Genomic DNA, 57671 nt, shown 5'->3' on the forward strand with positions numbered 1-57671 from the left:
AGCCCGTGACCGAAAAGAGCTTGGGCGTGGGAGCAACAGGGACAACTGGTTTCAGAACCATCGGGTTCTCCGCTCGACTCTCAAAGAGTCCTTCATAACAGCATGGTCTTAAATTTAGAACTGCTGAAGGCAAGGACGCCTTGCGCGGAGAATTGAAGAGCATGCTGATCAAGATATTGACCCGAGCCAGGGAGCCCGTGGGAGTCGAGGATATTCTGTTCACCGACCTGGTCATGCAGTAGGAGCGACGCGGCATGGCGCAGCAGACCGACATTCTCAGCCAGGATGAAATCGATGCGCTACTGCATGGCGTCGACGATGGCGATATCGATACCGATACCAATCCCTTTCCGGCGGACGGCAACGCGCGCGTCTACGATTTCGCCACTCAGGAGCGCATCGTCCGCGGGCGCATGCCCACGCTTGATATGATCAACGAGCGTTTTGCGCGATATCTGCGCATCCATCTCTTCAATCTTCTGCGCCGCTCCTCCGAAATCTCCGTGATCGGCGCCCGGGTCACGAAATTCTCGGAATATCTCCACGGGCTCTATGTCCCGACGAGCCTAAACCTGGTGCGGGTGATTCCGCTGCATGGAACCGGGCTGTTCGTGTTCGATCCCAAGTTGGTTTTCAGTCTGGTCGACAACTTTTTCGGCGGCGACGGACGTTATTACTCGCGTATCGAGGGTCGCGACTTCACGCCCATGGAACTGCGGGTGATTAAAAATCTGCTCGATGCCGCCTTCGAGGACATGCAGAAGGCGTGGGAGCCGGTCATGCATCTGCAATTCGAGTTCATCAACTCGGAGGTCAATCCGCAGTTCGCCAATATCGTGAGTCCGACCGAGATCGTGGTCGTCAACGATTTCCATATCGAACTGGATGGCGGGGGCGGTAATCTGCATGTGACCTTGCCCTACGCGATGATTGAACCGATTCGCGAGGTCTTGGACACGGGTTTGCAATCCGATCGCTCCGGCGTCGACGAACGCTGGCTGCGCGCGCTTCAGGATGAAATTCCCTCGGCCCAGGTCGAGATCAGCTCGGTTCTCGCCGAGGCCACTCTGACGGTCCAACAATTGCTCGATATGCGTCCAGGCGACATCATTCCGATCAACCTGCCCGAATCGGTGATTCTCAACGTCGAGGATATTCCACTGTTTCGCGGCAAGTTCGGCGTCGCTAATGGCTCCAATGCAATCAAGATCGCTGAATATATCAAGCACTAGCGGATGGCGACATGAGTACCGATACCGACCTCGATCCGAATGACGCCATTGCCGACGATTGGGCCGCGGCGCTGGAAGAGCAGAAAGACGCTACGGAGTCCGCGGCGGCGCAGCCCCCGGCGCGGGATGCCTCATCCAAGCAGGGAGCGGGGGAAAGGGCGGGTTCCACCTCTGGAAACCGCGGCTTTGGCGGGGCATCCATGGATGCGCTGCAGGCAAAGCCGATGAATCCAGAAGATTTTTCCGGCTGGCAGTCACCCGCTCACGAAGACGTCAACCTCAACATGCTGCTGGATGTGCCGGTGACCATTGCGATGGAAATCGGCCGATCCAGGATCACGATCCGGAATCTATTGCAGTTGAATCAGGGGTCCGTGGTGGAGCTGGATCGCCTCGCCGGAGAACCGCTGGATGTCCTGGTCAATGGAACTCTGATCGCGCACGGCGAGGTGGTGGTGGTCAACGAAAAGTTTGGCATTCGCCTGACCGACGTCATCAGTCCCAGCGAACGGGTCCGTAAGCTTCGGTAATCCCACATGGATCTCCGTCGGTCTCGTTCCCGTCATCCGGTAGTGCTCGCTCTGGGCGTACTGATCGCACTAGCCGCGCCGCCGTTACTGGCGGATCCCGCAGCGGCGTCCGCGCAGGCGGCGTCAGGGTATCTGGCCCAGTTGGTGGGCGGTCTGGTTCTCGTCATCCTGACGATTCTGGTGCTGGCCTGGATCCTGCGCCGCCTGCCAGGCATGACGGGCCAAGGACAGCAGATCATCGAGATTCTGGCGGTGCGCGCGGTTGGGACGCGCGAACGATTGATGCTCGTTCAGGTTGGGGAAGAACAGATCCTGGTCGGGTTGACGCCGACCGGCATGCGCCATCTCCATACCCTGCGCACGCCGGTCGTCGTCGCGCCGGTGGAGCCGAAGGCGGGCGAGTTCGCGAACCTGTTGCAGCGCGCCAGATCCCAGTGGGCGGGAAAATGAAGGGCGCCATGCGTCTGGGGCTTGTGCTGGCGTTCGCGCTGGCGCCGGGATTTGCCCTGGCTCAGATCGGGGGACTGAATGCGGTGACCGTCACCAGCGCGCCTGATGGCGGGCAGGTCTATTCGGTGACCCTGCAGATCCTGCTGTTCATGACGCTGCTGACCCTGTTGCCGTCGGCGCTCATCATGTTGACCTCGTTCACGCGCATCATCATCGTGCTGGCCATTCTGCGCCAGGGATTGGGCACCTCCCAAACGCCCTCGAACCAGATCCTGCTTGGATTGGCGTTGTTTTTGACTCTGTTTGTCATGGCGCCCGTGTTTCAGGAAATTTATGACACGGCCGCCATTCCGTACATGGAAGAGAAACTTGGCACCGAGGAGGCGCTCGGCAAGGCGATCAAGCCGCTGCGCACCTTCATGCTGGCGCAAACGCGTGAAACCGATTTATCGCTCTTCGCCGAGATCCGGGGGCTCGACGGTTTCGAGTCGCCCGACGCCATTCCGCTCAATCTGCTGGTGCCGGCCTTTGTGATCAGCGAATTGAAAACCGCCTTCCAGATCGGCTTTCTGATCCTGATTCCCTTTTTGATCATCGATCTGGTGGTGGCGAGCGTGCTGATGTCCATGGGCATGATGATGCTGTCGCCGATGATCATCTCGCTGCCTTTCAAGATCATGCTGTTCGTGCTGGTCGATGGCTGGTCACTGGTGATGGGGACACTGGCTCAGAGTTTCTTTACCTGAGGTGATGCAAAATGACGCCCGAAATGGTGATGGATATTGGCAAAGAGGCCGGTCAGGTGATCGTTCTTCTGGCGGCGCCGCCCCTGCTGGCCGGCTTGGTCATCGGTCTGGTCATCAGCATGATCCAGGCCGCGACCCAGATTCAGGAGATGACACTCAGCTTTATCCCCAAACTGCTGGGTGTCGGGGCATCCCTGATCTTCGCGGGCCACTGGATGCTGTCGCTGATTACCGATTACATCATCCGTCTCTATCACAGTATTCCGAACCTGATCGGATAACAGGGGCGGTCGTCATCCGTCATGAACTTTGCAGCCGAGGAGATCGTGCTCTGGGTCGGCGCGCTGATGTGGCCATTCGTGCGCATCAGCGCCGCGCTGCTGGTCGCGCCGCTCTTCGGTGCCCGCAATGTCAATGTGCGTGCCCGGCTGGCGTTGGGGCTGCTGTTGGCGCTGGTCGTGGCGCCGCAGTTGCCCGCTCAGCCGACGGTCGATCCGCTCAGTCTGGGCGGATTGCTGGTGGCCATCCGGCAGATCCTGATCGGGGTCACCATGGGCTTTATCCTGCAAATGGTCTTTTCGGCCCTGACCCAGGCGGGCGAATACATCGCGCTGTCGATGGGGCTGGGTTTCGCGTCGGCCGTCGATCCGGTCGGCGGGGTCCAGGTGCCGATGATCTCGCAGTTTCTCACCATCCTGGCGACCCTGATTTTTTTGGCCTTGAACGGCCATCTGGTGCTGATCGAGTTGTTGATCCGCAGCTTCGAGACCTTTCCAGTGACGGACGCTGGATTGACAACCGACGAACTGTGGGCGGTCATCAGCTTCGGAAGTCAGATGTTCTCCGGCGCCGTCCTGATTGCCTTGCCGGCGATGGCCTCGCTGCTTCTGGTCAATCTCGCGATGGGCGTGGTCACGCGAGCAGCGCCCCAGCTCAATATCTTTGCCGTGGGTTTTCCCGTGACCATTCTGGCCGGTTTCCTCATTTTGATCCTGACGTTGCCCGCCTTGTCCGCGCGGATCGGCGAGTTGCTCCTGGCCGCGTTCGCGCTGATCCAGCAGATCACGAGGACATGAGATGGCCGAAAACGAAAATGGTCAGGAACAAACCGAACAACCGACCGCGAAACGTCTGCGCGATGCCCGCGAAAAGGGCCAGGTCGCCCGCTCGCGCGAGTTCAATACCCTGGTGATCCTGATTGCGGGCGGCGTCTTTTTGCTGTTTCTTGGGGGCGATCTGGCCGGGAGCCTGATGGCGCTGTTGACGGATGGGCTGACGCTCGAACGGAGCCTGATTTTCGATCCGGGCTTGCTGCTGCCGTATCTGCGCGGTCTGATGACCCGCGCCCTGCTGATTGTCGCGCCACTCTTTGTGGTCATGATGGCCATTGCGATTCTGGGTCCCATCCTGATCGGCGGGGCGAACTTCTCCGCGAAGGCCTTTGCGCCGAAGTTTTCGAAACTCAATCCGATCACGGGAATGAAGCGTCTTTTTTCGGTTCAGGGATTGATGGAACTGGTCAAGTCGCTCGGGAAGTTCGTTCTGGTGGGCGTGGTCGCCGGCCTGGCGATCAGCGGCATTTGGGAGTCCTTGATGCATCTGGGCGAACTGCCGGTGGAGGTCGCGATCGCGCGGACAGGAGAGATGGCGGTCAAGCTGTTTCTGATTGCGTCGGCCGCCTTGATCTTGGTGGCTGTCATCGATGTGCCGTTCCAACTCTACAATCACAACAAGCAGTTGAAGATGACGCTTCAGGAAATCAAGGACGAGTTCAAGGAGAGCGAAGGCAAGCCCGAGGTCAAGGGTCGGATCCGGCAGATGCAGATGGAAATGTCGCGGCGCCGGATGATGTCCGAGGTGCCCAATGCGGATGTCATCATCACCAATCCCACTCACTATGCCGTGGCGATCGCCTATGAGGCCGCGACCATGCGCGCCCCGCACATGCTGGCGAAAGGCGCCGATGACGTTGCGGCGGCCATCCGCGAACTGGCCGAGGAGCATGGCATCCCGCGGATCGAGGCGCCTCGGGTGGCGCGCGCGATCTATTTCACCACCGAGATCGGCGAGGAAATCCCCAACGGACTCTTCGTGGCCGTGGCCCGGCTGCTGGCCTATGTCTACCAGCTCAAGCGGGAGGACTCCGACATCGAAATGCCCGACGATCTGCCGGTTCCCGAGGAATATCTCGATCCACGGGCGGCGCGCCAGGTGCGGAGAGAATCCCGATGACGACCATGAGCGCGCGTCTCGGCGGGCTTGGCCGGCTGGGTCTGGGGACGCCGCTGTTGCTGGTCGCCCTGCTCGCCATGCTGGTGCTGCCGCTCCCGCCGCTCGCGCTGGATCTGCTTTTCACCTTCAATATCGCCTTATCGCTGATCGTGGTCATGGTGGCGGTTTACACGCCAAAGCCAATGGATTTTGCCGCCTTTCCCACGGTCCTGCTGCTGGCGACCCTGCTGCGTCTGGCGCTGAACGTGGCCTCGACTCGGGTGATTCTGCTCTATGGCGGCGAGGGGACGGGTGCCGCGGGCCAGGTCATCGAGGCCTTTGGCGAGTTCGTTCTGGGGGGGAATTTCGCCATCGGTCTCGTAGTGTTCGCGATCCTGGTGATCATCAATTTCGTGGTGGTGACCAAGGGCGCGGGGCGGGTGTCGGAGGTCAGCGCCCGCTTTACCCTGGACGCCATGCCGGGCAAGCAGATGGCGATCGACGCCGATCTGAATGCCGGTCTGATTTCGCAGGAGGAGGCGCGCAAGCGCCGCGTGGACGTGGCTCAGGAGGCGGATTTCTACGGCTCCATGGATGGCGCCAGCAAATTCGTGCGTGGCGATGCGGTGGCGGGGATCCTGATTCTCTTCATCAACGTCCTGGGCGGCATTATCATCGGCACCACCCAGCACGGCCTGTCGTTCGCCGATGCCGCGAACAACTATATCCTGCTGAGTATCGGCGACGGTCTAGTCGCGCAGATTCCGGCGTTGCTGCTGTCGTCCGCCACCGCCATCGTCGTCACTCGCGCCAACACCGCCCAGGACATGGGCCAGCAACTGACCAAGCAGTTGCTCTCCAATCCCCGCGTGCTCTACGTGACTTCGGGTGTCATCGGTATCCTCGGGGTGATCCCGGGAATGCCGAATCTGGTTTTCCTCGGATTGGCCTCGATGCTGGCCGGTGGCGCCTACCTACAGGGGCGCAAGCCCCCCGAGCTCAGTCCCGATGAAGTGGAACAACTGCCCCCTGGCATGGAACTTCCCGCGCCGGAAGATCGGGATCTATCCTGGGACGATGTCCCGCCGGTCGATCTGGTCTCGCTGGAGGTCGGTTATCGCCTGATCCCGCTGGTCGATCGCAGCCAGGACGGGCAGCTCATGGGCCGCATCAAGGGCATTCGACGCAAGCTCTCGCAGGAGTTCGGGTTTCTCATTCAGCCGGTGCATATCCGCGACAATCTGGAGCTGGGCCCGAATCAGTATCGCATCGCGCTGCTGGGCGTGAATGCCGCCGAGGCCGAGGTCTTCCCCGATCGGGAGCTGGCGATCAACCCCGGACAGGTCTTCGGGACCGTGGCGGGGACGCCGACCAAGGATCCGACCTTCAATCTGGACGCGCTTTGGATCGACCCAGCCGATCGGGAATCCGCGCAGGGTGCCGGTTACACCGTAGTGGATGCCGCGACGGTCATCGCGACCCATCTGTCGCAAGTGTTTCGGGATAATGCGCATCGTCTGATCGGCTACGAGGAGGTCCAGCACCTGCTCGACCAACTGGCGCGCCGCTCGCCAAAATTGGTCGAGAATCTGGTTTCCTCCAAGGCGCTACCGCTGGGGATCGTCCTGAAGGTGCTGCAGAATCTGCTGGCGGAACAGGTGTCCATCCGGGATTTGCGGACCATCGCCGAGATTTTGGCGGAACGCGCAGTCAAGAGTCAGGATCCCGCCACCTTGACGGCGGCGGTGCGAGTCGCGCTCTCCCGCTCCATCGTCCAGGATCTCATCGGTCCGGAGGATGAATTGCCCCTGATCGCCTTGGATCCGGCATTGGAGCAGATTTTGCATAAGTCGCTGCAAGGCAGTCAGGGCGAAACCATCGGGATCGAGCCTGGGCTGGCGGAGCGGGTACAGCGGTCGGTGACCGATGCCGCGCGACGCCAGGAAACGGAAGGAGCGCCCGCGGTGCTGGTGGTGGCTCCGGAGATTCGTTCCTGGATTGCGAGCTGGCTTCGCGGCGCGGTGCGCAATCTGACTGTCATGGCCTTCACCGAGATCCCGGATAACCGGCGTATCCGGGTCGTCGCCACCGTGGGCAAGGGCGATACCGCGCAGGCGCGGGCATGAGCAAGCGAACAGGAGCAGGCAGATGAATGTACGGCGATATCGGGCACGGGACATGCGTGATGCGATGCGGCAGGTGCGCGAGCAGCAGGGCGCGGACGCGGTTATTCTCTCCAGCCGTCGGGTCGATGGAATGCTGGAAGTGGTGGCCGCGCTGGAACCCGCCCCGGCCGCCAATGTGACCGAGTCCGGTTCAGCGAACCGTTCCGCCCACACCATCCCTGTCGACCCCGAACTGGCCGCCATGCGTCGGGAATTATCCGATTTGCGCACGCTCCTGATGCAACAGAACGCCTGGAGCGAGCGCGATCAATGGGCGGTTCGCCATCCCTTGGCCGCCGAGTTCGTCGAGCGTCTCCAGAAATGCGGCTTCAGCGAAAAGCTGGCGCGCAGTCTCGTGGGCAGCATTCATGAAGACTCGACGGCCGAGACCGCCTGGTCGCGTCTGCGCACCCGTCTGTCGGCCTCCATCGCCACGGCCGCGCCCACCGTCCTCGAACAGGGTGGTATGCTTGCGCTGGTGGGATCGACCGGCGTTGGCAAGACCACCACCCTGAACCGTCTCGCGCTGCGTCAGATCCGGCGGATGGGTCGCGATTCGGTGATCCTCGTCACGCTCGATCGGCAGCGCATCGGCGCGTACAAACAATTACAAGCGTTTGGTCAGATGGCCGGGATTCCCGTCACGCTGTTGGAAAGCGAACGGGATCTGGTCGCCTTGTCGAACCGGGCGGGAGACGGAAAGTTGGTGCTGATCGATACCGAAGGACAGGCCGCACGCGAGGCGGCCGAGCGGAATCTGTTCGCCAAGGTGCGTCACCAGATTCCGCTTGAGACCTGGCTGGTGATCCCGGCCACCCATCAGGCGATGGTGTTGCGGCAAGTGTTACAGTCGTTTCAGGGCAGCGAGCCATCGGCACTGGTCCTGACGAAGGTTGACGAAGCGGAACAATTGGGCGAAACCTTGTCCGTTCTCCTCGAACAGCGTCTGGGTCTGGTGTTTTACAGCGACGGACAGCGGATCGATGAGGATTTCCACAAGGCGGATACGACGTATCTCACGCGTCTCGCGCTCCAGGAGCCGGCCCGGCCCGCAGAGATCGTCTTCGAGGACCACGCCGCTCCCGCCGCGTCCGCGCCGCTGAACCGAGCGCCCTTTGCCTCGCCGCCTCGGGCTCCCCGCGAGACCATGGTCTTGGAGTCGGTGTTGCCTTTCAGGAAAACCGTTCATGCAGCCCCCCATTAGGCACCGGCCGCTTCTGAGTATGGCGATTGCCAGCGGAAAAGGCGGTGTCGGCAAGACGAACGTCGCGGTTAATCTGGCGGTGTCGCTAGCCCGGCTGGGGCGTCGCGTGATGCTCTTCGACGCCGATCTCGGTCTGGCGAACGCGGATCTTCTGCTCGGACTACGCCCAACCAAAAGCTTGCACGATCTGGTCGCGGGGACGGCGGACACCCTCGAAGAGATCCTGGTCGAAGGGCCGGACGGCCTGCTGCTGGTGCCGTCCGCCTCCGGCATCGGAACCATGGCGAATCTCACGCCGGTCGAGCATGCCGGGCTGATCCGCGCCTTCAGCACCTACGATAAGCCACTCGATGTCCTGATCGTCGATACGGCCGCGGGCGTGCAGGATTCGGTCACCAGCTTTTGCAAGGCGGTTCAGCATGTGTTCGTGGTGGTCTGCGACGAGCCGGCCTCCTTGACGGATGCCTATGCCTTGATCAAGGTACTGCGCCAGGAGCATGGCCTGCTGCGCTTTCGGGTGATCTGCAATATGTTGCGCACCCCCGAATCCGGACGGCGCCTGATGCGCAAATTATCCTCCGTGTGCGCGCAATATCTCCCTGACGTGATCCTGGATGCATCGGGTATGATTCCCATGGACGAACACCTGCGGCGCGCCGTGCAGAAACGCGAGCCAGTCGTGAAGCTCTATCCCGGGAGTTTGTCGGGACAGGCGCTGATCGATCTGGCCAAACAAGCCAATCGCTTGACGGTGTCCGAGACCGGCATGGGCGGGATCGGCTTTTTTGTCGAGCGGATGCTGCAACGTGCCTGATGACCGCACATCGCTCCTTGCCAGGCTATTCGGGGACCGCCGATCAATCGGAACACTTGGTGACGGCGAACCTCGAGCTCGTGAGACGCATTGCCCACCATCTAGCGGCGCGCCTCCCCGCGTCGGTCCAGATCGAGGATCTGGTTCAATCCGGCATGATCGGCTTGATCGAGGCATCCCGTCAGTTTCAAGGCGGTCAGGGGGCGACCTTTGCCACCTATGCGGGCATTCGCATCCGTGGCGCCATGATTGACGAACTGCGGCGTTCCGACTGGACGCCGCGTTCGGTGCATCGGAACAGCCGCCGGATTGCCGAGGCGATCCAGCAGGTGGAGTCACGCGAGGGACGGGCGGCAACGGATCGCGAGATTGCCGGCGAACTCGGGGTCGCGCTCGACGACTATCATGCGATGCTTCAGGATTCCGCGAGTGCGCAGATTCTTGGACTGGAGGATCTTTTCGGCGAGGATACGGATTCTGATCGCTGGTTGCCGGGCGGCGGTCCGGGACCGGGCGAACATTTCGAGATTGATCGGCTGCGGGACGCACTGGCTCAGGCGCTCGTGGGTCTGCCCGAAAAGGAACGCCTGGTGCTTGCTCTGTATTACGACGAGGAACTGAATCTCCGAGAAATCGGCGCCGTTCTTGGCGTCACTGAATCGCGCGTGAGCCAGATTCGCAGCCAGGCACTCCACCGTTTGCGCGTCCGCCTGAACGAGTGGATCCAGGAAGAAACTGGTTCATAATTGTTAATCCGGCCAATGCCATTGGGGGCTCCGTGTGGATAAAGGCATGAAAATTCTTATCGTGGACGATTTTTCCACGATGAGGCGCATTATCAAGAATCTGCTTCGCGAACTGGGGTTTAATAACACCATGGAAGCGGACGATGGCAGTACCGCGCTGCCGATGTTGAAGAATGGCGGTTTCGATTTTCTGGTGACGGACTGGAACATGCCAAATATGGAGGGGATTGATCTGCTGCGAGCGGTTCGCGCCGATCCGGCCCTGAAGACGCTCCCGGTCCTGATGGTGACGGCCGAGGCCAAGCGGGATCAGATCGTCGAGGCGGCGCAAGCCGGCGTCAACGGCTACATTGTCAAACCCTTTACCGCCGAGACGCTCAAGGAGAAGATCGACAAAATTTTCGAGCGCCTTGAAGCCTAGGTACGCTGATGAGGATCGCGAGCGTTGGCGGATAATCGGCCGGTTGCGTTCATCGCAAAGTCCTGTGCAGACCGTCGATTCCAACTCTCCAGCGCAAAGGTTCGAGATCCGAACTGTTGGTTATTGCGGCCAATCAAGCATCATAGATGCCCGGCAAGGAATCATCGATGGACAATGACGAAGAAAGCAAGGCATTCCAAATAAGCCTGGCGAAGCAATTGGTCGAGCATCTGGAAGCGGGCCATGAAGACCGGGCCGCCGAGGCGATCCGCCAGCTGAGGATTCCCTACGAACGGGAACTCTTCGAGGAACTCGGCAAGCTGACGCGCGATTTGCACGAGGCGCTGAACAGCTTTCGTGGCGATTCCCGTTTGGTGGAACTCACGCGCGACGAGATTCCGGATGCGAAGGAACGTCTCAATTATGTTGTCACCATGACGGAGCAGGCGACCCACCGGACGCTCAACGCGCTCGACGAGGGCATGCCGATCGCGGAATCTCTCCATGCGCGATCCCTGGAGCTTACGGACACTTGGAACCGGTTTCGCCAGCGCGAACTGTCGGTCGACGAATTCCGCGAGTTTGCTCGCGCCTTGGATGTCTTTTTTGCCGCGAGCGGCGAAGAGACCGAGCGTTTGCGGTCGTTGATGTCCGAAGTCATGATGGCTCAGGATTTTCAGGATCTTACCGGGCAAATCATCCGCCGCGTCATCCGCCTGGTACATGAGGTCGAGGAAAATCTCGTCGGACTGATTCGGTTGTCCAGCGCGCGCATGGAGCCTGGCAAGGCGGCGAAGCAGGCGGCGTCGACGAAGGACGCGGAGCATGCCGGTCCGCAGAGTCACGGCCCCATCGTACCCAATACTCAGGATACGGCTTCGGATGTCGTCAGTGGGCAGGACGACGTGGATGATTTGCTTTCCAGCCTGGGCTTCTAGCCCGCTGACATCAGGTGATTTTGCATGGCAATCGATCCGCAAGACGAGATTCTTCAGGATTTCCTGGTCGAGGCGGGAGAACTTCTCGAAGCTCTGAATGAGCAACTGATCGATCTGGAGCAGAACCCCGAGGATCGAGATCTTCTGAATGCGGTCTTTCGCAGCTTCCATACGATCAAGGGCGGTGCGGGGTTTCTGAACCTCAACTCGATGGTGGTCATCTGCCACCATGCCGAGGACGTCTTCAATCTTCTGCGCAACAATCAGCGCAAGATCGAGCCCTTCCTGATGGATACCGTTCTGCGTGTCCTCGACGTGCTCAACGTCATGTTTGGCGACCTGAAGTTGGGCAACGAACCAGAACCCGCGCCTGATCGACTGATCGAGGATCTGGCGAAACTGGCGGTTCCAGGCGAACAGCCGCGCGCGCCGGCGGAGACCGTGTCTACATCTCCACCCCCCGTCAAACTGCCGGAGGCGCCCGTCTGCGACGCGATTCCAGTGGCTGTCGCGCCGACTTCAGCCCCTGAAACCAACTTCCCCGAAAACGGAGCTAAAAGCGCGACTTCGAACGCTTCGGATGACATCACGGAAGCAGAGTTTGAGGCGCTGCTCGATATCGTGTCCGGAACCGGAAAATCGGTTGCCGAGACGCTCGCCGAGTCAGTGTCCGCGCCCTCGCCTGAATCGTTATCCAGCGATCTGATTACAGCCGAGGAGTTTGATGCGCTGCTCGATCAGTTGCACGGGCAAAGATTGGCGGAATCCAACGCGACTCCAGCCGCTTCCGATCCATCCGCGCCAGAGATCCAGACGCCGAGACCGCCCCTCTCCCGGCCCGTCGAGGGTCAGTTGGCCAGCTCCGTCGATGCCTCTTCTGGTGCGTTCGGCGAGAAAGAGGAGGCCGCGGTTCCTTCCCTGGCGAAGAGCGCGCGAGGAACCGCGGCAGGGGCCAGCGCCGAGACCTCGGTGCGGGTCGATACGCAGCGACTGGACGAGATCATGAATCTGGTGGGCGAGCTGGTGTTGGTGCGCAACCGCATGAGCATGCTGCGCACCCGCACCATGGACGAGGAATTGGGCAAGGCGATCGGCGCGCTGGCGCTGGTCACTGCCGACCTACAAACGGCGGTAATGAAGACCCGGATGCAACCGATCAAGAAGGTCTTCAGCCGCTTCCCGCGCGTCGTGCGCGATTTGGCGCGCAGCCTGGGGAAGGAAATCGATCTGGAGATCTTCGGCGAAGAGACCGACCTGGACAAAAATCTGGTCGAGGCGCTGGCCGATCCGCTGGTCCATCTGATCCGTAACGCCGTCGATCACGGAGTCGAGTTGCCCGATGTGCGCGAGGCACATGGCAAGCCGCGCAAGGGAACCATCGTGCTGGGCGCCGCACAGGAAGGCGACCATATTTCGCTGATCATCCAGGATGACGGACGTGGCATGGACCCGGTGGTATTGCGTCGCAAGGCCGTCGAGAAAGGGCTGTTGGAATCCACGATGGCCGAACGCCTGAGTGATCGGGATTCGTTCAATCTGATCTTTCTGGCCGGACTCTCGACCAAGGACGAGATCTCCGACGTGTCTGGGCGCGGAGTCGGCATGGATGTCGTCAAGACGCGCATCGCCCAGCTCAACGGCACGGTCGAAATCGACTCGGAGATCGGGCGCGGTACCAAACTGATGGTCAAGTTGCCCTTGACCCTGGCCATCCTGCCCGCGCTGATGGTGATTTTGGATGGGCGCCGGTTCGCGATTCCGCTGGCGTCGGTCTCGGAGATTCTCGATCTCGATCTGACCCGCAGCCATTTTGTCGACGACCAGGAAGCGATCATGGTGCGCAGCCATGCTCTGCCGCTCTATTACATCGGGCGCTGGCTGCATCCAAACCGGCTCATCGAACCCAAGACCGAGGCGCATGTGGTCGTGGTGCATGTCGCGCAGCGCAAGGTCGGGTTGGTCGTGGACGGGCTGGTCGGTCAGGAAGAGGTCGTGATCAAACCGCTGGGCCGCGGCCTGCAGGGGGTTCCTGGGTTGGCGGGCGCGACCATCACGGGCGACGGCGGAATTGCCTTGATTATCGATGTCCCGGAACTGCTCAGGGTGATGGGCCGCCCCGGTTACGGCGGGCGCGGTTCGCGAGCCGCGCGTCAGTTGGCGCAAGCGGGAGCCTGAACGATGACGCTACGAGTCGTCGTGGTCGATGATTCCGGGTTTTTTCGGAGACGGATCGTCGAAATTCTCAACGCCGACATCGGGATCGAAGTGGTCGGAACCGCCGCCAACGGTCTGGAGGGGATCGAGGTCGTCAAGCGTCTGAATCCGGACGTGGTGACCATGGATATCGAGATGCCCGTGATGGATGGCATTACCGCGGTTCGTCGCATCATGGCAGAATCCCCCAGGCCGGTCCTGATGTTCTCGACGCTGACGACGGAGGGCGCTAGGGCGACCCTGGATGCGCTGGATGCGGGCGCGATGGATTTTCTGCCCAAACGCTTCAGCGAAATTGCCAAGGACGAGGATGCCGCCAAGGTGATGCTGCGCCGTCGTGTTCGTGCATTGGCCCGCACCCGGCATCAGGCGCTCAGCCGTCCCGCAGCCCGGGAGCGGCCGTCGACGCATGAGCCCGAGCTGGCGGCGTCCTCCGCGCGGAGGGCGCCGGTCAGCGCCATCCCGCTGCATTCATTGCGCGCCGTGCTCATCGGCACCTCGACGGGGGGGCCGGTCGCCCTTCAGGAAGTGCTGAAGGTGCTGCCGAAAAGCTTTCCCTTGCCGATCATCCTGGTCCAGCACATGCCCGCGAGTTTTACCCCGGCATTTGCGGAGCGACTGAACAATCTCTGTCAGATCGAGGTCCGCGAGGCGGTCTCGGGCGACGTGCTGAAACCCGGTTGCGCGCTCCTGGCGCCAGGCGGTCAGCAGTTGGTGCTGGAAGGGGGCGCGCAGATCCGTGTCAGAATCCAGGAAAATCCGCCAGGAACCATTTACAAGCCGAGCGTCGATATCACCTTTCACTCGGCGGTCGCCGCGTTGAAATCCCAGGTGCTCGCCGTGGTGCTGACCGGCATGGGAGCCGATGGCCGCGAAGGGACACGGGCACTGCAAGGGCAGGGCGCCCATGTCTGGGCACAGGATGCGGCCAGTTCGGTCGTGTTCGGAATGCCGGCGGCGGTGATCGATGCCGGTCTTGCGGATCATGTTCTGGCGTTGAAGGATGTAGGACCGGCACTGGTGAAGGGTTTCTGCTGAAATGGATATCCTGAGCATGGCCGGGATCCTTCTGGGTCTCGTCGCCATCCTGGGGGGGGCGGTCGCGAAGGGCAGCAGTCTGGGGGCGCTCTGGAATCTGGCCGCCTTTGTCATTGTGATGATCGGAACCCTGGGGGCCACGTTGGTGCAGACGCGTGCCCCGGTCTTTTTGCACGCGTTCAAGATCGTGCCCTGGGTGTTCATGCCGCCCAGCCTCAATCCGCGATCCATGATCGCGCGCATCGTCGAATGGTCCCAGTTGTCGCGCAAGGAAGGTCTGTTGGGCCTGGAGGATCAGTCGGAAGCAGAGACTGATCCCTTTGTCCGCAAGGGACTCCAACTGCTGGTCGACGGGACCGAGCCGCTGGCGTTGCGGCAAATTCTGGAAGCGGATCTGGATAATCGCGAAGCCTTCGATCTGCAGGGAGCCAAGGTGTTCGAGAGCATGGGAATCTACTCGCCGACGCTCGGGATCATTGGCGCTGTCATGGGATTGATGGCGGTCATGCAGAATCTGGCCGATCCGAGCAAGCTTGGACATGGCATCGCGGCGGCCTTTGTCGCGACCATCTACGGCGTTGGCCTGGCCAATTTGCTTTTTCTACCCATGTCCAACAAACTCAAGGGAATCGTTCAGGCGCGGACAAATTATCAGACGATGCTGCTCGAAGGGTTGATTGCGATTGCCGAGGGTGAAAATCCGCGTCATATCGAAAATAAGCTAAACGGCTTTATCCAGGGCTGACAACTGCTCATGGCGAGGAGAAAAAAGCAGGAAGAGCACGGGAACCATGAGGCATGGGCGATTCCTTATGGCGATCTGGTCACCCTCCTGATGGCCTTTTTTGTCGTGATGTACGCCGTGTCCGTGGTCGATACCGGAAAATACCGCGTCTTGTCCAATTCGCTGGTCGAGGCTTTCGGCTCGCAGGTGCCGGTGGATCCTATCCAGATCGGGGAACCGAGTCTTGCGCTTAATCTGATGAACGACGATGTGTACCGTTCGCTCGTGCCGATCGAGATCGAGAGCGGTGCCGCGTCTCGACAAAGCGAGATCGCCATCCAAAATCCGTTGTCGCCGACCGATGTCGCCATCGAAAATGCACTTGATTTGCTCGAAAACGAGGAACGCGCTCGGATTCTCAAGGAAATTGGGGAGATGTCCGAGGAGATCGAGTCATCGCTGGGATCGCTGATCCAGGATGACGACATCCAAGTGACGCGCAAACCCTACTGGCTTGAGATTGCGATCAACTCCAACCTCCTGTTTTCGAGCGGGTCCGCGACGCTTGAACCCGCCGCGCGTCCCGTGCTTGAGAATGTGGCCGCGATCCTTGCCAAGCGGGACGCGCGGATCCATGTCGAGGGTCACACCGATAATTTGCCGATCAGCAATTCGACCTATCCGTCCAATTGGGAGCTTTCGTCCGGTCGCGCCGCGACGGTCGTCAACCTCTTCGCCCAGAATGGGGTCGATCCGGAGCGGATGGTCGCGATCGGATACGCCGAATTTCAGCCACTGGCCAGTAACGCGGCGGATAAAGGGCGGGCGCGGAATCGTCGTGTCGCGGTGATCGTGCTGCCTGGCCCGCCTCCACGCGCGGGCGAGGCCATCGAACCCGAGCGGCTGCGAAGCGACTACGAAGCCGAGATCGGACGAATTCAATAACGATGGGCTGCCTAATGAATCGCGCGAGGATGTAATGATCGCAGAAGACACGAACGTGAATGCCAAGGGATCTTCTTCGTCGTATGTGACGTTCAGTCTGGAGGACGAGACCTACGCCATCGATGTATTACAGGTTCAGGAAGTCCTGAAACTCACCGAAATCGCACCGGTTCCTGGTGTGCCCGATTACATTCTCGGCATCATCAATCTGCGTGGCGACGTGGTGACCGTCATCGATGCCCGCCGGCGCATGCTGCTCCCCGAGCGCGCGCCAGACGATGCCTCCCGGATCGTCATCATCGATGTCGATAATCAGAATGTCGGCATCCTGGTCGATTCGGTTGCCGAGGTTGTGCGGATACCGCCGAATGCAGTCGATCCCGCGCCTGCGGTCGGTAACGATCAGACGAGTCGCTTTATCCTGGGCGTCAGCAGTACCGAGGAGGGACTAACGATCCTGATCGATCTCAATAAATTGTTGTCCGACGATGAATGGGCGGCGATTCGCGAACGTTAGCCCGTCCCTCCACGGCAGTTGCATCGGCGTCATCGTGTCGCCCGCCCCGGCGATGCGGAACGTTTAGGAGATTTCCATGCGCGACTTGATCGGGCCGCCCCGGCCAGTCCAGCCGCAAACCCCCTCGCGGCCATTGGGCGACGAGCAGGATCGGAGCTATGCGCGGCAGAATCCCGTGGCTCGCCCGCGAAAAAATCGGGGCGACCTGCGTGATCGGCAGCGTCGTTCGGGTGAACGCCGTCAATTCGAGCGTCGTTCGGAAGAGCGTCGTTCGGACGAGCGCCGTCTGGACTCTCGTCTCTCGGAAGATCGGCGCCTGGAAGAGCGGCGCTCGGACGAACGGCGGGGCGGGGAGCGACGTTCGACGGAGCGTCGGTCGGTCAAGGGTCGGCTGGGTCGCGGCAATGGAAAACGGGAAGCCGGGCCACCTTCGTCGTCGACCGGAAGACGACGAGGCCTGATCGATGACTATGCCTGAATGCACACGGTTTGAATGAACGAAAATCTGCTGTTTGGTGCGGCCTTGGCGCTGTTTGTCCTGATTCTCCTCGCCATTCTGCTGGCTGGTGTTGCCCTGAAGTCCATCTCGACTCTGCGGCGCCAGATCCGGGAGATCCGGCATGATCATCAACGTCAAAATACGTCCCTTCTGGCATTGCATGGGGCTATGAAAATGATCTCCGAGGACGTGATCAGCCATGGTCAGGCGCAGTCTTCGGTCAGGCGAACCCTCGAACGTCTGGCCGATCAGCAGAACGAGATGCGTCTGCGCGATGTCGACGATGGACTTTACCCCCAGGCTATCCAACTGATCCAGGAGGGGCGCGGTCGCGAAGAGGTCCGTAAACTCTGTGGCTTGACGGACTCGGAGGTGGATCTGCTGTTCAGTCTGCATGGCCAGGGACTCGGTTTCGGAGCAAACTTGACAGCTTCAACGCGACGCTGAACGGTGCCTCATTCCTGTTCCGCCGGTTCTTGATCGAGAAGCGTGGGTTTTCGCGGGTCAATCCCCTCCAGCATGAAGATAAAGGCGAGAACTTCGGCAACCGCGATATAGAGGTTCCTGGGAATCTCGTCGCCGATCGGAATTTGCGCCAGTGCTTCGACCAGAATCGGATCGGATTGCAAGGGGATCCCCTGTTCCCCGGCGATGCGCAGTATTTCCTCGGCAGTGAGCCCCTTGCCCGCGGCGGTGATCCGAGGTGCGTTGAGACGATCCCATTGCAGCGCGATGGCCTGTGGGACGGCGTCTTGCCGCTGGTCTTTCTTCATGCCCGCTCGCTCACCATGGGCGAGCGCCGGGCAGGTTGGGGGCTGCCGCCGGGCCGATGGCTTGCGTGCAGGCTGGCGACCTCGATCTTTCGGTCCAGCAACTGTTGGCGCAAAGTCTCCAGATGTTGTCGCAGGATGTTGGCGCCAGTCTCGTTCTCTGCCTGAAGACCTGCATGCAGCCGATCCAACCGGAGACTCAGATTGATCGACAAGGGGCCTAGTCGGGGTAAATTCAGTCTGATCCGCATGCTCCAACCGTCGTCCTCGGATTGGTCGCTGCGGTTCTCCCGTCGAATATCGGCTTCCAGGGCCGTTAAACCCGACGGGGTCTTGAAGGGTAACTCCAGGATCCATTGCGGCTGATCGGTGCCCGCCTCCAGGCTTCGCAGCTGTTGAGTCACTACTTGTTTAATCATCCCGTCAACCTCCTTGGCCAAGACCTCTGGCGCAGTCGCGCGCGAGTGAGGCGTTTCGTCGTGAGTGCGATGCGAGGCTGGATTCGGCTCCGGCGCGACGGATCGGGCTTGAGGGGGATTGGGGTCTGGAAGCCGCGGATGGTCCGTGCTGTCTGGTGCCGCCGATTCTAGCGGCAAGGCGTTCGGCGTGGCTCCCGCTGGAACCACTGTCCGCGCCTGTGGCGTTGGTCCCGAGGACGACGGCGACTGATCGGCGGTACGGATCTGCTCGGCGAGGCACAGCAATTGCGCCTTGAGATCGAGCGAGCGATCGCTGGCGCGCGCGGGGTGTGCGGTCGTTTGCGCCATCAAAGCCTCCAGCCAGAGGCCGGATTGCGTCATCGCGGCGTACAGGCGCTCCGGGGCGCCCCGTTCCTGTGGCGTGACGGGGCGGGATTGAGAGTTTGGGGAGGTGGGCGGTCGTATTGGATTGCCGGTAGGCTCGGCTGGTTTTGGAGGTAGGGCGGGCGGCAGGGCACTCTCCGATGCGAGTGCCTGGAGCGATGTCGGGCGCGTCGCTGGAGGATGCGTCTGATCGGCGGTGCGGATCTGCTCGGCGAGGTGCAATAATTGCGCCTTTAGATCGAGTGACAGATCGCTTGAATGCAAGGGGTTTGTAGCCGTTTGAGCCAGCAGCGCCTCAAGCCAAATGCCGGATTGAGCGATGGCGGAAGACAGACGCTCCGGGTCGACCAGATCCTTTGTCGTCGTCAACCCTCCAACGAGCGTTTGGATCATTCGCTGGGTTGCGTCAATCGTCGGGGTTGAATGCGCCGATAACAGGGCGGGGCATCCATTGGGACTCTTCAGCCGGGTGATCCAACTCTGAAGCGTGATCGCGAGCGGCCGGGATTGAGGAAGGTTTTGGCGGAGCTGAATGTCCAGCCATTCGCGCGAGCCAGCGGTTGGGGGCGTAACTTTTGGAGTAGGGACCAGTTCGGTCCGCGGTCGAATGCGCAGGGTCAGCGTTGGGCTGACGGAGACAACCTCGGCTTCTATGCGTAAGGCGTTGACGGACGTCGAGCGCGTCTCGTTCAGCGTTGTCGCTTGGTGCGCTGACAGATCTGGCAAGGGTGCGGTCAACTGGACGCGCGCGACCGCTGACCAGGGCGCCTGCCCATGCAGGGGACGCAGACGGGCTTCGATGAGATTCGATGAAAGTCTTTGTGTCAGTTGGATTTCAAGCGGCATTCCAACCTTGAGGGAGAATTGGATGCCTGAGTTCCTTGTCTCGGAAAGGCTTGCTCCGGCTGAAGGGTTGAGTGCGCTGCTTGGTCCAGGCAATGCCGGTGGGATGAACTCGCTCATGGACACATGACTCGGCTCCGCGGCGAGGGAACTCGATTTGGAAAGGGCGCCGCTAAACCCCCGTTCTTCTCGCCTCGCGCTGATAGTAAAGCGCGGCGCGCATCAGGGATCTTTCGATCTGAGGATCGAGATTGGCGATGGCAAAGCCAGCGGAGCACGCGCCGGGTTTTGGGGATGGCCGCAGGTTGACCAGCACGGCTTCGCCGGACAGCGCGTTCCTTAGATCCGGTAACTTCATTCCGATGTACTCGAATCGTGATCCGAGCTGTTTTCGATCAATATCGGTCTCGTTTAATTCCAGACAAAACCCTTTGATCGAGATGTCGATGATCTGGGCGCTGAATTCGCTTTGCGATTCTTTGTGCTGGAGTCTGACGCTGCGTCGATCATGGAGCGGGAGATGCACCCGAAAAATGTCGCGTCGCTGCAGGAAGCTGATTTCAGTTGGATATTGGCCGACATACAGGGGCCGATCGTCTTCGCTTGGAACCTCGTCGACGGTCATCGAGAAGCGAATCGCAATACCGCGCAGACTGACATAAAGATGGATGCACTGACCTGGATCGAGTCGAGCGTGATCCTCAATTAGACCGGACTGCTCCAGATAGAGTCGTTTGCTGGCCGTATCGAGTCGAACCAACAGCGACTCGTACAGCGGTCCGTCAGGATCCGTACGCACTCCGATCAGTGCCAGGTGACGATAGATATCGTCGAGAATGGCTGAAATGCGTTTGGGTGTCGTGACCAATTCACCGTGGGTCAGGTTTGTTCGGTCACCCCCGATTGCCTGGCTTGAGAGTGTCTGCCTCAAGATCCCTAAATCCTGTGTCGTCTGCTTTATGCTTGACTGAAGGTACGGCTGCGTGGGCTCGCCGATTCAGTTCGTCCGCGTGGATTATAGGTCGCCGAGGCACCATCGTCACCGCTCAGGATGCGTAGCGACGTGGCGATGCGTTTGCGGTCGCGCTCGATCAGGCGTGCATTGGAGCGATTCATGCGATCGCAGCGGGTACTGGATTCGCGCAGAATCGACCATAGACCGAGCAGTTGGCCCTCGTCACCCACCCCGGCGAAGAATTTCGTCATGCCGGCCGGCGTGAAGGGGTGCCGAGCGAGCGCAACCCAATGCCTTTGCCGGAGTGTCTCTTCTTCGAGTTGCGCGACCAAGTCCTTTTTGCTGGCGAGAATCCGCAGCAGTGAATCGGTGTCCCGCGTCTCGATGGCGCGGGTTTCCTCCAGCATCGCCGTTTCCAGATCGCCCATCAGTTGAATCGATATCTTCAGCGATTGGGCAAACTGGGCCGTGGGGTTGGGAAGCGTTGTTTTGGGGCTTGCACGATCCATTTCATTCAATCTCTTAAGGATATCGATGGTCGATTGGAAAAAATCATCGCATCGATGTCAAGACAGCAGGCGTTCGAATCCGAGCATCCGATCGGCCAACCGCTGATTGTCGATGGAATAGCGGCCCTCGGCAATGGCGCCCTTGATTTCCGCGACCTTTGCTTCGTTGAAAGGAACATCGCTCGCGTTCTCGCGTGCGGCGCTCATGGTTCGTGCGGTTTGCGTGAGTGTCACGGATTCGCCGATCGCGCCGGGCGTCTTCGGGGTGGACGGCCTGTCGGCGGTTGACGTCACGCGCGGCTTGACCCCCGAGGGAGATCCTTCGGTGCGGAGATTGCCGCCAGTCAGGTTTTTAATGTCCATGGGCTTGATCCAGGTCGATTCGGGCTTGCCTTGTTTAACGGCCGGATGAAAGAGAACTGTAGAGGTATTCCCGCGGCGGATCAAATCTCCCGCACCGAAATGGCCTGCGCGCTGTACGATTTTAAAAGGCGGTTCTGATCGCTCCCGAGGGTTCCACATAGCCCTCCACGATGCGTTTGGAGGAACTGTTGCGCACCCGAATGCGCTGGCCGACCGTCCCTGCTTCCAGCGCCTCGCCTTTCATCCTGACCGTCAGGCCGGGTCTGGCCGAAAACAGGGTGACTTGTTGGCCACGCTCGACCAAGGTCCGCTGGGTCACATGGGCGTCAATCAACACCTGCTCCGGAACCAGCGCGCGTCGCGCCTCCAGGCCAATGACCGGGGCCAGTTCCTGGAAATACCCTCTCGCGAGTTGCGATGTCTCCAGGCGCTTCAGTCGCACGTCGGCGGGTTGAATGACCTGTTGGCGAGAGAGCGGCCGCGCGACGGTCACCACCTCCGTATAGCGCTCCACGCGAAACGGCACAAAGATGGACCAGGCGACAGGTTCGCTGCAACGGACATTGACCGTGCCGTTTCCTCCCGTACGGGCGCCAGGCGCAAGCTCGGCGGTTGGCGCGCGAGCGCAGCGCGCCAGGCGGAGCCGGCTATCCAACTGACCGATCTCGATGCGCGTCTCGACGCTGGCATCCGTTTTCAGCGAATCGGCCAGAAACGCATGCGCCGTTTCCAGGATACGCTCCAGCGGTTCGGTCGGCTCGTCTGCCGCGCGGATGGTGCCAGTCGTCAGTGTCGACAAGAGAATGACGGTCAAAGAAAGCCACCGGCGAAAGGCATGATCGATCCGATGCGATCGGGCGTGAGACATGGCGAGTATCCTGCGTGATGTGTTTGACAATCGACAAGCAGGAAATGCGCCTTGCCTTGCGGAAGCCTGGATTTCCGACTGATACAATCCAGTCCACCCGCTAAACGATCATGCTGTTAGACTTAAACCACGTCTAGCATGAAATGCGCTGTTTTCGAGTTGGATCGGCCTTGCATGAGCCAACCGGTGTCGCGGCGGACGCGGTTTACGTGATGGTCAATTTCGATCTGGAGACGTTGGATGAGTCAGTTTATTGACGATATCGATCAGCGCACCCGCATGGTCGGGCAGAATCGTATGGAATTGCTGCTGTTTCATCTGGGCGGCAAACAGATGTTCGGCATCAATGTCTTCAAGGTTCGAGAGGTGATCGCCAAACCCACGCTGCGGCACCTTCCCGGCTCCAGCCCGACGGTTCGCGGCGTGGCGAACATTCGCGGCCGAACGGTCTCCGTGATCGATCTGGCGCTGGCGATCGGCTTTGCCGCGCAACCGATCGACGATGACCGGGACGCCAAGGTGATCGTCACCGAGTTCAACCGTTCGGTCCAGGGTTTCTGGGTGTCCGCCGTGGATCGCATCGTCAATGTGAACTGGGAGACGGTCAAGCCGCCGCCACGCGGAACCGAGCGTGAAAGTTATTTGGTCGCGGTCACCGAGGTGGACGACCGACTGGTCGAGATCATCGACGTCGAACGGGTGTTTGCGCAGATCAACCCGCTCAAGTCCGAGGTCTCCGACGAGGTGCAGAAACAGGCCGCAATCCTGCCCCATGATCGTCGGATCCTGGTCGTCGACGATTCGCTGGTCGCGCGCAAGCAGATCGAGCGCGCCATCCTGGAACTGGGCTTTCGCACCGAAACCCGTTCCGATGGTCGAGCGGCGCTGGAGTATCTGGAAGAGCTTGCCGCCGCGGACATGGTGGAGTCATCGATCGAAATGGTCATCGCGGACATCGAAATGCCGCGCATGGATGGGTACACCCTGACGCGCAAGATTCGCGAACATGGCAAGTTGAAGAATTTGCGGGTGATCCTGCACTCATCCTTGAGCGGTCAGTTTAATCACGACATGGTCAAACGGGCCGGCGCCGACGATTTTCTGGCGAAGTTCGACCCGGACGAGTTGGCGACAACGGTGCTCAAGTACGCGAAGCAATCCTGATGGACGCAGGCTGTTGCAATCAACCTCGATTTCAAGATCATTCCTAAGGTTTAGCCGTGATTGATGCGCAGGATTACGCCGAGTTTTCCCGATTTCTCTCCGACTGTTGCGGCCTGGTGCTCGGCGAAAACCGCCAATATCTCGTCTCCAGCCGTCTGTCGCGTCTGCTCGATGAATTTTCGTTCGCGAAAGTCGAGGATCTGCTGAAAGCACTGCGGCGTTCCGCCGATCCCACGCTGAAATCCCGCGTGATCGATGCGATGACGACCAACGAGACCTCCTGGTTTCGCGATAACTATCCCTTCGACATCCTTCGTCAAGTCGTGCTGCCGGAACTAGCGGCCAAGCAAAAGCCGATCCGGATCTGGTCGGCGGCCTGCTCCAGCGGCCAGGAACCCTACAGCATTTCCATGGTCGTTGCGGAATGGGAAGGAAGCTATCCGCCCAAGACCGCGAGCGTCAGTATTTTGGCGACGGATCTTTCAGAAAGCGTGTTAGCCGATGCTCGCGCCGGTTTATATGACGGACTGAGCATCGTGCGCGGACTCAGCCCCGAGCGGCGGCAGCGTTTTTTCGAGTCGGTCGAACACGGCCATCGGATCAAGCCGGAGATTCAGCGCCGGGTGCGTTTTCAGAAGCTTAATCTGATGGAATCCTACGCGACGCTCGGAAAATTCGACATCGTCTTCTGTCGCAACGTCTTGATCTATTTTTCGGCCGAAACCAAGCGTCGAATTTTTGACGGCATCGCCCGTCAGATGGATTCTGGCGGTTATCTCTTTGTTGGCGCATCCGAAGCGGTTGGCTCCTACACCGATGCCTTCGAGGTTCTGCGCACGCCACAAGGCTCCATGCTGCGTCGGCGTTAGACGAGTGCAACTGTGCGAAAATCCCAAGACCGTCTCAGATCGTTGTCGTTGTCGTTGTCGTTGTCGTTGTCGTGATCGTGGTCTCGACATGGCGAATATTCGATTACGACAACGACAACGACAACGACAACGAGGAGGCCCCGTCTCGGAATTTGGGCAGCGAAGCTCTCGTTCCTGAAAAGTTCATCCCTGTGCTCGGATCGAATAGACAGGATGAACAGGATAGAAGTCATTGTTTTTAATCCTGTAAATCTTGAAAAATCTTGTTAATCCTGTCCATTTGAAGCGTTGTTCTCGTTTTTCCCTCCCGCGTCTACTGGCGCGCGGCTTGCATCATCTCCCGCAAAGAGATTGACGGGTCTTTGCAACCCATGAGCCGCACCCATGAGCCTTTCACTCGATAAAGCCTTTGGCATCCTGCCTGCGTCGGTCAAGCTCCAGGATCGGCGCAGCGAATTGCTGGCCTCCAATCTAGCCAATGCCGATACCCCGAACTACAAATCACGCGATTACGATTTCAGGGGCACCCTGGCGGCGATCGAAGGCCGGGGCAAGGGGTTGGCATTGGTCCAAACGCAATCCAATCACCTGCCGCTGCCCGGTCAGCCGGACGTCAATAGCGTACCCGACATGCTCTATCGCATTCCCGCGCAGCCGGCCCTCGACGGCAATACCGTCGACCCGCAACTGGAGCGGGCGGCCTTTGCCGAAAACGCCATGCATTATCAGAGCACCCTTGAGTTCCTGAATCGACGCGTGTCGGGTATCCGCGCCGCCCTGCGAAGAGAGTAACGCCATGAGCAATCTGTTCAGCATCTTCAATACCTCGGCCTCGGCGTTGACGGCGCAATCGGTCCGACTCAATACCGTGGCATCCAATCTGGCCAACGCCAGTACCGCCGCTAAGACGCCGGAAGAGACCTACAAGTCGAAACAGGTTCTGTTCCAGACGGTCCTGGACCGAGAGGATCCCGATCAGGCCGCCATGCCGGTGCGGGTTGCGGACATCGTCGATTCTCCGGCGCTCCCCATCCCGACCTATGAACCGAATCACCCTCAGGCCAATGAGGATGGCTATGTCTTTCGGCCCGCGATCAGCGTGGTCGAGGAAATGGCCAACATGATGTCGGCCTCGCGCAGTTACGAGGCTAATGTGGAGGTTATGAATACCACGCGACAATTACTGGAACGCACGCTGCGGGTTGGTCAGAGTTAAACCGCGTGCAGCGTGAATCAATCGTGACGTGCGTCGGGCGATACCAGGCGAACGCCAATGCGCAAACAGCACGCGCCCTATTGGAGACAGTGTCGGAGAACAGACCATGGCGGAAATATCCTCGGATGTCTTGAACGGACTTGGGCTGACCAGCTATGGCGCTCAATCCACCAAAGAAAATCGTGACAAGCTCGGACAGTCGGATTTTCTCAAACTGATGACCACGCAACTGGCCACTCAGGATCCGATGAAACCGATGGAAAACGGCGATTTTCTCGGTCAGATGGCCCAGTTCTCGACCGTGACCGGCATCGAGGCGCTGACCCAGCAATTCAGCGCGCTGTCGCTCTCGGTCAATCAAGGTCAGGCGCTTCAGGCGGCCGCGCTGGTTGGTAAGAATGTTCTCGTGCCAGGGACCAAGGCGCAACTGGATGCGGGGCAGGGCATGACAGGGGCGATCGGATTGACGGCGCCAGCGGATCAATTAACGGTTGGCGTCTACGATTCCAACGGTCAACTGATGCAAACCCTGGATCTGGGCGCCAAAGGATCGGGCATGGCCGACTTCACCTGGGATGGACTCATGTCCGATGGTAAACCCGCGCCGGAAGGCGTCTATGAGTTTCGCGCCACCGCCTCAAGCGGAGGCGCTTCACAGGCGGTCGAGACCTTTCTTGGCGGCCAGGTTCAAAACGTGACAGCGGACTATACCAACGGCGGCCTGATCCTCAATGTTCGGGGTTTGGGCGAGGTCAAATTAGCGGATGTCGCCCGGATCGGCTGAAGCTGGAGATCCGCATCGCGCTCCGGCGCTGATTGAACATCAACCACCGAATACTCACGAAGGAGCAACCTCATGGCTTTTAACATCGGATTGAGCGGATTGAACGCGGCGGCGGCCGATCTCAAGGTGACCGGAAATAATATCGCGAATGTCGGTACCACTGCCTTCAAACAGTCGCGCGCCGAATTCGGCGATATCTTCACCCGGTCTTATGGAACCATCAGCAAGACCAATATCGGCGCTGGGGTGCGGCTGATCGCCAACACCCAGCAATTCACCCAGGGGACGCTCGAATTCACCGACAACAGCCTTGACCTGGCCATCACCGGGCGCGGTTTTTTTGTCCTGAACGGCGAGGGAAATGACGACAATACTTACACTCGCGCCGGTGCCTTTCAGGTGGATGATGAGGGATACATCGTCAACAACGGTGCACCGCCGTTGCGTCTTCAGGGATTTCCGCCAACCGATCCGACCGATCCCAAAAGCCTCTTTCGCACCGGACTGCGGTCCGACATGCAGATCAATCTGGGCGACTCGCCGCCGAATGCGACGGCCGACATTGCTGCGCAGATCAATCTGCGGTCCGATGCCACGCCGCCGACTGTAGCTACGTTCAGTAGCGACGATCCGGATAGCTACAATTTCTCAACTTCGACGACGGTGTACGATTCATTGGGAACGCCACGCGCCGTAACTATGTATTTTATCAAAAAGGCCACACCTGCGGGTACCTGGGATGCGAAGGTGGAAATGGATGGCCGGGATCCTCCAGATCCAAAGGAGGTTATCGAAACGATCCCGTTGACCTTTGACGCGAATGGGCTCTTGACTGCGCCAGCGCCGAACGCAAAGACTCCTCTGACAATCCCAATGGCTAAATTTAAGCCAGTCAACGGCGCAACTGTCGGCCCGGATGATCCAGCGAATGGCGCTACCGGCACTAATATCATCAATCTCGATCTCACCGGCACGACCCAGTATGGACAGTCTTTTGCGGTGACCAGTCTTGAGCAGGACGGCTACACCACGGGCCGTATCACTGGCGTCGACGCCGACGAGGCAGGCGTGCTCTTCATCCGCTATTCCAACGGTCGGGCGCTGCCGCTTGGTCAGGTGGCGCTGGCCGATTTCGACAATCCGCAGGGACTCCAGCAAATCGGCGATAATTCCTGGGCCGAAACCACGTCCTCCGGCGGTCCGGTGGTCTTTGCGCCCGGCACCGGGAGTCTGGGCACTATCCAGGGTGGCGCGCTGGAGACCGCGAACGTGGATCTGGCGACCGAACTGGTCAACCTGATCACCGCCCAGCGCAACTATCAGGCGAATTCGCAGACCATTAGCGCGGCCAACACCATCACCCAGACGATTCTGAATATCCAGTAAGGCCACGGCACGCCGGATGCCACAGGCGCGTCCGGCGCGCCGGAACCGCCCGCGCCGGACTGACCGCCAGGAGTCACTACCGTGGACCGCTTTCTCTATCTCGCGATGTCCGGCGCTAAGGAAAACCTCTACGCGCAGGCCATCAACAATCACAACCTGGCGAATGCCAACACCCACGGCTTTCGTCAGGCGTTGGGAGATGCCTATACCGCGCCGGTGCGCGGTCCGGTCTACGATTCGCGCGATTACGTCCAGACCCGGGACGAGGCGATCGACTTCACCCACGGTGCGCTCCAGAGCACCGGGCGCGATCTGGACATCGCCATCGAAGGCGAGGGCTTCATCGCCGTCCAGGCCCCCGATGGCGGCGAAGCCTATACCCGCGCCGGCAATCTGCACATCGATGCGCTGGGCATGTTGCGCAACGAGCGCGGCCTGCCGGTGCTCGGCGATGGCGGCCCCATCGCCATCCCGCCCAACGAGACCCTGCTCATCGGCACCGACGGAACCATTACCGTGCGACCCGTGGGTTCGGCGCCGAGCGCGCTGGCGGCGGTCGAGCGCATCCGTCTGGTGAATCCGGATGTCAAAAGCCTGAAACGCACCGAGGATGGCCTGATTCGTGCTGGAGATGGTCAAGCCCCGCCCGCGGACGCCAACGTGCGGGTGGTGACCGGGATGCTGGAGACCAGCAATGTGAACACGGTGGCGGCGCTGACCAAGATGATCGAACTCTCCCGCCATTTCGAGATGCAGGTGAAGATGATGGAAAGCGCCAACAATGTGGAACAGAACCACAATCGTTTACTGGGGATCGGTTAAACCATGAACCAATCGCTCTGGATCGCCAAAACCGGCCTCGATGCGCAGCAGACCCGGATGTCCGTGGTCGCCAACAACCTGGCCAACGTCAACACCAACGGTTTCAAGAAGGGGCGGGCGGTGTTCGAGGATCTGATCTATCAGACCATCCGTCAGCCGGGCGCCCAGGCCACGCAGGAGGCGCAATTGCCCTCCGGACTCACGCTCGGGATGGGCGTGCGCACGGTCGCGACCGAAAAGCTGTTCGGGCAGGGCGGGTTCGTGCAGACCGAAAATTCGCTGGACATGGCCATCGAGGGACGGGGCTTCTTCCAGATCCTCATGCCCAATGGCGACATGGGCTACACCCGCGACGGTACCTTCCAGCTCAATGCCGACGGTGAGGTGGTCATGTCCAATGGCTATGCCTTGCAGCCGGGCATCGTGGTGCCCGAAAACGCCCTCTCGGTCTCCATCGGCAAAGACGGCACCGTGTCGGCGCAACTGCCCGGCGAAGCCGCGCCGCAGGAATTGGGCAACATTCAGCTCGCTGACTTCGTCAATCCCGCCGGTCTTCAGGCCGTGGGCGAGAACCTCTATCTCGAAACGGGCGCGTCCGGGGCGGTGCAGACCTCCGCGCCTGGAGAGAATGGCGTCGGCACCGTCATGCAGGGCGCCCTGGAGACCAGCAACGTCAACATGGCCGAGGAGCTGGTCAACATGATCGAGACCCAGCGCGCCTATGAGGTCAACTCCAAGGCCGTGTCGGCGGCGGACCAGATGTTGCAGTTCGTCAATAACAACCTCGCGCGGTAAGCGTCCGACACCAAGGCTATGAAGACCACCATGATTCTGAGTCGTCTCGTCCTGCTGCTGGCGGCGGTGAGCCTCTCCGCCTGCAGTACCCTCGTTCCGCCGAAACCGGGCGATTCCATGGAGTATCGTCCGGCCGCGCCCGTCACGCCGATTGCTCCGGCCAACAATCACGGCGCCATTTTTCAAGCCGTGCAGGGTCAGGGGTTGTTTGAGGACTACAAGGCACGGCGAGTCGGCGATCTGGTGACGGTTCTGCTGGCGGAAAAGACCAACGCCAAAAAGTCGGCGGAGACCTCGACCGCCAAGAATTCCGAGCTGTCCATGGAACTGGGCAGTCTCAGTCTTGGTGGTCGCGATGTCGTTCCGGGCGGCCTGTCGCTGTTGGGTGCCAGCGGCACGGGCGAGCGCGCCTTCGATGGTTCGGGCGATTCCAGCCAAAGCAATCAGCTCAGCGGCGAGATTACCGTCACCGTCGCCGAGGTACTGCCGAACGGGAATCTGGTGGTGCAGGGCGAGAAGTGGCTGGGCATCAATCAGGGCAATGAGTTCGTGCGCCTGCGCGGCATCATCCGTCCGGTGGACATCAGCGCGACCAATACCGTGAAGTCGACTCAGGTTGCCAATGCCCAGCTCTATTACGGGGGCACGGGGGCAATTCCGGATAGCAACGCGCAAGGTTGGCTCTCGCGCTTTTTCAACAGCCCGATCTGGCCTTTCTGAGCCAGGTTCGGGGTGAAACCGCATCGCCGAGGTTTTTCATGAACAGGATCGGGCTCGTCGCAAGTCTCGCGCTGCTGGCAGGGATTTGCCTGGGGTCGGCCAATCTTCTGGCCGGAAACGAACTGGCGTCTGATGGTGTCGACGACGGCAATTCGACGGGAAGCGAGCGGATCAAGGATCTGGCCAATATCGCCGGCGTGCGCGATAACCAACTGATCGGCTATGGTCTGGTCGTTGGCCTCAATGGCACCGGTGATCAAACCACCCAGGCGCCTTTTACCGTCCAGAGTCTCAAGAACATGCTGGGGCAGCTTGGCGTGACGATTCCGCCCAATGTCAATCCGCAGCTCAAAAATGTGGCGGCGGTCATGATTACCGCCGACCTCGCGCCCTTCGCCAAGCCTGGACAGCGCATGGACATCACCGTCTCCTCGCTCGGGAACGCCAAGAGCCTGCGCGGCGGGACGCTCCTGATGACGCCCATGAAAGGGGCCGATGGACAAGTCTACGCCATGGCTCAGGGCAATCTGACCGTGGGCGGTTTCGGGGCCGGGGGCGACGATGGCAGCAGTATCACCGTCAACGTACCGAGTGTCGGCCGCATTCCCAACGGCGCCACGGTGGAGCGCGAGGTGCCCAGTAGCTTCGGGCAGGGCGATTCGCTGGTCCTCAATCTCAAGCGTCCGGATTTCACCACCGCCAACCAGATGTCGGAGGTCATTAACGAACGGTTCGGCGGGGATGTCGCGCAACCGCTCGACGGATCCTCGGTGCAGGTCCGTGCGCCGACCGATCGGGGGCAGCGCGTCGCCTTCGTCTCGATGCTCGAAAACCTGTCGGTGGCGACGGGCGATCCGCCGGCGCGGGTGGTTATCAATGCGCGAACCGGCACGATCGTGATCGGCTCCGGCGTCAAGGTGACGCCGGCGGCGGTCTCTCATGGCAACCTCACGGTGACCATCAGTGAAGATCCGCAGGTGTCGCAGCCACAGCCGTTTGGGCGCGGCCAGACCGCCATCGTGCCGAACAGCAATGTCGAGGTGACGCAGGACGAGAACCGCATGTTCCTCTTCGCCCCAGGGACTTCGCTGGGCGAGATCGTTCAGGCCGTGAACGATGTCGGCGCCGCGCCCGGCGATCTGGTGGCCATCCTCGAAGCCCTGCGCGAAGCCGGTGCCCTGCGCGCCGACTTGGTCGTCATCTGAGCCGCCGCCATGCTGCCTTCTGGCTCCACGCCCGCGTTCGGGGCCGGCGTCAATCAGGGCGGCGGAGCCACGCTGTCGGCTCCGACCGGGTTGGTCAGCGATCCGGCCAGTTTCGGCGCGCTGGCCAAATCCGCCCGCACTGGCAACCGCTCCGGACTGGAGGCCGCCGCGCGGGCGTTCGAGGCACTGCTGACCGGTCAGATGCTCAAGCAGATGCGGTCGGCATCGACGGGCGGCGGGCTGTTCGATTCCGAACAGACCAAGCTCTATCAGGATCTCCACGACCAGCAGGTGACGAGCCTGTTGAGCGAAGGTGAGGGCTTGGGTATCCGCAAGGCGCTGATGCGGCAACTAGCGCCCGAGCAGACCGCCGGCACCGCCGATTCCGCCACGCGCGACCCAGCGGATCTGCGCATCCCCGAACGCAATCGCTGGCTGAGACGCCAACGGTGCCGGGAAATTGACGCCGCGTCCGCAGATAGCGCCGGGAATGCGGCGGGGACGGTGTCCTCCACCGCTAACGCCGGTCAGACGGACGCTTCCCCCATCGTCGCTCAGGGCAAATGGCCGCCGAGCAGTCCCGAGGAATTTCTCGCCTATCTGAAACCCTATGCCGATCAGGCGGCGCAGATGCTCGGCATGGACACCGATGTCTTGTTGGCGCAAAGCGCGCTGGAAACCGGCTGGGGAAAGCATGTGCCACGCCGCGCGGACGGCGGCAGCAGTTTCAATCTGTTCGGCATCAAGGCCGACCGGAGCTGGGAAGGCGACAAGGTCGCGGTCGGTACGCTGGAATATCGCAACGGTGTGGCCCAGCGCGAGCAGGCGAAGTTCCGCGCCTATGCCAGCCCGGCGGATTCGTTCGTCGATTATGTCGCCTTTCTGCGTCGCAACCCGCGCTATCGCAGTGCCCTGGCCAGCACCAACGGCGAGGATTTCATCCGTGGTCTGCAAAAGGCTGGCTATGCGACCGATCCGCGCTACGCCTCCAAGATACTGGGGATTCGCGACCGGCTCGAACGCTTGAGTGCAAGCGCCGAGACTCAAGTAACCGCCAGTCAGGCCGATAAGGTGGTGAAGAGTTGAATGACGGACGCGACACGGCGAGATGCGCCAAAATGGGGGCGGGCTTCGTGAATCGTCGACAAACAGGTTGATGCAATGAGCATACTCGGGACCGGAATTTCGGGTTTATTGGCCTTCCAGCAATCCCTGGCAACGACCAGTCACAACATCGCCAATGCGGCGACCGAGGGCTATAGCCGTCAGCGGGCGGAATTGTCGGCCCGGCCCGCGCAGTTTTTGGGTGGCAGCTACCTCGGTCAGGGTGTCCAGGTGTCCAACATCCGGCGGCTCCAGGACGAGCTTGTCGGCGCCCACCTGCGAAGCAGTCTGACCGACAATGCCAACAGCGAGGTGCGCGCCGCCTTCGCCGAGCGGGTGGACCGTCTGTTAGCGGACGAGAGCACTGGCCTGGCACCGACCCTGGAAAACTATTTTGCCGCGGTTCAGGACGTTGCCGACGATCCGACCGCCATTCCTGGTCGCACCGTGTTCTTGAAGGAGGCCGAGACATTGGCGGCGCGCTTCGGCGCGGTCAACGGTCAGCTTGAGGAACAGCGCTCGCTGGTCAACGGGCAGATCAAGACCACCGTCGAGGAGATCAATCAATACGCGCAATCCCTGGCCGATCTCAATCGCAAGATCGTTTCGGGATCTACCAGCGGGTCGCCAGCCAACGATCTGCTCGATCAGCGTGACAACCTGCTGAACAAGCTGTCTGAAAAGATCGACCTCAGCACCAGTAAACAGGATGACGGCGCCATCAATGTGTTCATCGGCAATGGTCAGGCGTTGGTGATGGGTGGGGGCGTCCGCCAATTGGTGGCCGCTCCTCTGTCGGGCGACAAGACCAATCTGGACATTGGCTTCGCGTCCAGCAGCGGCGGCCAACCCGTCGACGTCACCCGCTTTATGAGCGGGGGCGAACTCGGCGGTTTGCTGGAGACCCGGGCCAGCGTTCTCGATACTGCCCAAAACGAGCTTGGACTCATTGGGTTGACCCTGGCGACCAAGTTTAATGAAAAGAATCAGATGGGGTTGGATCTGAATGGCGATTTGGGTGGACCAATCTTTGATGAGGTGCCGCAGCCGGTGGTTCACAAGGCCACTGGCAACACGGCGTCAAATTTGCCAGATGTCAAATTTGCGGATGTCACCAAGCTGACCGCAAGCGACTATCAGTTGAGCGATGTCGGTGGCGCTACTCCATTCACATTGACAAGGGTGCCCGGTAACGCTTCGGTTGCTCTGGTTGCCGAACAATTTGCAACCGCTCCGATTGGCACTAGCACAGGATCACCAGATGTCGAGGTAGCGGATGCGAGTAAAGTCACTGCGAGCAATCTGAGGCTGAGTACAAACGGCACTATTTTTCAGTTGACACGTCTCTCTGATAATAAAACCGAAACGTTAGTCAACGGGGTGGCTGCCGAACTCGGCCTTAGCATTGATACCAGCACTCTTTCGCTGAGTTCTGGCGATAGCTGGGATATCAAGCCAAGCATCCTCGTTGGCGACGGCCTTCGCATCGATACCACCGGTTTGACGGCCGCTGTCTCCCCGGCCAAGAACGCTGTGCCAGGCGATAGCTGGCTGATCCAGCCAACTCGGACCGCCGCCAGCAACATCAAGGTTGCGATCACGGATCCGGAAGAGATCGCCGCGGCGGCGGCCGTATCCGCCAACAGCAGCGATTTGAATACTGGAACCGCAACCATCGAGAGCGTGCGTGCGTTCGATACGAGCGATTCCACGACCCTTTTTCAGCGGGCGATCGTCTCTTACGATGAGACGACAAGCCAGTACACGGTAAATGCACAGAATACTTTGGGCGCATGGACTGACGTAACTTCTTCGGCCACGCAGACGACCACCGACGGCGTCACCACCATTACCGCCAATGGCTGGGAACTAAAGATCAAGGGAACGCCAGACGATGGCGATGAATTCATCGTCGCCAAGAACGAGGATAATCCCGGCGATAACCGCAACATGCTGGCCATGTCCGCCTTGCAGGATGATCGTCTTGTGGCAGGTCACACCACCACCTTTCAAGGCGGTTACAACAGCATCCTGGCCGAAGTGGGCAGCGAGACGCGCCAGGCGCAGATTGCCCGCGATTCCAGCGCCGTCCTGCTGGCGGATGCCCAGGCCCAGCGCGAGTCGATCTCGGGCGTGAACCTGGATGAGGAAGCGGCCAACCTGATCCGTTTCCAGCAGGCCTACCAGGCCGCCGCGCAGGTGATCGCCGTCAGCAGCACCCTGTTCGACACTTTGTTGAGCGCCGTCCGGCGCTAAATGGAGCAACGCGATGCGCATCTCCACGCCACAGATTTTCCAGTCCGGCCTCTCGGCCATGCAGAGTGCGCAGGCCAGGCTCAATCACACCAGCCTGCAGATGGCCACTGGGCGGCGCATCCTCACACCTTCCGACGATCCCAGCGGGGCGGCCCAGTCCGTCCAGTTGGACGCTGCCATCAAGGCGACCGAGCAATTTCAGCGCAACGGCGATTACGCCCAGCCGCGGCTTGAGCAGGAAGAGGCGCAGATCGACGCCGCTCAGAACGCGCTGCAACGGGTGAGGGAACTGGTCGTCACAGGTAATAACGACACCTATAACCAGGAAAACCGCAAAATCCTGGCCAGCGAGATCCGCCAGCTTCGCGATCACATCCTTGATCTCGCCAACACCAAGGATGCCAACGGTGAATATCTGTTTGCCGGTACCGAGTCACTGAAACAGCCTTTCGTGGCCGCCGCCAATGGTGTTGTGTCCTATGTCGGGGCCGATGGGAGCGGGGCAGTCCGCGAGGTTGCGATCACCTCGACTCGTTGCATCGGTGTCTGCGATACGGGTAAATCCGTGTTCATGGCCATCCCGGAAAAGAGCGGCAAGGTGGTGGACGCGGTCCTGGGGCTGACCAATACAGGCGACCTAGTCGTCCAGGGCAGCAAGATTTCGGATCCCGATGGATTTTCCATGGCCGGTCAATCGACCGATCCCGGCGTCGCGTTCGTACAGGCAACGAGCAGCACTCAGCCGGGCCAATACGTTGTCAATGTGACTCAGGCGGCGACCCAGGGTGTACTGGATGGTGTAGTGATCCCGCTTACAATCGGTGCTGCACCCAATAATGCCATTCAGATAGACGTGGATGGAGTCACCAATAATATCACCCTGACACCCAACACCTACACTGACGGCGACGCTCTGGCAGTCGAAATCGCTACCCAGCTAGGCGCTGGGGTGAGCGTGGCCTACGACAGCGTCAACGGTTTTTCCTTCACCTCGGATAGTTACGGATCCTCCTCGAATGTAGCCATCACTGCTGGCTCGACAATTGTCGGGCTGGATACATCATCCTCCGTCACCGCAGCGGGTCTGGATATCGTTGGCACCATCAATGGGCAGGCGACGACAGGCAGTGGCCAATTGCTGACTGCCACGAGCGGCAATGCCAGCGGATTGCAGTTACGAATTGCCGACAGCACGACCGGCAATCGGGGTACGGTGAGTTTTTCACATGAAACGGGCGCCGCCTTGACCGTTCAGTTCACCGATGCCAGTAACTACGCGGTGTTCAATCGCGATGGAACCCGCGCGCTCGATGACAGCGGCAACGCCATCACCGGCGTGTATCAGGAAGGGACGGCCATCGAATTCGCCGGCCGCAGCCTCACCCTGGCCGGTACGCCCAATGCCGGAGATACGGTCACATCCCGCCCAGCCCCCTACGTCAGCGTTTTCGATACGCTCGACGCCATCGCCACCGCGCTAGAGACACCGTCTACCGATGAGGCTAGTCGGGAAGCCCTGTCGGAGGCCAGCAGCACGGCACTCCTCAATCTCGACTCCAGCCTTGATCGAATGAGTGATGTCCGCGCATCGGTCGGTATGCGTCTGCAAACGTTGGATACCCAGGCGGGACTCAATGACCAACGCGTGCTGGATCTCAAGACCACCCTGTCCGATGTCCGCGACCTCGACTATGCCGAGGCCATCAGCCGCTACAAGCTGCAAGAGGTCGTCCTGCAGGCCGCCCAGCAGACCTATACGCAGGTCAGCAAGCTCTCGCTGTTCGATTTCCTGTGATGCGGCGGGTTGATCGCTTCTCGTCCTACGGGCGTTTGATACCGGGTGCGCCATAGGCTTTTTGCATCCGGCTTTGCTTCCCCACGCACCGGCCGGTTTGCGTTTCGGCTAGCGCTTGTCCCAGCGCCCGATGGCGGGCGCCCGCTCGTGCGATAATCGTCGCTTCCTGTTCGCGCACGACGTTCAATTCATTGGCTTCCTGCTCGGTTAGCGTCGCGGCGTTGGCGTACTCGACAATCCGCTCGATCAGTTGAGCGCGTCGTTTTTGGATTTTTTCGGCCAACGCCCAATCGTCCGTCAGCGCGGCTTGTTTCATCTGCCCCGTTGCCGTGGTCAGATCGTGAATGAGTTCCGTGACGTTAGACATAGAGTGACCATGACCCTAAAAGGAGCAGTTGAACCGCAAAGTACACAAAGAACGCGAAGGATGACAATGCCTTGCATCGATGCGTGCATTCACCGTAGGGGTGGCTGGTGTGCGAATTGTAACGCATTGTTTTTTTGGCGACCTTTGCGCCTTTGCGGTTCAAAAATGCCGGATTCAGGATGAACCCCATATTTTCACGGACAACGATCAGTTTCGATGATGACGCGAACCCCTCCGGCACAGCCGCAAGCGATGCCTGACCAACGTCCCCTGGCCATCCTGTTGATGGGACCGACCGCCTCCGGCAAGACCGATCTGGCCGTCGAATTGGTCCGACGCCTGCCGTGCGACATCGTCAGCGTCGATTCGGCCATGGTCTATCGTGGCATGGATATCGGGACCGCCAAACCCGGCCCCGAGATCCTGGCCGAGGCGCCGCATCGACTGATCGATATCCTGGATCCGGCCGATGCCTATTCGACCGCGCGTTTTCGCGCCGATGCCCTGGCGGCGATGGCCGAGATTGTCGCGCATGGCCGCATTCCGCTGCTGGTCGGCGGAACCATGCTGTATTTTCGCGCTCTACAGCAAGGCCTGGCCTGGCTGCCGAGCGCCGATCCCGAGGTCCGTCGCGCGCTCCTGGCCGAGGCCGCCTTGATTGGTTGGCCGGCGATGCATGACCGTTTAATCCTCGTCGATCCCGACTCCGCGCGCCAGATCCATCCGAACGATCCACAACGCATCCAGCGCGCGCTGGAGGTCCACGCACTCACCGGTCGCTCCATGAGCGAGCTAATCCGATCTGCCGGGGTATCCCTGCAACTTCCATACCGGTTGCTGAAACTGATTCGAGCGCCTCTGGAGCGCAGTGTCCTGCACACGCGGATTGAACGGCGCTTTCGCGCCATGCTGGATCATGGTCTGGTGGAGGAGGTGGCGGGTTTGCTGGAACGTGGCGATTTAACCGAGGATTTGCCGTCGATGCGGTGCGTGGGGTATCGGCAAGTCTTGAAATATTTGCGGAAAGAGTACAAATGGGATCAAATGCTGCATTGCGGTATCGTGGCGTCGAGACAACTCGCCAAACGTCAATTGACCTGGCTCCGTCCGGAATCCGCTTGTCATTGGCTAGCCGACGATCCGTCCCCATTGGAGCAGGCGCTGGCGCTGATTGAGCGGGCCACGATTGCATCATAATGATATTGACCACTGACCACTGACCACTGACCACTGACCACTCTTTCGTTGGGTGTGCCCGTCCCGGCTGCAACCCAACGGACCGTTTCGTGGATCCGAATCGGACCCACGGATTTTCAAGCCGGGCATTCATGCCAATCAACAACAAGAAGGAGATCACCCCCATGTCCAAGGGCCAAAGCCTGCAAGACCCCTTTCTCAACGCACTACGGAAGGAGCGCGTTCCCGTGTCGATCTTTCTGGTCAATGGCATCAAATTGCAGGGGCAGATCGAATCCTTCGATCAATTCGTGGTTTTGCTGAAGAACAATGTCAGCCAGATGATCTATAAACACGCGATTTCGACCGTGGTGCCCGCTCGTAACGTCAAGTTGCCACTCGCCGACGACGCACTGCCTGAGCCAGACCTGCTAGAGCCAGGCAATCGTTGAAAGCGACGACACACGTTTCAACCGGGCACGGAACGCCCGCTCCGTCCGAGGGTTCGCTCGTGTTCGAGCGCCCCAAACTTGGCGAGCGGGCGATTCTGGTAAATCTGGACATCGGTTCGACCGTCTTGTTTGACGAGCGCGAGGAGTTCGCGCTTCTGGCGACGTCGGCCGGCGCCGAAGTCGTTGGCACCCTGGGCGGCTCGCGCGCAGTCCCCGATCCGCGACTCTTCGTCGGGACCGGTAAGGCCGAGGAACTGAAATCGATGGTCGCGGCGCTTGATGCCGATTTGGCGATCTTCAACCATCCCCTGTCGCCGGCCCAGGAACGCAATCTTGAGCGTCTGCTGCAATGCCGGGTGGTGGATCGTTCAGGTCTGATCCTGGATATCTTCGCGCAGCGCGCGCGCTCGTTCGAAGGCAAGCTCCAGGTCGAACTGGCGCAACTCAAGCATCTGTCCACCCGTCTGGTGCGGGGCTGGACCCATCTGGAGCGCCAGAAGGGTGGTATCGGTCTGCGCGGTCCCGGTGAGACCCAGCTTGAAACCGATCGGCGTCTGCTCTCCAAGCGGGTGGACACGCTTGACCGGCGTCTGGGGCGCATCGAGGTTCAGCGCGCCCAGGGCCGCAAGGCGCGGGCCAGGGCCGAACTGCCGGTGATCTCGCTCGTCGGCTATACGAACGCCGGCAAGTCGACCCTGTTTAACCAATTGACCGCAGCGGGCGTCTTCGAGGCCGACCAGTTGTTCGCGACCCTGGATCCGACCCTGCGGCGTCTCGCGCTGCCGAGCGGCGGACGGGTGTTGGTGGCCGATACCGTCGGGTTCGTCAGTCACCTGCCGCATGAATTGGTCGCCGCCTTTCGCTCGACCCTGGAAGAGGCCCGCAACGCCAATCTTCTGCTGCATGTCGTGGACGCGGCGGCCACCCAGCGTGCGCGCCAGATCGACGATGTGGAACACGTCCTGGCCGACATCGGCTGCGACGAATTGCCGCGCCTGGAGGTCTTCAACAAACTCGACCTGCTCGATGATGCCTTGCCGCGCACCGAGCGCGATGCGAACGGCATGCCGACCCGCGTCTGGCTGTCTGCCCGCACGGGCGCGGGCATCGAGGGTCTCCTGATGGCGCTGGGCGAACTGACCGGCGGCAGCCAAACGCGGAAGCGTTTTCGTCTGGAGCCAGGCGACGGCAAACTCCGGGCCTGGCTCTTCGAGCATGCGCGGGTGCTGTCGGACCAGCCGGTCGAGACGGGTGGCTGGATGATCGAGTTCGTCGTCGGAAGCGATCAGCTCGAACGGCTTCTGGCCACCGACGATGCGCTGCGACGGCGACTGCCCGCGCTCTCCCGCTAGCGGCTCATTTGCCGTGACCCGGTCGGTCACATACAATCGGATCCTCGTCGCAAGCCTTGACGCTGCCCGAGCTTGATATCGAGCGCCAGCGTCGGCACCTATATTTTTAAGCCAAAGACGGGCAAGATCATTGATGTCTTTCGCAACCGTGTTTGATACGCCATTCGAGCAATGGCCATCCCAGACACCCCCATACCTAACACACATGAACAGACGGAGTAGCTATGGCCTGGAATGAGCCAGGTGGCGGTAACCAAGACCCCTGGAGCGGCAAGAGCGGCGGCGATCAAGGTCCACCCGACCTCGATGAAGTCGTGCGCAAGCTTCAGGAACGACTCGGCGGACTATTCGGCGGCAACAAGCCCTCGGGGAACGGCTCTGGCGGCGGCTCCGGAATCGGTCTGCCAGGCGGTCAGTTCAGTTCGCGCGCCATGGCGATCATTGTCGGCGTTCTGGTCGTCGTCTGGCTGGCCTCCGGAATCTATATCGTCGAGCCCGCCGAGCGCGGCGTCGTCATGCGCTTCGGGCGCTATGTCGATACCACCGGCCCCGGTCCGCACTGGCATATCCCGATGCCGATCGAGTCGGTCGTCAAGGTCAATGTCGACGAGATCTCCACCTTCAGTCATCGCGCGGCGATGCTGACCCAGGACGAGAATATCGTCGAGGTCGAACTGACCGTGCAGTCGCGCATTCAGGACGCTGCCGATTATCTGTTCCAGGACCAGGATCCGGAGAAGACCCTCAATGACGCCACCGTGACGGTGGTGCGGGTCACCATCGGGCAGAGCAAGCTCGACTATGTCATGACCGAGGGGCGCGGCGCGGTCGCGGTCACCATCAAGGAGCGCATCCAGGCCTTGATGGATCAGTACCGAACCGGTCTGGTCGTGACCTCCGTCAACATGCAGCCGGCCAAGCCGCCGGAGCAGGTCAAGGCCGCTTTCGATGACGCCATCAAGGCGCGCGAGGACAAGGAACGGCTGGAAAATCAGGCCGAGGCCTATTCCAACGAAGTGCTTCCGCAGGCGCGTGGCGCGGCGGCGCGTATCCTGGCCGACGCCAAGGCATATCGCGACAAGGTGATCGCCGAATCCGAAGGCGAGGCATCGCGCTTCACCGCGGTCCTGACGCAATATGCCAAGGCCCCCGAGGTGACCCGTCAGCGTCTGTATCTGGAGACGATGGAGCAGGTGTTCAGCGAGAACAGCAAGGTTCTGCTCGACGTCCAGGATGGCGCGAACAGCCTTCTCTATCTGCCGGTCGAGCAGCTCATGAAACAGCGCCAGATCCCCGTTGACGCCGTGCGGACCGAGCCGGTTGGCGCCATGCACGTACCGGAGAACATCGATCCTCCTCAAAGGGTGGTCGATCGCGATCGGAGGTCGCGTTAATGAGCCAGTCCAACCAATTCAAGACATTTGTCCCCGTCGGTCTCGCCGCGCTGGTGATCTTTCTCTATGCCTTTACCTTCGTGGTCCGGGAATACGAGGTCGCCATCAAGCTGCGTCTCGGCGAAATCATCTCGGACGACTATCGCGCGGGTCTTCACTTCAAGATTCCGCTTCTCAACCAGATCAAGACGTTCGACCGCCGCATCCAGACCCTGGATTCGCAACCCGAGCGCTTTTTGACGATCGAGAAAAAGGACGTGATCGTCGATTCCTACGCCAAGTGGCGGATCGCGAACGCGGCCCAGTTCTTCCGCTCCACCGGCGGTAACAGCGCCCGTACCAGTCGGCTGCTCTCGGAGCGCATCAATACCAGTCTGCGCGACGAATTCGGCAAGCGGACCATCCAGGAAGTCGTCTCGGACGATCGTCTGGCCTTGATGGATATCCTGACCAAGGAGGTCAATGCCAATGCGAGCGATCTGGGTGTCGAGATCATCGACATTCGAGTCAAGAAGATCGACTTGCCGCCGGAAGTCAGCGAATCCGTGTATCAGCGCATGCGCGCCGAACGTGAGCGGGTTGCGCGTGACCTACGGGCCAAGGGAGGCGAGGCCGCCGAGCGGATCCGCGCCGATGCCGACCGGCAGCGCACCGTCATTATTGCCGAGGCGTACAAGGAGTCCGAGGAGCTGCGAGGCGAGGGCGATGCCAGCGCGACTGAAATCTACGCCGCGGCCTTCAATCAGGATCCCAGCTTCTATGCCTTCTACCGCAGCCTGAATGCCTACCGAACAACCTTTGGCAAGGGCGGCGACATGATGGTTCTGGAGCCTGACTCCGAGTTTTTCCGCTTCTTTCGCGAGTCGTCCGGGCAACCCTAAAGGCGCTCCCGCCTCTCTCTGAGTGCCAACGCAAGCTGTTCGTGGTGCGGCGCCTTGTTCGCGGCGACGTCTAAGGACTCGCCACGAACGGCTTACCTAATGGCATTGGCCTCGCCACTGGATACGCGCCATGACCCCGGAACAGTTCGTCGCCAAATGGACCGGCGTCACCCTCAAGGAACGCTCGGCGGCCCAGGAACACTTCATCGACCTCTGCCGCCTGCTCGACGAACCCACGCCCGCCGAGGCCGACCCGACGGGTGCTTGGTACTGCTTCGAGAAGGGCGCGAAAAAAGCCGGTGGCGGCGACGGTTGGGCCGATGTCTGGAAACGTGCCTGCTATGGCTGGGAGTACAAAGGGCCGGGCAAGAACCTCCTGGAAGCCTTCAAGCAACTCCAGCTTTACACCCCGGCACTCGAATATCCGCCGCTGCTGATCGTCTCCGATATCGCGCGGATCGTCATCCACACCGCCTTCACCGGCACGGTCCCAGAGATCCACCAGATCAACCTGGAGGATCTGCTCGATTCCGCCCAGCGGCGCCGGCTCAAATGGGCCTTCAGCGATCCCGAGCGGCTGCGCCCCGGTCGCACCACCGCGCACCTGACCGAAGCGGCGGCGGGTCGCTTCGGCGATCTCGCTCAGGTGCTGCGCGAGCGCGGTCATGCTCCGTCCCAGGTCGCCCACTTCAGCCAACAGATCCTGTTCTGTCTGTTCGCCGAGGACATCGACCTGCTGCCCAACAAGCTGTTCAGCAAGCTCCTGGAGTCCGGTCAGAAGCGCCCGGAAAACCTTCCGCAGATGCTGGAAAGTCTTTTCGGCGCCATGGCCACGGGCGGCACGGCAGGCTTCGAGGCGATTGACTGGTTCAACGGCGGACTCTTCGCCTCGCCCGCCGCGCTCCCGCTGGCGCCGGAGGACATCCAACGCCTGCGTGCTCTGGCGGATCTCGACTGGTCGGCCATCGACCCCACGATCTTTGGCACCTTGTTCGAGCGCGGTCTCGACCCCGAAAAGCGCTCCCAACTCGGCGCCCATTACACCGATCCAGGCTCGATCATGCGCCTCGTCGATCCCGTGGTGCTCGATCCCCTGCGCGACGACTGGGCGACCCAACACGCCGCGATCACCGCCCTGATGGCGAAGGCCGGCGCCGCCAAATCCCCCTCGGCCCGCACCAAGGCGGTCAACGCGGCCCACGGCGTCCTGCAAGGCTTTCTCGACCGGCTCGCCCGCTTCCGGGTGCTCGACCCGGCCTGCGGCTCGGGCAACTTCCTGCTGCTCGCCCTGCTGGGTCTCAAGGATCTGGAACACCGCGTCATCCTGGAGGCCGAGATGCTCGGTCTGCCGCGCAGTTTCCCGCGCGTCGGCCCGGAGAACGTGCTGGGACTCGAACTCAACCCCTACGCCGCCGAACTCGCCCGCGTCACGGTCTGGATCGGCGAGATTCAGTGGATGCTGAACCACGGCTTCTCGCTGTCGAAGAACCCCATCCTCAAACCGCTCGACACCATCCGCCAGCAGGATGCCATCGTGAACGCGGACGGGACCGAACCGGAATGGCCCGAGGCCGATGTCATCGTGGGCAACCCGCCGTTTCTGGGCGGGAGCAAGAAACGCGGCGCGCTCGGCGATGCCTATTTTGAGGCGCTGGAGCGGCTCTATGCCGGGCGCGTCCCCGCTGGGGCGGATCTGGTCACCTATTGGTTCGAGAAGGCGCGCGCCCAAATTAAAATGAGGCGAGCGCGGGCGGCGGGACTGGTCGCCACCAATTCGATTCGCGGCGGCGCGAATCGCCGGGTGCTGGAGCGCATTTCGTCGGCTACCATTCAGAATCGGAATCACGGAGAAGCACATGACAACGATCACCTTCGATACGCTGCAACTGGTGGACAGGCTAAAAGCAGCGGGCTTTGCGCAGGAGCAGGCGGAATCCGTGGTGCGAGTCATCAGCGACGCCCAGGAAGAACTGGTCACGAAAACCTATCTGGATCACACCCTGGAAAAGACCCTCGCGCCAATTCGCACCGACCTGACGGTCCTGAAATGGATGATGGGGGTTCTGCTGGCCGGGGTGATGTCGCTCATTCTGAAGGGATTCTTTTAGACGCTCCGCCGCGCATCTTCAACGCCTGGTCGGACGAACCCTGGATCAACGAAGGCGCGGCGGTCCGGGTGTCGCTGGTGTGTTTCGGACACTCGGACGCGCCGCCGATGCTGGATGGGCGGGCGGTGGTGGGGATTTATGCGGATTTGACTGCCTCAACCGGCGAGGCAGGAGCATCAGATCTGACGCAAGCAAGGACGCTTGCGGAGAACAAAGCGGTCGGATTTCAGGGAACCAAGAAGGGAGCCGCGTTCGATATTCCGCTGGATCTGGCTCAATCCTGGATGCAGTGTCCTAATCCGCATGAAAAACCAAACACGGATGTGCTCAAACCATGGATGAATGGCATGGACGTGACTCGTCGCTCGTCGAATACCTGGATCATTGATTTTGGTGTCCAGATGAGCTTGGCAGATGCGTGTCTGTACGAAGAACCCTTCGCGTACATTGAGCAGAAGGTCAAGCCTCAGCGCGAACAAAATCGAAATCCTGCATTGCGCGCAACCTGGTGGCGACACGAAAGGGCCAGAGAGGATATGATGGTCCTGCTCAAGGGCATGCCGCGTTTCATCGTGACGCCTCGCGTTGCCAAACACCGCACTTTTGTTTGGCTGGATTCAAAAATCGTCCCTGACAGTCAGCTCATCGTCATCGCCCGCGCCGACGACACAACCTTCGGCATCCTGCATTCGCGCTTCCATGAACTCTGGTCGCTGCGGATGTGTACCTGGCTCGGGAAAGGCAACGATCCCCGCTACACCCCCACCACCACCTTCGAGACCTTTCCGTTTCCCGAAGGACTGACCCCCGCCGACACCACCGGCGCGACCGAGACGCTGGACAGCGGCGCCGTAATTCCCGCCGTCGCCCCGGAGCATCGATCCCAGGCTCAAGTCATCGCAGAAACCGCCCACCGGCTCAACACCCTGCGCGAAAACTGGCTGAACCCGCCCGAGTGGATCGAGCGCCTCCCCGAGGTCGTCCCCGGCTACCCAGATCGGGTCGTCCCCAAGCCCGAGCATGCCGCCGAGTTGAAGAAACGCACCCTGACCAACCTCTATAACGCCCGCCCCGCCTGGTTGGAGCACGCGCATCAAGCCCTCGATGCCGCTGTTGCCACGAGCTATGGCTGGGAGGAGGACTCGCCCGCGATGCCCGAGGCCGAGATCCTGCGCCGCTTGCTGGCGTTGAACTTGGAACGCTCAAGCAAGGTAGAGTAGGGCCGTAGGATGCGGTGAGCTTGCGAACCGCATCAATCGCGAACGATGCGGTTCGTTCCTCACCGCATCCTACCGAGCTACAGTTGTTCGTCAGTGCGACGGCGGGTTTGTCCAGGCTCACCAGGTTTTCGTCCAGCCAGCGACTGTGCTGTTGCCGAATGTCTTGCCGCTCGACCGCGTACACTTTTTGCAGGACATGGACCACTTCGCACGCGGCCTTGATGGGCAATGTCACCGCCTATCGTTCAAGAATCTCAGCGGCCTTGGGCGAGAGTTCCGGGTGGTCGTCCAAGACGTAGCGCAACACGACGTTGGCATCAACGAGGCTCATGTTTGTCGCTCGCGGCCAGCGGCCAGCGGTCAGGTGTCGGGCTCCTGGGCGATCAAATCGGGCGAGGGTCTGTCATCGGGCACCGAGCGCAGCGAGTGCGATCAAGGAACCCCAGACAGAGTCAGGCGATGCCGCGTCTGGCTCAATTTCCCAACTCGGCTGTTTGTGCCTCACCGCGTCCGAGAAAAAACCGTCTTAGTCATAAAGACATTTTCCGAGGTTGGACAAACGCCGGGCTGTCTGAAAAGATAACGCCCTTTGGGCGCACTGACTCCTGGCGAGACATGGCGTTCGTCAATCCAACGCTCGGGACTCATTCGTTCGTGCATGACATTCTCGTCGCTTTAGCGCTCCTGCTGGTCATCGAAGGCATCTGGCCTTTTCTGAATCCAGCCAGCTTCCGGCGCGCGCTGGCCATGATCGCCGCGGAGGGCGAGCGGCCGTTGCGCATCTCCGGCCTCATAAGCATGCTCGCGGGTCTCGGGCTCCTGTATCTGGTGAATTGATGACTGCGATGAACGAAGAACGCTGGCTGTTGCCCGCCGGCATCGAAGAGGTGCTGCCGCCCCAGGCGCGGATCATGGAATCCCTGCGGCGCGAGTTGCTGGATCTCTACGCGAGTTGGGGTTACGAACTCGTGATTCCGCCGTTCATCGATTATCTGGAGTCGCTGCTGACCGGGACCGGGCAGGATCTCGATCTTCAGACCTTCAAGCTGACCGATCAGCTCACCGGACGTCTGCTCGGGGTGCGCGCGGACATGACCCCACAGGTCGCGCGCATGGATGCCCATCATCTGCGCCGCGACGCGCCAACCCGTCTCTGCTATCTGGGCACGGTGCTGCACACCCGCGCCGACGGCTTCGGGGGCACCCGCAGTCCGCTCCAGATCGGCGCCGAGATCTACGGTCACGCCGGGATCGAGAGCGATACCGAAATCCTGCGGCTCATCCTGCTGACCCTGCGCGCGGCCGGGATCGCCGAAAGCTATCTCGATCTCGGTCATGTGGGCATCTTTCGCGGTTTGGCGCGTCAGGCTGGACTGGATGCGATCCAGGAGCACGCGCTCTTCGAAGCGCTTCAGCGCAAGGCAGTTCCGGAGATCGAGTCGCTGATCGGCGACTTCGGGGTGACTGGCGCCCCGGCGCGAATGCTGATCGCGCTGGCCGAACTCAACGGCAGCGATGCCTTGACGCGGGCCGATACCTTGCTGAGCGACGCCGACCGCCCAGTGCGCGAGGCGGTGGACTATCTGCGTCGGCTCGCCGACGAACTGAACCGCTGGCATCCGGAGGTTTCGGTCCACTACGATCTGGCCGAACTGCGCGGCTACCATTATAAAACCGGGGCCGTGTTCGCCGCCTTCGTTCCCGGCTGGGGGCTGGAGGTTGCGCGGGGCGGACGCTATGACGATATCGGTCGGGTGTTCGGGCGGGCGCGTCCGGCGGTCGGCTTCAGCACCGACCTGAAAAGTCTCCTGCAACACGGGCAGGGACTCGAACAGCGCTATCGGGCGACCGATCCGGTCTATGCGCCCTGGTCTGCGGATCCGGCCCTGCGCGAGACCGTGGAGCGGTTGCGCGCGTCCGGCGAGCGCGTGATCAACGCCTTGCCGGGGCTGCCACAGGATCCGCGCCAGCTCGGCTGTCAGCGGATGCTCGCGCAGCGCGATGGCCGTTGGGAATTGCAAACGCTCGGCAAAGTTGATTCACCGTCGTTCGATAACCAGTAGGAAGCGTGATAGATGGGCAATAACGTCGTAATCATTGGCGCCCAATGGGGCGATGAGGGCAAGGGCAAGGTCGTTGACCTGCTCACCGATCGGGCCGCCGCGGTGGTGCGCTTTCAGGGCGGTCACAATGCCGGACATACCCTGGTCATCGATGGTGTCAAGACCGTCCTGCATCTGGTGCCTTCCGGGGTGCTGCGCGCGGGCGTGCGTTGTCTGATCGGCAACGGCGTGGTGCTCTCGCCCCAGGCGCTGTTCGACGAAATCGGCATGCTGGAGAAATCCGGCGTACCGGCGCGCGAGAGGATCGGTATCAGCGCGGCCTGTCCGCTCATCCTGCCCTATCACATCGCGCTCGACCATGCCCGCGAAGTCGCGCGCGGGGCCAAGGCGATCGGCACCACCGGGCGCGGCATCGGTCCGGCCTACGAGGACAAAACCTCGCGGCGCGGCATCCGGCTGGGCGAATTGCTCGACGCCGAGCATTTCAAGGAGCGCCTGCGCGAAGTGCTCGACTACCATAATTTCGCGCTCGAACACTATTTCAAGACCGATCGAGTCGATTACGCCGCCGTGCTCGACGAGGCGCTGGCCCATGCCGACGCACTGCGTCCCTTGATTGTGGACGTGCCCGGACTCTTGCACGAACTGCGCGCGCAGGGTCGGGATGTCCTGTTCGAGGGCGCCCAGGGTGCGCTGCTCGACATCGATCACGGCACCTATCCCTATGTCACCTCTTCCACCACCACGGCGGGCGGGGCGGCGAGCGGCAGCGGGGTCGGACCGCGCGATCTCGATTATGTGTTGGGGATCGTCAAAGCCTATACGACGCGCGTGGGCGCCGGGCCCTTCCCGACCGAACTCTTCGATGCCGCTGGCGAGCACATGGGCCGGCGGGGCAACGAATTCGGCGCGACCACCGGACGCAAGCGTCGCTGCGGTTGGCTTGACATGGTGGCGCTCAAACGGTCTTTCGCCATCAACAGCGCCACCGGCATTTGCATGACCAAGCTCGATGTCCTCGATGGACTGGAGACGGTGAAAATCTGTACCAGTTATGTCATGGATGGCGAGGAACTTGCCGCGCCGCCGGTTGGAGCGGATGCCTTCGCGCGTTGTGAGCCGCGGTATCTGGAATGCCCCGGTTGGTCCGAATCGACCTTTGGCGTGACCTCGCTCGACGATTTGCCGGCGAATGCGCGCGCCTATCTGGAGACCATCGAGCGGTTGAGCGGTCTGCCGATCGACATTATTTCGACCGGTCCCGACCGGGTCGAGACCCTGATCCGGCGGCATCCGTTCGACGTTTGAACCGCACGGACGATCGGCCGCGATGCGATCATGCGGGTGTTGAGTTCCCACTGACATGATGGAGGTATCCGATGTCCTACCGAAAGCTGTGTGTTGCGTTGACGCTCGCCACCGGACTGTGCGCGACTCTTCCGACGCTTGCCGCCGATGGGGATCTGCCTGAAGCCGTGAATCAGATCCTCCCGATGCTGCAGGAATGGGGATCCAATCCGATCCTGGTCGAGGCCGTGCGGGAGCAGAATGCGCTCGCCCGACCGCTGGACGAGATCAAGCGGCTCGACGCGGAGTGGATGGCCGCCAGCGGCGTGACGCCCTTCATGGAAGGCATGATGAACAATGCCCCCGCGCAGGAGCTGAAACGACTGGAGCAGACCAAGCCCTATTTTCTCGAACTCTTTCTGATGGACGGGCAGGGCGCCAACGTGGCCATGACCAACAAGACCTCGGATTACTGGCAGGGCGATGAAGAAAAATTCACTCACTCATGCAAGGACGGCCAAGGCACCGTGCATATCAGCGAGGTGAAGTTCGACGAGAGCGCCCAGGTCTATCTGGTGCAGGTCTCGGTGCCGGTGCTGGATGGGGAGAGCGCGATTGGCGCCATGACCATCGGCATTGATCTCGACCGGCTGGGGGAGTTGGAGCCGTAGCAATGTGTCGGTCGCGGGGCAAGGAGTCCGGGCGAACAGCAGGTTCACGCACGAATTCGAGTACGTCATCAGGAGCGACCGGCGAATGAAATGGTTTCAGAATCTTGCGTTTCGCTACAAATTGGTCCTTCCGCTGGGATTGATCGCGCTGCTGTTCATCCTGTTCGCCTGGGGCACGCTGCGCCGGGTAGACACGCTCGGCGAGGAAGTCGCCAGCCTGGCGCGGGTCAACATGCCGGTAGCCGCCTTGCTGCTGCAGGCCGACCGCGACCTCTATCAGGCATTGGTGGCGGAACGCACCCTGATCTTCATGAACGTCGGATCGCCGGACTATGCCGGGATGGCGGCGCAGCACGCCGAGAATCTCACGCAAGCGCACGAGCGAATGGATCGCGCGGCCGCGATCATCGCGGCCAGCCATCTGGGATCCATCCCTGCCGTTTCCGAAAAAATCAAAACTTTCGGAGAATTGCGCCAAGCCTGGGAGGATCTGAGCAACCGGGTGGTGCGCGAGCGTGGCTTGGATACCAGGGCTGGACGTTCGACCGCGATCGATCTCACGCTGCGCGAAGCGCGCGAGGCTTTCGAGCGGATGCGGACGATCCTGGACCAGCTCGAAGAGGTCGTCACGGATTTCTCCGAGCAAGCCGCCGGGCGTACCGAGTCGGCGGTGTCGGCCAGTCGGCTGCAAACGCTGGTCCTGCTAGCGATTGGCATGGGGTTCCTGGCGCTGATGGCGTTGGGACTGCCGCCGCTGATCATTGGACCCCTACGGCGTATCCTGCATCGTGTGCAAGATCTCGCCGAGGGCGAGGGCGATCTGACGGCGCGGTTGAACGAGGACACGCGCGACGAGGTTGGCGAATTGGCGAAGAGTTTCAACCGTCTGCTCGCCAAGCTGCATCGGTTGGTCGCGCAGGCCGCGACCTCGGCGAAGCAGGTCGATGACGCCTCCGAGAACTTGGCGTCGGTCGCGACCAAGAGCGACGAGGCCTTGCTGGAGCAGTCGACCCAGATTCAGATGGTTGCCACAGCCATGCACGAGATGGCGGCCACGGTGAACGAGGTCGCGCTCAATACCATGCGCGCCGCCGAGAGCGCACGCACCGCCGATGTCGGCGTCCGCTCCGGGGCCAAGGTGGTGGGCGAGGCGTCGGTGGCGATCGGACAGCTCGCCGAGGTGGTTTCCAGGGCCGCCGAGGCGATCGCCGCGCTGGAGTCCGAGACCAAGCGGATCGGCGCCGTGCTGGAGGTCATCAAGGGCATCGCCGAGCAGACCAGCCTGCTCGCCTTGAACGCGGCCATCGAGGCGGCGCGCGCGGGCGAGCGCGGGCGAGGCTTCGCCGTGGTCGCGGCCGAGGTCCGTAATCTCGCCTCGCGCACCCAGCAGTCGACGGGCGAGATCGAGTCCATGATCGCCTCCCTGCAAGCGAGTGCCCGAAATGTGGTCGGCGTCATGCAGGCGGGACGCGGCATGGTCGACGAGACCTTGCAAAAAGCCTCCCAGGCCAGCCAATCGCTGGAGGAGATCACCCGCGCGGTCACTACCATCAACGCGATGAATGACCAGATCGCGAGCGCCGCCGAGGAACAGACGGCGGTGACCGAGGAAATCAACGGCAACACACTCAGTATCCAGCGTTTGGCCGAGCATGCGGTGGCGGCGAATCGTCAGACCGCGATCGCGCGCGGCGAGTTGGTCTCGCTCGCCCAGTCGTTGAATGCTGGTCTGTCGCAATTCAAGGTGTGACCCGACGCAGGAATCACTGGCTATGGATCCCCGACACGAACGCACCAACCCCACTCCGGCCGAGGATCCGCCTCTCGGAGATGAAACATGGACCGTCGCCGACATCATCGACTTCGAATATTACCTCGATGCCGATGAAGGGAAACTGCGCGAGCAGCCTGCCTCGCGCAAGGATCTCGCCGCGCGCGACCGTGCGATCTATCTCGACCGAATCGAGCAAGAGATCACGCCAGCCCAACCGCATACGCCAGCGCACCGCCGGACGAGTCTGCGTCGCTGGCTGACCGAGCGACGCTCCGACGAGGATCCGAGCATTCGTCCGCTCCTGCCCGGCAATGCCTTTGCCGCGGCGCAGCGTCTGGGGACATTCGCCTTGGCCGCGTGCGGGTTTCTGCTTGGGATCGGAGTTGCCTCCGCCCTGCTGAATTACGACGGTCACCGCCCGATCAGCGTCCCCTCCTTTGTCTTTCTGCTGGTGGTGGTGCAATTCCTCTTCGTGCTTGCCGCCGTGTGGGCCTGGATCTCGCGCGCCGTCCGGCGCGCTGGAGGCGGGGGGCGGGATGCCTGGCTGCTGACCCAGGTCATGCGTCCGCTGCTGACCCGCGCGGCGAGCTGGTTACAGCAGCAGCGGCTGAACCAGTCCACCACGGAGATCCGCGAACGCGCGCTCGCGACGCAGGGACTGATGAAATCGCACTACGCCATCTATGGGCCGGTGTCCTACTTTCCGCTGCTGATCCCGGCGCAGGTGTTCGGGGTGGCATTCAATCTTGGCGTCATTCTCACCACGATCTTTCTGGAATGGTTCACCGACCTGGCCTTCGGTTGGGGCACCTCGCTGATTGCCCATCCGCAGACCATTTATGACATCACCCGCGCCATCGCCTTGCCATGGAGCTGGCTGTTCGGCGAGGGCGCCGGCTATCCGACGCTCGATCAGATCGCGGGTTCGCGCGTTTATCTGGAGCAATGGGCCGCCGCCACGCCCTCGTTTCAGCCCGATCCGGAGCATCTGCGGTCCTGGCGCTGGTTCCTGGTGCTGGCGGTCCTGACCTATGGCCTGCTGCCGCGACTGATCCTGCTCGGTCTTTCGGTGTTGTTCCAGCGTCTGGCGCTTGCCCGGCTGCCTTTCACGCATGGTCGCATCCAGGCGCTCTATGCGCGGATGCTGACGCCGATTCTGGACACGAGCGCGACCGTGATGGAGAAAGGGCCGGAGATGCCGATTCCCGCGCCGCTTGCGCCACGCGGTCCGCGCTCGGGATTGGTTGGACCGCTGGTCGCAGACCAGCCGGTGAGCCTTGCGCGGCCCTGGCGCGAAAAGTCTGCGCCGACGTTGCGAAAACCCGCGGTCAAGCCCGTGCCACCGGTTCCTTTGCTGCGTCCGGACCAAGCGGCAGCGGCACCTGCTACGCCGCAGGAGACCGAGGTTGAGGTCAAACCAGGAATCGAACCGCTGGAGTCGGCTTCACAGCTTGTCCAGCCGCGTTTTGGAGAGGCGAAGACGTCGGATGAGGTCGAGACCGCGACATCGTTGAGAGCCGCGCCGCCCAGTCCACCAGAGAATGAGCAGGAAATCGAGCAGGCGCCTGAAAGCAAGCCTGAGCTTGAAGCGCTGGAGCCGGAGCGGAAACCCGAGCCTGAGCCGGAAACTAAGATCGAGTCGGAGTCGGAGTCGGAGTCGGAGCCGGAACCTGAGATCGAGCCAGAACTTGAGCCGGAGCGGGAGCCCGAGGCGGAACCCGAGCCTGAGCCTGAGCCTGAGCCGGAACCTGAGATCGAGCCAGAACTTGAGCCGGAGCGGGAGCCCGAGCCGGAACCCGAGCCCGAGCCGGAACCCGAGCTGCACCCGCCGGCGACCGAGGGCGCGACCCGCTTCGCCCCGGACGCCTGCCTGTTACTGGTGCATGTGGACGTGGACGATGTCCTGGAAGCGGAAGATCGCCCACGTCTCGAACAACTGCTGACCCAACTGACCGGTTGGCGGGTGTCGGCCTACGCGACCTTCGGCGCCGGCAGCGCCATGACCGCGCGGGCGCTGGATCTTCTGGAGCATGGCGACTGGCAGGCCCCGCCGCCACGCATCGCCGTGGTCCAGGACGGTTCGCAGCCGCCGATCACCGAGAATCTGCTGTTCCTGCGCGAATTGCGCGCCGCTGCCGGTACCCAGGCCCAAATGCTTCTGGCCCTGGTGGGCGATCCAGAGGATGACGATCGCCTGCCGCCACTGCGCGCGTTCGACTTCACCGATTGGCAGCGCAAGATCGACCAGATGGCCGATCCCTATCTGCGCCTGGAGATGCTGGCAACCCCCAGCGAGGATGGAGACGTCTGATGGTCGCGAAGATCCCCCGGCTGGCAATCATGGGACACCCGAACGCCGGGAAGTCCTCGGTGGTCGCGACCCTGACCGAAAACGATCAGGTCGCCATCGATAAGCGAGCTGGCACCACGACCGAATCGGATGTCTACCCCGTCGTCATTGATGGCCGCACGGTGATCGAGTTCATCGATACCCCAGGGTTTCAGAACCCGAACGCGATTCTGGAGTGGTTTCAGGCCAACGAGGGCAAGCGGGATCTGGCTCGCGCCTTCGTCGCCGCCCACCGCGCGAACCCGCTCTTTTCGCACGATTGCGCCCTGCTGGAGCCAGTCGCCGAGGGCGCAGGCATCATTCTGGTGGTCGACGGTTCAAAGCGGATCAAGGAAAAGGATCGGGTCGAGATCGAACTGCTGCGTCTCACCGCCCGTCCGCGCATGGCGATTCTCAATAATCTGACCAGGCAGGATCGCTACATGAGTCAGTGGCAGGACGCACTGAGCAAGGCGTTCAACTCGGTGCGCGAGTTTAACGCTCATCGCGCGACCTATGCCGAGCGGATCAAGCTGTTGAATGCATTGAAAAGCATCGACCAGCGCTGGGAGCATCTGGTCGAGGATGCCATCGACGCCTTTACGCGGGATTGGGAGCGGCGCACCGATCAGGCCGCCGCCAGCATTCTGGATCTGCTCAAGGACTCACTGTCCTACAAGGTGTCAAAGACGGTCAAGGACAGCAAGCTCATCTTCAAGAGCGGTCGGGATCGGGTCAAGGCCGAGATCATGGCCGAGTTTGAGGATGGGTTGCGACGGCTGGAGATTGCCGCCCAGGAGCAGATCCGCGCGCATTTTCGACACAACGTCTGGAATGTCTCGTCCGATTCCGTGCTTGGACGGGATCTGCTTTCCGACGAGGTCGGGCAGGCGCTCGGTCTGTCGCGGCGTCAGCTTGCGCTGGTCGGCATGGCCGCCGGCGCGGCCTCCGGGGTGACCATCGATCTCGCCACCGCTGGTCATTCGTTGGGAACTGGTGCCTTGATCGGGGCTGCGACCGGTGGCGTGCTTGGCATGGTCGGCGGCAAGGCACTGGCGAAGTTCGATATCGAGCGCGCGCCCGGCACCCACCGTTTTACCATCGGTCCGGTTTCCAATCCGCGCTTTCCCTTCGTGCTGTTTGACCGTGTCATGCTCTATAGCGCACGGGCGATGAACTGGGCGCATGGCCGTCAGGCCGCCGAGGAAGAGGCACCCGACAAGGTGCCCGATAAGGCGATACGTCGGCAGGGTTTCAGCGAGGAACTCTCTGGCCAGCAGCAACGTGAACTCGCGCGCTTCTTCAACTCCGCCCGACGGGGTAGAGAACCGGAGCGAGAAGAGGAATGCAGGGCAATTGTCAAAAGTCTCTTGCGGGGCGTTTCAATGAGCGAGATCGATAGCCGTAGCAATCTCTGATCTGGACCAGAGCCGGTGCGCCGAGCGACTTTTGCCAGCAACATGACTGTCAAATTTGACGCTAGCCTGGTCTCGCGCGCGGCGGTTATCGGCTGTGATCGGAGCGGTCAATCGGGTGATCTGATGTCCGGCCTATTCAATGACCAAACTCGTCCATGACTTTCTGGAGTGCGCAGAGTGAAACCATACGATGGCCCGCTGTTTCTGATAGGGATGCCAAGATCTGGAACGAAGCTGCTGCGGCGATTGCTCAAGCAGCACCCGCGCATCTGTATTCCGGTCGCGGAAACCGAGTTTTTCCCATGGCTGGTCGTGAATATCGACAGCTATGGCGATTTGTCCATCCGCGATCATTTCTTGCGGTTCTATAAGGCAGTCGTCCGTTTTCCGTATTTCACCTACGCGCGCGCGGAAGGCACGCTCGTTTCACCCGAACGCTGGTACGCCGCCTGCCGCGGCTTCGACGCGGCAGGCGTTTTCGAGGCACTGATCCGCGAGGAGCAACAGGTCGCGGTCGGCTCCGATATCATTTGGGGAGATAAATCACCGTCCTACATGACGGCGATACCGCTGCTCCACGAGCATTTCCCGAATGCCAGATTCATTCATATCATCAGGGATGCACGGGATTACTGCCTGTCCATGCGCGATGCCTGGGGCAAGCATATGAAACGGGCCGCGCAACGGTGGACTGATTCCGTTCGACGTGCCAGGGACGATGGTCGGCGTATTCCGGGCCAGTATCTTGAGATCCGTTACGAAGATCTTCTACGTGACACGGAGACTGTGTTACGGACTGTCTCTGATTTCCTGGAAATCGATTTCCGGGAGACCATGCTGACCTTGCAGAAGGCTCCCGAGAATCTGGGTAACGCGAGTGGCCAATCAATCATCATTAAAGATAATTTCGGGAAATTCATGACCCACATGGATGTCCGTACACGAAGACAGATCGAGAGTATTGCCGGCACCATGCTGGTCGAATGCGGCTATCAATTGTCGTTGCCTCCTCAAGCGATTCGCAGGATGTCGAAGCGCGAGCTGCTGGCCGCGCAGCTGCAGGACGGTTGGAATCGTCTGTTATTCGAGCGGAAACGACGCGATTTTGGCCGGGCCCTATCGTTTGTATTGCGATACTTCCAGATCACCCGTGGCCGTTAGCATCGTGGCCGTCGCGCACCGGGGATGACCGTATGACTCATTCTTCCTCGCTGTCAATCTCAAACGCATGGCCGTGCTGCGTCTGCAATCAGGAAAACACCAAGAAATACAGCGCTTATTGCCAAAATCTCGCCATTTTTCGCCCCTAAGGGTGCTCACAAGGCGACTCTCCACGTTAAGTCCGACAGGCTGCTAGAGCATCCGCGGGCGCGTGATCGAGACCAGTTGCGCGCTGCCCGCCGCGAGTGCTCGCCAGTCGTCCGGCATTTCCAGCCGGGCGACGGTCGCGGTCGGCAGCAGCTTGCCATCTTCGGGAAGGTCCAGATCCTCGCCGACTAAATGCCTGACCAACTCTTCCAGTCCGGGGTTATGCCCGACGATCAGGACGGTGGCGGCGGTGGCGGGACAGCGTTCGAGCACATCGAGCAGTTCCGGGACGCCCGCGTCATAGATCCCGGCTTCCAGGACGATCTTCTTTTTTTTGTAATCCAACCGCTTGCAGACGATCTCGGCGGTTTGGCGGGCGCGCTCGGCGGGCGAGCAAACGACATGATCCGGCACCAGTCCCTCGCGGTAAAGCCAGGCGCCAACCTTGGGTGCATCGTGTTTGCCGCGCTTGGCGAGCGGACGCCGAAAATCGGCGGTATCGCCCGCGCTCCAATCCGACTTGGCGTGACGGAGGATCAGGAGTTCTCGTGACATATGAAAAAAGGGGTCGACGTACTTCAAAACGAAGATAACAACCTGGCAATCAGGTGCGATCTTTAAGTTTTAACATATTCGTCATTTTTGCGTCACCTTCAGCCGGCCTCGGCGAGCAGGCGGTCGATCATGTCCTGGGCCTGACGGAGATAGCCGCCGCCGAAGAGATTCAGATGATTGAGGATGTGATAGAGGTTGTAGAGGATCTTGCGGACGGTATAGCCGGAATCGAGCGGCCAGGCCTCGCGATAGGCGGACTGGAAACGTGCGTCGAAACCGCCGAAAAGCTCGGTCATGGCCAGATCCGTCTCGCGGTCGCCATGATAGACGGCGGGGTCGAAGATGACCGGCTGTCCGTCGGGCGTGGCGCCGATATTGCCGCCCCAGAGATCGCCGTGCAGCAGCGAGGGCGCCGGCCGGTGACCGATGAGCGCGCCGAGCGCGCCGAGCAGGCGTTCGCCGGACGACCGCAGACGACCACCGCAGCCCCTGGCGGCGGCGAGTTCGAGTTGATACCCCAGTCGGTGCTCGCGCCAGAAGTCGACCCAGTCCGCGCGGGGCGGATTCGGTTGCGGGGTGGCGCCGATGGTGTTGTCGCGATGCCAGCCGAAGGTCTCCGCGGTGGCGCGATGCAGTTGGGCGAGTTGACGCCCGGCGAGCGCGCTATCCAGCCGCCCACCGAGATCGAGCAGGTC

The 57671-nt window shown here is 61.1% G+C and carries 56 protein-coding genes and 1 pseudogene (1 of these 57 running past the window's edge); 48 read left to right on the forward strand and 9 right to left on the reverse strand.

The features are described 5' to 3' along the window. Positions 1–122: 122 nt before the first annotated feature. From CCR95_RS00940 to CCR95_RS01040, 21 genes and pseudogenes are all read left to right on the forward strand, one after another. A pseudogene (locus CCR95_RS00940) lies at positions 123–242 on the forward strand (flagellar basal body-associated FliL family protein); the annotation flags it as partial. Positions 243–254: 12 nt separating this feature from the next. Continuing rightward, positions 255–1232, forward strand: a complete 978-nt coding sequence (fliM, locus tag CCR95_RS00945; protein WP_201091054.1) for a flagellar motor switch protein FliM — start codon at positions 255–257, stop codon at positions 1230–1232. A gap of 11 nt (positions 1233–1243) precedes the next feature. Continuing rightward, entirely contained in the window at positions 1244–1762 is a 519-nt protein-coding gene (fliN, locus tag CCR95_RS00950; RefSeq protein ID WP_201091056.1) for a flagellar motor switch protein FliN, read from the forward strand. A 6-nt stretch (positions 1763–1768) separates the two neighbouring features. Next, positions 1769–2212 (forward strand): flagellar biosynthetic protein FliO, encoded by a 444-nt coding sequence (gene fliO / locus CCR95_RS00955; protein WP_201091057.1) that lies wholly within the window; start codon positions 1769–1771, stop codon positions 2210–2212. Between the two features lie 8 nt (positions 2213–2220). After that, entirely contained in the window at positions 2221–2958 is a 738-nt protein-coding gene (gene fliP / locus CCR95_RS00960) for a flagellar type III secretion system pore protein FliP (RefSeq protein WP_420825634.1), read from the forward strand. 11 nt (positions 2959–2969) lie between these two features. Next, the gene (gene fliQ, locus CCR95_RS00965) at positions 2970–3239 is read left to right on the forward strand and encodes a flagellar biosynthesis protein FliQ (RefSeq protein WP_201091059.1); all 270 of its coding nucleotides are present in this window, start codon (positions 2970–2972) and stop codon (positions 3237–3239) included. A gap of 21 nt (positions 3240–3260) precedes the next feature. Next, complete coding sequence (fliR, locus tag CCR95_RS00970) at positions 3261–4034, forward strand: flagellar biosynthetic protein FliR (RefSeq protein WP_201091060.1); 774 nt, start codon at positions 3261–3263, stop codon at positions 4032–4034. A 1-nt stretch (position 4035) separates the two neighbouring features. After that, a complete protein-coding gene (gene flhB, locus CCR95_RS00975) occupies positions 4036–5190 on the forward strand; it encodes a flagellar biosynthesis protein FlhB (RefSeq protein WP_201091061.1) in 1155 nt (384 codons plus the stop codon). After that, positions 5187–7295 (forward strand): flagellar biosynthesis protein FlhA, encoded by a 2109-nt coding sequence (gene flhA / locus CCR95_RS00980; RefSeq protein WP_201091062.1) that lies wholly within the window; start codon positions 5187–5189, stop codon positions 7293–7295. Before flhB ends, flhA begins: the two co-directional genes overlap by 4 nt. A 22-nt stretch (positions 7296–7317) precedes the next feature. Further along, a complete protein-coding gene (gene flhF / locus CCR95_RS00985; protein WP_201091063.1) occupies positions 7318–8538 on the forward strand; it encodes a flagellar biosynthesis GTPase FlhF in 1221 nt (406 codons plus the stop codon). After that, positions 8522–9352, forward strand: a complete 831-nt coding sequence (locus tag CCR95_RS00990; RefSeq protein ID WP_201091065.1) for a MinD/ParA family protein — start codon at positions 8522–8524, stop codon at positions 9350–9352. The genes flhF and CCR95_RS00990 overlap by 17 nt, the downstream gene beginning before the upstream one ends. Beyond that, positions 9349–10098: an RNA polymerase sigma factor FliA gene (locus CCR95_RS00995; protein WP_420825637.1), complete on the forward strand. Its 750-nt coding sequence runs from the start codon at positions 9349–9351 to the stop codon at positions 10096–10098. Before CCR95_RS00990 ends, CCR95_RS00995 begins: the two co-directional genes overlap by 4 nt. 46 nt (positions 10099–10144) lie before the next feature. Then, positions 10145–10519 carry a chemotaxis response regulator CheY gene (gene cheY / locus CCR95_RS01000; RefSeq protein ID WP_014776949.1) on the forward strand — a complete coding sequence of 125 codons (375 nt, stop codon included), beginning with the start codon at positions 10145–10147 and terminating at the stop codon, positions 10517–10519. 167 nt (positions 10520–10686) lie between these two features. Beyond that, positions 10687–11457 (forward strand): protein phosphatase CheZ, encoded by a 771-nt coding sequence (locus tag CCR95_RS01005; protein ID WP_201091070.1) that lies wholly within the window; start codon positions 10687–10689, stop codon positions 11455–11457. Positions 11458–11481: 24 nt separating this feature from the next. Continuing rightward, complete coding sequence (locus tag CCR95_RS01010) at positions 11482–13632, forward strand: chemotaxis protein CheA (protein WP_201091072.1); 2151 nt, start codon at positions 11482–11484, stop codon at positions 13630–13632. Between the two features lie 3 nt (positions 13633–13635). After that, positions 13636–14709: a protein-glutamate methylesterase/protein-glutamine glutaminase gene (locus CCR95_RS01015; protein ID WP_201091074.1), complete on the forward strand. Its 1074-nt coding sequence runs from the start codon at positions 13636–13638 to the stop codon at positions 14707–14709. Position 14710: 1 nt separating this feature from the next. Continuing rightward, positions 14711–15454, forward strand: coding sequence for a flagellar motor protein (locus tag CCR95_RS01020; protein WP_201091077.1), 744 nt, complete (start codon positions 14711–14713; stop codon positions 15452–15454). A gap of 9 nt (positions 15455–15463) precedes the next feature. Beyond that, a complete protein-coding gene (gene motD / locus CCR95_RS01025; protein ID WP_201091079.1) occupies positions 15464–16378 on the forward strand; it encodes a flagellar motor protein MotD in 915 nt (304 codons plus the stop codon). A 34-nt stretch (positions 16379–16412) separates the two neighbouring features. Further along, positions 16413–16895: a chemotaxis protein CheW gene (locus tag CCR95_RS01030; protein WP_201091080.1), complete on the forward strand. Its 483-nt coding sequence runs from the start codon at positions 16413–16415 to the stop codon at positions 16893–16895. Between the two features lie 76 nt (positions 16896–16971). Next, on the forward strand, positions 16972–17373 hold the full coding sequence (locus CCR95_RS01035) for a hypothetical protein (protein WP_201091082.1): 402 nt from the start codon (positions 16972–16974) through the stop codon (positions 17371–17373). A 15-nt stretch (positions 17374–17388) separates the two neighbouring features. Further along, on the forward strand, positions 17389–17841 hold the full coding sequence (locus tag CCR95_RS01040; RefSeq protein ID WP_201091084.1) for a DUF2802 domain-containing protein: 453 nt from the start codon (positions 17389–17391) through the stop codon (positions 17839–17841). Positions 17842–17849: 8 nt separating this feature from the next. On the opposite strand, the gene CCR95_RS01045 is transcribed toward CCR95_RS01040, so the two are convergent. From CCR95_RS01045 to flgA, 6 genes are all read right to left on the reverse strand, one after another. Next, on the reverse strand, positions 17850–18167 hold the full coding sequence (locus tag CCR95_RS01045; protein WP_201091086.1) for an EscU/YscU/HrcU family type III secretion system export apparatus switch protein: 318 nt from the start codon (positions 18165–18167) through the stop codon (positions 17850–17852). Continuing rightward, on the reverse strand, positions 18164–19336 hold the full coding sequence (gene fliK, locus CCR95_RS01050) for a flagellar hook-length control protein FliK (RefSeq protein WP_207188481.1): 1173 nt from the start codon (positions 19334–19336) through the stop codon (positions 18164–18166). Before fliK ends, CCR95_RS01045 begins: the two co-directional genes overlap by 4 nt. 646 nt (positions 19337–19982) lie before the next feature. Further along, positions 19983–20741, reverse strand: a complete 759-nt coding sequence (locus CCR95_RS01055; RefSeq protein ID WP_201091095.1) for a flagellar brake protein — start codon at positions 20739–20741, stop codon at positions 19983–19985. A gap of 26 nt (positions 20742–20767) precedes the next feature. Beyond that, positions 20768–21274 (reverse strand): flagella synthesis protein FlgN, encoded by a 507-nt coding sequence (locus CCR95_RS01060; protein WP_201091097.1) that lies wholly within the window; start codon positions 21272–21274, stop codon positions 20768–20770. 57 nt (positions 21275–21331) lie between these two features. Further along, positions 21332–21637 carry a flagellar biosynthesis anti-sigma factor FlgM gene (gene flgM / locus CCR95_RS01065; protein ID WP_201091106.1) on the reverse strand — a complete coding sequence of 102 codons (306 nt, stop codon included), beginning with the start codon at positions 21635–21637 and terminating at the stop codon, positions 21332–21334. 121 nt (positions 21638–21758) lie between these two features. Then, positions 21759–22505, reverse strand: a complete 747-nt coding sequence (flgA, locus tag CCR95_RS01070; protein WP_201091109.1) for a flagellar basal body P-ring formation chaperone FlgA — start codon at positions 22503–22505, stop codon at positions 21759–21761. A gap of 240 nt (positions 22506–22745) precedes the next feature. Here flgA and CCR95_RS01075 point away from each other — a divergent pair, with 240 nt between their 5' ends. The 13 genes from CCR95_RS01075 to flgL all read left to right on the forward strand — a co-directional run bounded on the left by CCR95_RS01075 (position 22746) and on the right by flgL (position 36621). Then, positions 22746–23669, forward strand: coding sequence for a chemotaxis protein (locus CCR95_RS01075; protein WP_201091111.1), 924 nt, complete (start codon positions 22746–22748; stop codon positions 23667–23669). Positions 23670–23725: 56 nt separating this feature from the next. Next, positions 23726–24538, forward strand: a complete 813-nt coding sequence (locus CCR95_RS01080) for a CheR family methyltransferase (RefSeq protein WP_201091113.1) — start codon at positions 23726–23728, stop codon at positions 24536–24538. Between the two features lie 384 nt (positions 24539–24922). Further along, positions 24923–25330: a flagellar basal body rod protein FlgB gene (gene flgB, locus CCR95_RS01085; protein WP_201091115.1), complete on the forward strand. Its 408-nt coding sequence runs from the start codon at positions 24923–24925 to the stop codon at positions 25328–25330. A gap of 4 nt (positions 25331–25334) precedes the next feature. Further along, complete coding sequence (gene flgC / locus CCR95_RS01090) at positions 25335–25754, forward strand: flagellar basal body rod protein FlgC (protein ID WP_201091117.1); 420 nt, start codon at positions 25335–25337, stop codon at positions 25752–25754. Positions 25755–25860: 106 nt separating this feature from the next. Further along, positions 25861–26538, forward strand: coding sequence for a flagellar hook assembly protein FlgD (locus tag CCR95_RS01095; RefSeq protein WP_201091119.1), 678 nt, complete (start codon positions 25861–25863; stop codon positions 26536–26538). A gap of 72 nt (positions 26539–26610) precedes the next feature. Continuing rightward, positions 26611–27924, forward strand: a complete 1314-nt coding sequence (flgE, locus tag CCR95_RS01100) for a flagellar hook protein FlgE (protein ID WP_201091120.1) — start codon at positions 26611–26613, stop codon at positions 27922–27924. Positions 27925–28005: 81 nt separating this feature from the next. After that, the gene (locus tag CCR95_RS01105) at positions 28006–28746 is read left to right on the forward strand and encodes a flagellar basal body rod protein FlgF (RefSeq protein ID WP_201091122.1); all 741 of its coding nucleotides are present in this window, start codon (positions 28006–28008) and stop codon (positions 28744–28746) included. 3 nt (positions 28747–28749) lie between these two features. Further along, positions 28750–29541: a flagellar basal-body rod protein FlgG gene (gene flgG, locus CCR95_RS01110; RefSeq protein WP_201091124.1), complete on the forward strand. Its 792-nt coding sequence runs from the start codon at positions 28750–28752 to the stop codon at positions 29539–29541. 18 nt (positions 29542–29559) lie between these two features. Then, complete coding sequence (gene flgH, locus CCR95_RS01115) at positions 29560–30261, forward strand: flagellar basal body L-ring protein FlgH (protein ID WP_201091126.1); 702 nt, start codon at positions 29560–29562, stop codon at positions 30259–30261. Positions 30262–30299: 38 nt separating this feature from the next. Next, positions 30300–31466 (forward strand): flagellar basal body P-ring protein FlgI, encoded by a 1167-nt coding sequence (locus CCR95_RS01120; RefSeq protein ID WP_242522985.1) that lies wholly within the window; start codon positions 30300–30302, stop codon positions 31464–31466. 9 nt (positions 31467–31475) lie between these two features. Then, the gene (gene flgJ / locus CCR95_RS01125; RefSeq protein ID WP_201091129.1) at positions 31476–32552 is read left to right on the forward strand and encodes a flagellar assembly peptidoglycan hydrolase FlgJ; all 1077 of its coding nucleotides are present in this window, start codon (positions 31476–31478) and stop codon (positions 32550–32552) included. A 75-nt stretch (positions 32553–32627) separates the two neighbouring features. Continuing rightward, positions 32628–34826, forward strand: coding sequence for a flagellar hook-associated protein FlgK (gene flgK / locus CCR95_RS01130; protein WP_201091131.1), 2199 nt, complete (start codon positions 32628–32630; stop codon positions 34824–34826). Positions 34827–34839: 13 nt separating this feature from the next. Next, complete coding sequence (gene flgL, locus CCR95_RS25045) at positions 34840–36621, forward strand: flagellar hook-associated protein FlgL (protein WP_242522986.1); 1782 nt, start codon at positions 34840–34842, stop codon at positions 36619–36621. A 25-nt stretch (positions 36622–36646) separates the two neighbouring features. Here flgL and CCR95_RS01140 read toward each other — a convergent pair whose 3' ends face one another. Continuing rightward, positions 36647–36988, reverse strand: a complete 342-nt coding sequence (locus CCR95_RS01140) for a flagellar protein FliT (RefSeq protein WP_201091132.1) — start codon at positions 36986–36988, stop codon at positions 36647–36649. 252 nt (positions 36989–37240) lie between these two features. Here CCR95_RS01140 and miaA point away from each other — a divergent pair, with 252 nt between their 5' ends. From miaA to CCR95_RS01210, 14 genes are all read left to right on the forward strand, one after another. Continuing rightward, the gene (gene miaA, locus CCR95_RS01145; protein WP_201091133.1) at positions 37241–38185 is read left to right on the forward strand and encodes a tRNA (adenosine(37)-N6)-dimethylallyltransferase MiaA; all 945 of its coding nucleotides are present in this window, start codon (positions 37241–37243) and stop codon (positions 38183–38185) included. A 164-nt stretch (positions 38186–38349) separates the two neighbouring features. Further along, positions 38350–38616, forward strand: a complete 267-nt coding sequence (hfq, locus tag CCR95_RS01150) for an RNA chaperone Hfq (protein WP_014776980.1) — start codon at positions 38350–38352, stop codon at positions 38614–38616. A 59-nt stretch (positions 38617–38675) separates the two neighbouring features. After that, on the forward strand, positions 38676–39968 hold the full coding sequence (hflX, locus tag CCR95_RS01155) for a ribosome rescue GTPase HflX (protein WP_201091138.1): 1293 nt from the start codon (positions 38676–38678) through the stop codon (positions 39966–39968). Positions 39969–40192: 224 nt separating this feature from the next. After that, a complete protein-coding gene (gene hflK, locus CCR95_RS01160; protein ID WP_201091140.1) occupies positions 40193–41362 on the forward strand; it encodes an FtsH protease activity modulator HflK in 1170 nt (389 codons plus the stop codon). After that, entirely contained in the window at positions 41362–42243 is an 882-nt protein-coding gene (hflC, locus tag CCR95_RS01165; protein WP_201091143.1) for a protease modulator HflC, read from the forward strand. The genes hflK and hflC overlap by 1 nt, the downstream gene beginning before the upstream one ends. Positions 42244–42373: 130 nt before the next feature. Then, positions 42374–45571 carry a class I SAM-dependent DNA methyltransferase gene (locus CCR95_RS01170; RefSeq protein WP_201091144.1) on the forward strand — a complete coding sequence of 1066 codons (3198 nt, stop codon included), beginning with the start codon at positions 42374–42376 and terminating at the stop codon, positions 45569–45571. A gap of 615 nt (positions 45572–46186) precedes the next feature. Further along, positions 46187–46408, forward strand: coding sequence for a DUF2065 domain-containing protein (locus CCR95_RS01175; protein ID WP_201091145.1), 222 nt, complete (start codon positions 46187–46189; stop codon positions 46406–46408). Between the two features lie 8 nt (positions 46409–46416). Continuing rightward, positions 46417–47634, forward strand: coding sequence for an ATP phosphoribosyltransferase regulatory subunit (locus tag CCR95_RS01180; RefSeq protein WP_420825635.1), 1218 nt, complete (start codon positions 46417–46419; stop codon positions 47632–47634). Positions 47635–47646: 12 nt separating this feature from the next. Next, positions 47647–48942, forward strand: coding sequence for an adenylosuccinate synthase (locus CCR95_RS01185; RefSeq protein ID WP_201091148.1), 1296 nt, complete (start codon positions 47647–47649; stop codon positions 48940–48942). A 71-nt stretch (positions 48943–49013) separates the two neighbouring features. Then, on the forward strand, positions 49014–49592 hold the full coding sequence (locus CCR95_RS01190; protein WP_201091149.1) for a PDC sensor domain-containing protein: 579 nt from the start codon (positions 49014–49016) through the stop codon (positions 49590–49592). An 85-nt stretch (positions 49593–49677) separates the two neighbouring features. Beyond that, positions 49678–51342 (forward strand): methyl-accepting chemotaxis protein, encoded by a 1665-nt coding sequence (locus CCR95_RS01195; RefSeq protein ID WP_201091150.1) that lies wholly within the window; start codon positions 49678–49680, stop codon positions 51340–51342. Positions 51343–51364: 22 nt separating this feature from the next. Then, positions 51365–53677 carry a DUF2868 domain-containing protein gene (locus CCR95_RS01200; RefSeq protein WP_201091151.1) on the forward strand — a complete coding sequence of 771 codons (2313 nt, stop codon included), beginning with the start codon at positions 51365–51367 and terminating at the stop codon, positions 53675–53677. After that, complete coding sequence (locus CCR95_RS01205) at positions 53677–55113, forward strand: GTPase/DUF3482 domain-containing protein (RefSeq protein WP_201091152.1); 1437 nt, start codon at positions 53677–53679, stop codon at positions 55111–55113. The genes CCR95_RS01200 and CCR95_RS01205 overlap by 1 nt, the downstream gene beginning before the upstream one ends. Positions 55114–55290: 177 nt before the next feature. Next, positions 55291–56274 (forward strand): sulfotransferase, encoded by a 984-nt coding sequence (locus tag CCR95_RS01210; protein ID WP_201091153.1) that lies wholly within the window; start codon positions 55291–55293, stop codon positions 56272–56274. A 192-nt stretch (positions 56275–56466) separates the two neighbouring features. On the opposite strand, the gene CCR95_RS01215 is transcribed toward CCR95_RS01210, so the two are convergent. Both CCR95_RS01215 and CCR95_RS01220 read right to left on the reverse strand, forming a co-directional pair. Further along, positions 56467–56976, reverse strand: coding sequence for a SixA phosphatase family protein (locus tag CCR95_RS01215; protein ID WP_201091155.1), 510 nt, complete (start codon positions 56974–56976; stop codon positions 56467–56469). A gap of 98 nt (positions 56977–57074) precedes the next feature. Beyond that, positions 57075–57671 carry the 3' portion of a fructosamine kinase family protein gene (locus CCR95_RS01220; protein WP_201091156.1) on the reverse strand. 279 nt of this gene lie beyond the right edge of the window, so the window shows 597 of its 876 coding nt (coding positions 280–876); the start codon falls outside the window, past its right edge; the stop codon is at positions 57075–57077.

The sequence above is a fragment of the Thiocystis minor genome, assembly GCF_016653465.1.
Lineage (GTDB): Bacteria > Pseudomonadota > Gammaproteobacteria > Chromatiales > Chromatiaceae > Chromatium > Chromatium minus.

Excerpts from the sequence above, each read along its gene's own strand:
- fliM (WP_201091054.1), top strand. The coding sequence starts at position 255 with ATGGCGCAGCAGACCGACATTCTCAGCCAGGATGAAATCGATGCGCTA.
- fliN (WP_201091056.1), top strand. The coding sequence starts at position 1,244 with ATGAGTACCGATACCGACCTCGATCCGAATGACGCCATTGCCGACGAT.
- fliO (WP_201091057.1), top strand. The coding sequence starts at position 1,769 with ATGGATCTCCGTCGGTCTCGTTCCCGTCATCCGGTAGTGCTCGCTCTG.
- fliP (WP_420825634.1), top strand. The coding sequence starts at position 2,221 with ATGCGTCTGGGGCTTGTGCTGGCGTTCGCGCTGGCGCCGGGATTTGCC.
- fliQ (WP_201091059.1), top strand. The coding sequence starts at position 2,970 with ATGACGCCCGAAATGGTGATGGATATTGGCAAAGAGGCCGGTCAGGTG.
- fliR (WP_201091060.1), top strand. The coding sequence starts at position 3,261 with ATGAACTTTGCAGCCGAGGAGATCGTGCTCTGGGTCGGCGCGCTGATG.
- flhB (WP_201091061.1), top strand. The coding sequence starts at position 4,036 with ATGGCCGAAAACGAAAATGGTCAGGAACAAACCGAACAACCGACCGCG.
- flhA (WP_201091062.1), top strand. The coding sequence starts at position 5,187 with ATGACGACCATGAGCGCGCGTCTCGGCGGGCTTGGCCGGCTGGGTCTG.
- flhF (WP_201091063.1), top strand. The coding sequence starts at position 7,318 with ATGAATGTACGGCGATATCGGGCACGGGACATGCGTGATGCGATGCGG.
- CCR95_RS00990 (WP_201091065.1), top strand. The coding sequence starts at position 8,522 with ATGCAGCCCCCCATTAGGCACCGGCCGCTTCTGAGTATGGCGATTGCC.
- cheY (WP_014776949.1), top strand. The coding sequence starts at position 10,145 with ATGAAAATTCTTATCGTGGACGATTTTTCCACGATGAGGCGCATTATC.
- CCR95_RS01005 (WP_201091070.1), top strand. The coding sequence starts at position 10,687 with ATGGACAATGACGAAGAAAGCAAGGCATTCCAAATAAGCCTGGCGAAG.
- CCR95_RS01010 (WP_201091072.1), top strand. The coding sequence starts at position 11,482 with ATGGCAATCGATCCGCAAGACGAGATTCTTCAGGATTTCCTGGTCGAG.
- CCR95_RS01015 (WP_201091074.1), top strand. The coding sequence starts at position 13,636 with ATGACGCTACGAGTCGTCGTGGTCGATGATTCCGGGTTTTTTCGGAGA.
- CCR95_RS01020 (WP_201091077.1), top strand. The coding sequence starts at position 14,711 with ATGGATATCCTGAGCATGGCCGGGATCCTTCTGGGTCTCGTCGCCATC.
- motD (WP_201091079.1), top strand. The coding sequence starts at position 15,464 with ATGGCGAGGAGAAAAAAGCAGGAAGAGCACGGGAACCATGAGGCATGG.
- CCR95_RS01030 (WP_201091080.1), top strand. The coding sequence starts at position 16,413 with ATGATCGCAGAAGACACGAACGTGAATGCCAAGGGATCTTCTTCGTCG.
- CCR95_RS01035 (WP_201091082.1), top strand. The coding sequence starts at position 16,972 with ATGCGCGACTTGATCGGGCCGCCCCGGCCAGTCCAGCCGCAAACCCCC.
- CCR95_RS01040 (WP_201091084.1), top strand. The coding sequence starts at position 17,389 with ATGAACGAAAATCTGCTGTTTGGTGCGGCCTTGGCGCTGTTTGTCCTG.
- CCR95_RS01045 (WP_201091086.1), bottom strand. The coding sequence starts at position 18,167 with ATGAAGAAAGACCAGCGGCAAGACGCCGTCCCACAGGCCATCGCGCTG.
- CCR95_RS01060 (WP_201091097.1), bottom strand. The coding sequence starts at position 21,274 with ATGGATCGTGCAAGCCCCAAAACAACGCTTCCCAACCCCACGGCCCAG.
- flgM (WP_201091106.1), bottom strand. The coding sequence starts at position 21,637 with ATGGACATTAAAAACCTGACTGGCGGCAATCTCCGCACCGAAGGATCT.
- flgA (WP_201091109.1), bottom strand. The coding sequence starts at position 22,505 with ATGTCTCACGCCCGATCGCATCGGATCGATCATGCCTTTCGCCGGTGG.
- CCR95_RS01075 (WP_201091111.1), top strand. The coding sequence starts at position 22,746 with ATGAGTCAGTTTATTGACGATATCGATCAGCGCACCCGCATGGTCGGG.
- flgB (WP_201091115.1), top strand. The coding sequence starts at position 24,923 with ATGAGCCTTTCACTCGATAAAGCCTTTGGCATCCTGCCTGCGTCGGTC.
- flgC (WP_201091117.1), top strand. The coding sequence starts at position 25,335 with ATGAGCAATCTGTTCAGCATCTTCAATACCTCGGCCTCGGCGTTGACG.
- CCR95_RS01095 (WP_201091119.1), top strand. The coding sequence starts at position 25,861 with ATGGCGGAAATATCCTCGGATGTCTTGAACGGACTTGGGCTGACCAGC.
- flgE (WP_201091120.1), top strand. The coding sequence starts at position 26,611 with ATGGCTTTTAACATCGGATTGAGCGGATTGAACGCGGCGGCGGCCGAT.
- flgG (WP_201091124.1), top strand. The coding sequence starts at position 28,750 with ATGAACCAATCGCTCTGGATCGCCAAAACCGGCCTCGATGCGCAGCAG.
- flgH (WP_201091126.1), top strand. The coding sequence starts at position 29,560 with ATGAAGACCACCATGATTCTGAGTCGTCTCGTCCTGCTGCTGGCGGCG.
- CCR95_RS01120 (WP_242522985.1), top strand. The coding sequence starts at position 30,300 with ATGAACAGGATCGGGCTCGTCGCAAGTCTCGCGCTGCTGGCAGGGATT.
- flgJ (WP_201091129.1), top strand. The coding sequence starts at position 31,476 with ATGCTGCCTTCTGGCTCCACGCCCGCGTTCGGGGCCGGCGTCAATCAG.
- flgK (WP_201091131.1), top strand. The coding sequence starts at position 32,628 with ATGAGCATACTCGGGACCGGAATTTCGGGTTTATTGGCCTTCCAGCAA.
- flgL (WP_242522986.1), top strand. The coding sequence starts at position 34,840 with ATGCGCATCTCCACGCCACAGATTTTCCAGTCCGGCCTCTCGGCCATG.
- CCR95_RS01140 (WP_201091132.1), bottom strand. The coding sequence starts at position 36,988 with ATGTCTAACGTCACGGAACTCATTCACGATCTGACCACGGCAACGGGG.
- miaA (WP_201091133.1), top strand. The coding sequence starts at position 37,241 with ATGCCTGACCAACGTCCCCTGGCCATCCTGTTGATGGGACCGACCGCC.
- hfq (WP_014776980.1), top strand. The coding sequence starts at position 38,350 with ATGTCCAAGGGCCAAAGCCTGCAAGACCCCTTTCTCAACGCACTACGG.
- hflK (WP_201091140.1), top strand. The coding sequence starts at position 40,193 with ATGGCCTGGAATGAGCCAGGTGGCGGTAACCAAGACCCCTGGAGCGGC.
- hflC (WP_201091143.1), top strand. The coding sequence starts at position 41,362 with ATGAGCCAGTCCAACCAATTCAAGACATTTGTCCCCGTCGGTCTCGCC.
- CCR95_RS01170 (WP_201091144.1), top strand. The coding sequence starts at position 42,374 with ATGACCCCGGAACAGTTCGTCGCCAAATGGACCGGCGTCACCCTCAAG.
- CCR95_RS01175 (WP_201091145.1), top strand. The coding sequence starts at position 46,187 with ATGGCGTTCGTCAATCCAACGCTCGGGACTCATTCGTTCGTGCATGAC.
- CCR95_RS01180 (WP_420825635.1), top strand. The coding sequence starts at position 46,417 with ATGAACGAAGAACGCTGGCTGTTGCCCGCCGGCATCGAAGAGGTGCTG.
- CCR95_RS01185 (WP_201091148.1), top strand. The coding sequence starts at position 47,647 with ATGGGCAATAACGTCGTAATCATTGGCGCCCAATGGGGCGATGAGGGC.
- CCR95_RS01190 (WP_201091149.1), top strand. The coding sequence starts at position 49,014 with ATGTCCTACCGAAAGCTGTGTGTTGCGTTGACGCTCGCCACCGGACTG.
- CCR95_RS01195 (WP_201091150.1), top strand. The coding sequence starts at position 49,678 with ATGAAATGGTTTCAGAATCTTGCGTTTCGCTACAAATTGGTCCTTCCG.
- CCR95_RS01200 (WP_201091151.1), top strand. The coding sequence starts at position 51,365 with ATGGATCCCCGACACGAACGCACCAACCCCACTCCGGCCGAGGATCCG.
- CCR95_RS01205 (WP_201091152.1), top strand. The coding sequence starts at position 53,677 with ATGGTCGCGAAGATCCCCCGGCTGGCAATCATGGGACACCCGAACGCC.
- CCR95_RS01215 (WP_201091155.1), bottom strand. The coding sequence starts at position 56,976 with ATGTCACGAGAACTCCTGATCCTCCGTCACGCCAAGTCGGATTGGAGC.